At 38.6% G+C, this 57,671-nt stretch carries 53 protein-coding genes and 1 pseudogene (1 of these 54 running past the window's edge); 29 read left to right on the top strand and 25 right to left on the bottom strand.

Going from position 1 to position 57,671, the window contains the following annotated elements; genetic code table 11:
- From GA0116959_RS05745 to rimI, 3 genes are all read left to right on the top strand, one after another.
- On the top strand, positions 1 to 101 hold a 101-nt coding region (locus tag GA0116959_RS05745; protein WP_349032725.1), incomplete at its 5' end, for an EF-Tu C-terminal domain-related protein.
- A gap of 538 nt (positions 102 to 639) precedes the next feature.
- Positions 640 to 1,515, top strand: a complete 876-nt coding sequence (locus GA0116959_RS05750) for a metal-dependent hydrolase (RefSeq protein WP_092719316.1) — start codon at positions 640 to 642, stop codon at positions 1,513 to 1,515.
- A gap of 104 nt (positions 1,516 to 1,619) precedes the next feature.
- A complete protein-coding gene (rimI, locus tag GA0116959_RS05755; RefSeq protein WP_092719319.1) occupies positions 1,620 to 2,078 on the top strand; it encodes a ribosomal protein S18-alanine N-acetyltransferase in 459 nt (152 codons plus the stop codon).
- A gap of 9 nt (positions 2,079 to 2,087) precedes the next feature.
- Here the strand turns inward: rimI and GA0116959_RS05760 are convergent, their stop codons facing one another.
- The 3 genes from GA0116959_RS05760 to trxB form a co-directional block, all read right to left on the bottom strand.
- A complete protein-coding gene (locus GA0116959_RS05760; RefSeq protein ID WP_053579710.1) occupies positions 2,088 to 2,906 on the bottom strand; it encodes an arginyltransferase in 819 nt (272 codons plus the stop codon).
- A 21-nt stretch (positions 2,907 to 2,927) separates the two neighbouring features.
- On the bottom strand, positions 2,928 to 3,659 hold the full coding sequence (gene aat, locus GA0116959_RS05765) for a leucyl/phenylalanyl-tRNA--protein transferase (RefSeq protein WP_092719322.1): 732 nt from the start codon (positions 3,657 to 3,659) through the stop codon (positions 2,928 to 2,930).
- A 102-nt stretch (positions 3,660 to 3,761) separates the two neighbouring features.
- Complete coding sequence (gene trxB, locus GA0116959_RS05770) at positions 3,762 to 4,718, bottom strand: thioredoxin-disulfide reductase (protein WP_053579712.1); 957 nt, start codon at positions 4,716 to 4,718, stop codon at positions 3,762 to 3,764.
- A 287-nt stretch (positions 4,719 to 5,005) separates the two neighbouring features.
- On the opposite strand from trxB, the gene GA0116959_RS05775 reads away from it, so the two are divergent.
- Entirely contained in the window at positions 5,006 to 8,068 is a 3,063-nt protein-coding gene (locus tag GA0116959_RS05775; RefSeq protein WP_092719324.1) for a DNA translocase FtsK, read from the top strand.
- A gap of 148 nt (positions 8,069 to 8,216) precedes the next feature.
- On the top strand, positions 8,217 to 9,119 hold the full coding sequence (locus GA0116959_RS05780; protein ID WP_092719327.1) for an AEC family transporter: 903 nt from the start codon (positions 8,217 to 8,219) through the stop codon (positions 9,117 to 9,119).
- A gap of 72 nt (positions 9,120 to 9,191) precedes the next feature.
- Here GA0116959_RS05780 and GA0116959_RS05785 read toward each other — a convergent pair whose 3' ends face one another.
- From GA0116959_RS05785 to GA0116959_RS05810, 6 genes are all read right to left on the bottom strand, one after another.
- Positions 9,192 to 9,479, bottom strand: a complete 288-nt coding sequence (locus GA0116959_RS05785) for a PA4642 family protein (RefSeq protein WP_092719329.1) — start codon at positions 9,477 to 9,479, stop codon at positions 9,192 to 9,194.
- Positions 9,480 to 9,668: 189 nt separating this feature from the next.
- Entirely contained in the window at positions 9,669 to 9,941 is a 273-nt protein-coding gene (gene minE / locus GA0116959_RS05790) for a cell division topological specificity factor MinE (RefSeq protein ID WP_053579716.1), read from the bottom strand.
- A 3-nt stretch (positions 9,942 to 9,944) separates the two neighbouring features.
- Complete coding sequence (gene minD / locus GA0116959_RS05795) at positions 9,945 to 10,757, bottom strand: septum site-determining protein MinD (RefSeq protein ID WP_053579717.1); 813 nt, start codon at positions 10,755 to 10,757, stop codon at positions 9,945 to 9,947.
- Between the two features lie 66 nt (positions 10,758 to 10,823).
- On the bottom strand, positions 10,824 to 11,558 hold the full coding sequence (gene minC, locus GA0116959_RS05800) for a septum site-determining protein MinC (protein WP_092719332.1): 735 nt from the start codon (positions 11,556 to 11,558) through the stop codon (positions 10,824 to 10,826).
- 128 nt (positions 11,559 to 11,686) lie between these two features.
- Positions 11,687 to 12,757: a preprotein translocase subunit SecA gene (locus GA0116959_RS05805; protein WP_425304201.1), complete on the bottom strand. Its 1,071-nt coding sequence runs from the start codon at positions 12,755 to 12,757 to the stop codon at positions 11,687 to 11,689.
- Between the two features lie 19 nt (positions 12,758 to 12,776).
- Positions 12,777 to 13,703, bottom strand: a complete 927-nt coding sequence (locus GA0116959_RS05810) for an acyltransferase (protein WP_092719334.1) — start codon at positions 13,701 to 13,703, stop codon at positions 12,777 to 12,779.
- A 244-nt stretch (positions 13,704 to 13,947) separates the two neighbouring features.
- On the opposite strand from GA0116959_RS05810, the gene GA0116959_RS05815 reads away from it, so the two are divergent.
- The 9 genes from GA0116959_RS05815 (at position 13,948) to GA0116959_RS05855 (ending at position 23,451) form a co-directional block, all read left to right on the top strand.
- Positions 13,948 to 14,580, top strand: coding sequence for a YiaD family glycine zipper/OmpA-like lipoprotein (locus tag GA0116959_RS05815; RefSeq protein WP_092719337.1), 633 nt, complete (start codon positions 13,948 to 13,950; stop codon positions 14,578 to 14,580).
- A 127-nt stretch (positions 14,581 to 14,707) separates the two neighbouring features.
- Positions 14,708 to 16,747, top strand: coding sequence for a UvrD-helicase domain-containing protein (locus GA0116959_RS05820; RefSeq protein WP_092719340.1), 2,040 nt, complete (start codon positions 14,708 to 14,710; stop codon positions 16,745 to 16,747).
- Between the two features lie 35 nt (positions 16,748 to 16,782).
- Positions 16,783 to 17,235 (top strand): dUTP diphosphatase, encoded by a 453-nt coding sequence (gene dut, locus GA0116959_RS05825; protein ID WP_053579723.1) that lies wholly within the window; start codon positions 16,783 to 16,785, stop codon positions 17,233 to 17,235.
- Positions 17,236 to 17,653: 418 nt separating this feature from the next.
- Entirely contained in the window at positions 17,654 to 19,078 is a 1,425-nt protein-coding gene (locus GA0116959_RS05830; protein WP_092719343.1) for a phosphomannomutase/phosphoglucomutase, read from the top strand.
- A gap of 10 nt (positions 19,079 to 19,088) precedes the next feature.
- Complete coding sequence (gene argB / locus GA0116959_RS05835) at positions 19,089 to 19,985, top strand: acetylglutamate kinase (RefSeq protein ID WP_092719345.1); 897 nt, start codon at positions 19,089 to 19,091, stop codon at positions 19,983 to 19,985.
- A 283-nt stretch (positions 19,986 to 20,268) separates the two neighbouring features.
- Positions 20,269 to 21,117 carry a class II glutamine amidotransferase gene (locus GA0116959_RS05840; RefSeq protein ID WP_092719348.1) on the top strand — a complete coding sequence of 283 codons (849 nt, stop codon included), beginning with the start codon at positions 20,269 to 20,271 and terminating at the stop codon, positions 21,115 to 21,117.
- 338 nt (positions 21,118 to 21,455) lie between these two features.
- A complete protein-coding gene (locus GA0116959_RS05845) occupies positions 21,456 to 21,905 on the top strand; it encodes a bacteriohemerythrin (protein WP_092719351.1) in 450 nt (149 codons plus the stop codon).
- Positions 21,906 to 22,045: 140 nt separating this feature from the next.
- Positions 22,046 to 23,128: a hypothetical protein gene (locus GA0116959_RS05850; protein ID WP_092719354.1), complete on the top strand. Its 1,083-nt coding sequence runs from the start codon at positions 22,046 to 22,048 to the stop codon at positions 23,126 to 23,128.
- Positions 23,128 to 23,451, top strand: coding sequence for an RnfH family protein (locus tag GA0116959_RS05855; protein WP_092719358.1), 324 nt, complete (start codon positions 23,128 to 23,130; stop codon positions 23,449 to 23,451). Before GA0116959_RS05850 ends, GA0116959_RS05855 begins: the two co-directional genes overlap by 1 nt.
- A 44-nt stretch (positions 23,452 to 23,495) precedes the next feature.
- Here GA0116959_RS05855 and GA0116959_RS05860 read toward each other — a convergent pair whose 3' ends face one another.
- Positions 23,496 to 23,894 carry an outer membrane protein assembly factor BamE gene (locus GA0116959_RS05860; RefSeq protein WP_053579730.1) on the bottom strand — a complete coding sequence of 133 codons (399 nt, stop codon included), beginning with the start codon at positions 23,892 to 23,894 and terminating at the stop codon, positions 23,496 to 23,498.
- A gap of 112 nt (positions 23,895 to 24,006) precedes the next feature.
- Here GA0116959_RS05860 and fur point away from each other — a divergent pair, with 112 nt between their 5' ends.
- A complete protein-coding gene (fur, locus tag GA0116959_RS05865) occupies positions 24,007 to 24,444 on the top strand; it encodes a ferric iron uptake transcriptional regulator (protein ID WP_053579731.1) in 438 nt (145 codons plus the stop codon).
- 54 nt (positions 24,445 to 24,498) lie between these two features.
- Here the strand turns inward: fur and GA0116959_RS05870 are convergent, their stop codons facing one another.
- Positions 24,499 to 25,620 carry a PilT/PilU family type 4a pilus ATPase gene (locus tag GA0116959_RS05870; protein ID WP_053579732.1) on the bottom strand — a complete coding sequence of 374 codons (1,122 nt, stop codon included), beginning with the start codon at positions 25,618 to 25,620 and terminating at the stop codon, positions 24,499 to 24,501.
- A 25-nt stretch (positions 25,621 to 25,645) separates the two neighbouring features.
- Positions 25,646 to 26,683 (bottom strand): type IV pilus twitching motility protein PilT, encoded by a 1,038-nt coding sequence (locus GA0116959_RS05875; protein ID WP_053579733.1) that lies wholly within the window; start codon positions 26,681 to 26,683, stop codon positions 25,646 to 25,648.
- Positions 26,684 to 26,807: 124 nt separating this feature from the next.
- On the opposite strand from GA0116959_RS05875, the gene GA0116959_RS05880 reads away from it, so the two are divergent.
- Complete coding sequence (locus tag GA0116959_RS05880; protein WP_092719361.1) at positions 26,808 to 27,494, top strand: YggS family pyridoxal phosphate-dependent enzyme; 687 nt, start codon at positions 26,808 to 26,810, stop codon at positions 27,492 to 27,494.
- Positions 27,495 to 27,843: 349 nt separating this feature from the next.
- On the opposite strand, the gene GA0116959_RS05885 is transcribed toward GA0116959_RS05880, so the two are convergent.
- On the bottom strand, positions 27,844 to 31,452 hold the full coding sequence (locus tag GA0116959_RS05885; RefSeq protein ID WP_092719364.1) for an AAA family ATPase: 3,609 nt from the start codon (positions 31,450 to 31,452) through the stop codon (positions 27,844 to 27,846).
- 9 nt (positions 31,453 to 31,461) lie between these two features.
- Positions 31,462 to 32,718, bottom strand: coding sequence for an exonuclease SbcCD subunit D C-terminal domain-containing protein (locus tag GA0116959_RS05890; RefSeq protein ID WP_092719367.1), 1,257 nt, complete (start codon positions 32,716 to 32,718; stop codon positions 31,462 to 31,464).
- A 325-nt stretch (positions 32,719 to 33,043) separates the two neighbouring features.
- Between GA0116959_RS05890 and GA0116959_RS05895 the strand changes: the two genes are divergently transcribed.
- The gene (locus tag GA0116959_RS05895; RefSeq protein ID WP_092719371.1) at positions 33,044 to 34,021 is read left to right on the top strand and encodes a GGDEF domain-containing protein; all 978 of its coding nucleotides are present in this window, start codon (positions 33,044 to 33,046) and stop codon (positions 34,019 to 34,021) included.
- A 186-nt stretch (positions 34,022 to 34,207) separates the two neighbouring features.
- Here GA0116959_RS05895 and GA0116959_RS05900 read toward each other — a convergent pair whose 3' ends face one another.
- From GA0116959_RS05900 to metG, 3 genes are all read right to left on the bottom strand, one after another.
- Positions 34,208 to 35,173 carry an MBL fold metallo-hydrolase gene (locus GA0116959_RS05900; protein WP_092719374.1) on the bottom strand — a complete coding sequence of 322 codons (966 nt, stop codon included), beginning with the start codon at positions 35,171 to 35,173 and terminating at the stop codon, positions 34,208 to 34,210.
- A 26-nt stretch (positions 35,174 to 35,199) separates the two neighbouring features.
- Positions 35,200 to 36,189: a GTP pyrophosphokinase gene (locus GA0116959_RS05905; protein ID WP_092719377.1), complete on the bottom strand. Its 990-nt coding sequence runs from the start codon at positions 36,187 to 36,189 to the stop codon at positions 35,200 to 35,202.
- 272 nt (positions 36,190 to 36,461) lie between these two features.
- On the bottom strand, positions 36,462 to 38,522 hold the full coding sequence (metG, locus tag GA0116959_RS05910) for a methionine--tRNA ligase (RefSeq protein WP_092719380.1): 2,061 nt from the start codon (positions 38,520 to 38,522) through the stop codon (positions 36,462 to 36,464).
- Positions 38,523 to 39,317: 795 nt separating this feature from the next.
- On the opposite strand from metG, the gene GA0116959_RS05920 reads away from it, so the two are divergent.
- Positions 39,318 to 40,127, top strand: coding sequence for a hypothetical protein (locus tag GA0116959_RS05920; RefSeq protein ID WP_092719686.1), 810 nt, complete (start codon positions 39,318 to 39,320; stop codon positions 40,125 to 40,127).
- A 115-nt stretch (positions 40,128 to 40,242) separates the two neighbouring features.
- On the opposite strand, the gene GA0116959_RS05925 is transcribed toward GA0116959_RS05920, so the two are convergent.
- The gene (locus tag GA0116959_RS05925; protein ID WP_053579742.1) at positions 40,243 to 40,437 is read right to left on the bottom strand and encodes a hypothetical protein; all 195 of its coding nucleotides are present in this window, start codon (positions 40,435 to 40,437) and stop codon (positions 40,243 to 40,245) included.
- Positions 40,438 to 41,087: 650 nt separating this feature from the next.
- On the opposite strand from GA0116959_RS05925, the gene sbmA reads away from it, so the two are divergent.
- Complete coding sequence (gene sbmA, locus GA0116959_RS05930; protein ID WP_053579743.1) at positions 41,088 to 42,284, top strand: peptide antibiotic transporter SbmA; 1,197 nt, start codon at positions 41,088 to 41,090, stop codon at positions 42,282 to 42,284.
- 68 nt (positions 42,285 to 42,352) lie between these two features.
- Here the strand turns inward: sbmA and GA0116959_RS05935 are convergent, their stop codons facing one another.
- Positions 42,353 to 42,868: a chromate transporter gene (locus GA0116959_RS05935; RefSeq protein WP_053580306.1), complete on the bottom strand. Its 516-nt coding sequence runs from the start codon at positions 42,866 to 42,868 to the stop codon at positions 42,353 to 42,355.
- Complete coding sequence (locus GA0116959_RS05940) at positions 42,868 to 43,431, bottom strand: chromate transporter (protein ID WP_092719386.1); 564 nt, start codon at positions 43,429 to 43,431, stop codon at positions 42,868 to 42,870. Before GA0116959_RS05940 ends, GA0116959_RS05935 begins: the two co-directional genes overlap by 1 nt.
- 98 nt (positions 43,432 to 43,529) lie before the next feature.
- On the opposite strand from GA0116959_RS05940, the gene GA0116959_RS05945 reads away from it, so the two are divergent.
- From GA0116959_RS05945 to GA0116959_RS05960, 4 genes are all read left to right on the top strand, one after another.
- A complete protein-coding gene (locus GA0116959_RS05945; protein ID WP_092719389.1) occupies positions 43,530 to 44,441 on the top strand; it encodes a LysR family transcriptional regulator in 912 nt (303 codons plus the stop codon).
- A 29-nt stretch (positions 44,442 to 44,470) separates the two neighbouring features.
- Entirely contained in the window at positions 44,471 to 45,535 is a 1,065-nt protein-coding gene (locus GA0116959_RS05950) for a DUF1176 domain-containing protein (RefSeq protein ID WP_425304203.1), read from the top strand.
- A gap of 285 nt (positions 45,536 to 45,820) precedes the next feature.
- A complete protein-coding gene (locus tag GA0116959_RS05955; RefSeq protein WP_244878572.1) occupies positions 45,821 to 46,831 on the top strand; it encodes a hypothetical protein in 1,011 nt (336 codons plus the stop codon).
- 88 nt (positions 46,832 to 46,919) lie between these two features.
- On the top strand, positions 46,920 to 47,441 hold the full coding sequence (locus GA0116959_RS05960) for a hypothetical protein (RefSeq protein WP_092719392.1): 522 nt from the start codon (positions 46,920 to 46,922) through the stop codon (positions 47,439 to 47,441).
- Between the two features lie 328 nt (positions 47,442 to 47,769).
- Here the strand turns inward: GA0116959_RS05960 and GA0116959_RS05965 are convergent, their stop codons facing one another.
- From GA0116959_RS05965 to gatC, 4 genes are all read right to left on the bottom strand, one after another.
- Complete coding sequence (locus tag GA0116959_RS05965; protein WP_092719395.1) at positions 47,770 to 48,420, bottom strand: hypothetical protein; 651 nt, start codon at positions 48,418 to 48,420, stop codon at positions 47,770 to 47,772.
- An 85-nt stretch (positions 48,421 to 48,505) separates the two neighbouring features.
- On the bottom strand, positions 48,506 to 49,984 hold the full coding sequence (gene gatB / locus GA0116959_RS05970) for an Asp-tRNA(Asn)/Glu-tRNA(Gln) amidotransferase subunit GatB (RefSeq protein ID WP_092719398.1): 1,479 nt from the start codon (positions 49,982 to 49,984) through the stop codon (positions 48,506 to 48,508).
- Complete coding sequence (gatA, locus tag GA0116959_RS05975) at positions 49,985 to 51,463, bottom strand: Asp-tRNA(Asn)/Glu-tRNA(Gln) amidotransferase subunit GatA (RefSeq protein ID WP_092719401.1); 1,479 nt, start codon at positions 51,461 to 51,463, stop codon at positions 49,985 to 49,987. It abuts the gene before it with no gap.
- Between the two features lie 52 nt (positions 51,464 to 51,515).
- Positions 51,516 to 51,830, bottom strand: a complete 315-nt coding sequence (gatC, locus tag GA0116959_RS05980; RefSeq protein ID WP_053579752.1) for an Asp-tRNA(Asn)/Glu-tRNA(Gln) amidotransferase subunit GatC — start codon at positions 51,828 to 51,830, stop codon at positions 51,516 to 51,518.
- A 133-nt stretch (positions 51,831 to 51,963) separates the two neighbouring features.
- On the opposite strand from gatC, the gene GA0116959_RS05985 reads away from it, so the two are divergent.
- The 6 genes and pseudogenes from GA0116959_RS05985 (at position 51,964) to GA0116959_RS14245 (ending at position 56,710) form a co-directional block, all read left to right on the top strand.
- The gene (locus tag GA0116959_RS05985) at positions 51,964 to 53,010 is read left to right on the top strand and encodes a rod shape-determining protein (protein ID WP_053579753.1); all 1,047 of its coding nucleotides are present in this window, start codon (positions 51,964 to 51,966) and stop codon (positions 53,008 to 53,010) included.
- A gap of 16 nt (positions 53,011 to 53,026) precedes the next feature.
- Positions 53,027 to 53,884 carry a rod shape-determining protein MreC gene (gene mreC, locus GA0116959_RS05990; RefSeq protein ID WP_053579754.1) on the top strand — a complete coding sequence of 286 codons (858 nt, stop codon included), beginning with the start codon at positions 53,027 to 53,029 and terminating at the stop codon, positions 53,882 to 53,884.
- Complete coding sequence (gene mreD, locus GA0116959_RS05995) at positions 53,871 to 54,362, top strand: rod shape-determining protein MreD (protein ID WP_092719403.1); 492 nt, start codon at positions 53,871 to 53,873, stop codon at positions 54,360 to 54,362. The genes mreC and mreD overlap by 14 nt, the downstream gene beginning before the upstream one ends.
- A pseudogene (locus GA0116959_RS06000) lies at positions 54,350 to 54,914 on the top strand (Maf family nucleotide pyrophosphatase). Before mreD ends, GA0116959_RS06000 begins: the two are co-directional and overlap by 13 nt.
- 38 nt (positions 54,915 to 54,952) lie before the next feature.
- Positions 54,953 to 56,407: a ribonuclease G gene (gene rng, locus GA0116959_RS06005; protein ID WP_092719406.1), complete on the top strand. Its 1,455-nt coding sequence runs from the start codon at positions 54,953 to 54,955 to the stop codon at positions 56,405 to 56,407.
- A gap of 132 nt (positions 56,408 to 56,539) precedes the next feature.
- Positions 56,540 to 56,710 (top strand): PA1571 family protein, encoded by a 171-nt coding sequence (locus GA0116959_RS14245; protein WP_092719409.1) that lies wholly within the window; start codon positions 56,540 to 56,542, stop codon positions 56,708 to 56,710.
- Positions 56,711 to 56,764: 54 nt separating this feature from the next.
- Here the strand turns inward: GA0116959_RS14245 and GA0116959_RS06015 are convergent, their stop codons facing one another.
- On the bottom strand, positions 56,765 to 57,671 hold the 3' portion of the coding sequence (locus tag GA0116959_RS06015) for a WS/DGAT/MGAT family O-acyltransferase (RefSeq protein WP_053579758.1). 473 nt of this gene lie beyond the right edge of the window; the window shows 907 of its 1,380 coding nt (coding positions 474–1,380); its start codon lies beyond the right edge, outside the window — the gene reads right to left on this strand; the stop codon is at positions 56,765 to 56,767.

A 57,671-nucleotide genomic window follows, 5' to 3' on the forward strand; every position in this document is an offset into this window, starting at 1 on the left:
AATTAATCCACCCAATCGCAATGGACCCAGGTCTACGTTTTGCGATCCGTGAAGGTGGTCGTACAGTGGGTGCTGGTGTTGTTGCGAAAGTAACTCTATAATCAGTATTGATTGTGTGAAAAAAGCGTCTCTTTGAGGCGCTTTTTTTATTGTCTTAAGAGTAGAGCTTAATCATTAAGTAAGTTATACAATTAAAAAATTTTAAGAGTGGAGGGGCTAAAATATTCAGTTTTCATTCAAATGATTTAATTTTGATACTTTTCATGAGTTCTTTTTAATTTTAAATAGTCGAAATAAAATACCCAAAAACACATGTTTAATCCAGAATAAAAAAACTTTATTTCTCCTTCATCACATTTCCAGTTGGTTTTATTTCTTATTTTCAAACCTAATAAAATGCCGAGGATGGATTTAGTATTGGCATCATCCTCCTAAATAAAAAGTTTAATTTTTAAATGATATTGTTAATCATTACTCATATAGATTAAAACAGGACTGTGAAAATCTTATTGTCTAACAATTTATTTAAAAGCTGTCCTTATCTGATACTTCTCTGACCTGATCTGCAATTATTCTCTTCATTTAAACTCGTATGATGAATCATACGTTGTTATAACAAGAAGATAAGGAGTAAAACGCATGAATGCAAAAGTGAATATTTCGAATCGGGCAGGTGCAAGTTTCCCTGTGCGTCGCATGGATTTTGAGTTTGGTGATGTTCCGCGTTATTGGGCCGCAAATGATGCTGGGCTAACGCATTTCATGACTACTCTTTCGGCATTGTTTCCTGAAGGAGAACAGTTTTTTGTCGACAGCACGCGAGCAGTTCGCAAACATCCAAAACTCAGCGATCCAGATTTGCAACGTGAAATCAGTGCTTTTATTGGACAAGAAGCCATGCATTCTAAAGAACATTTGGCATTTAATTCTTCTGCTCAATCCTATGGTTATGATATTAGAACCATGGAGCAACAAACGGGTAAAGTCATTAGAACTGGAACTAAAGTTCTTACAACACTGCTCAAGCCTTTTGGTGTGACTAAGGAAATGATTGATTTGACAGGAACCTGTGCTTTGGAGCATTTTACAGCAGTGATTGCCGCTGAATTACTACAGAATAAAGATGTACAGGCAATGTTTAATGACAGCACTATGCATCAGTTATGGATGTGGCATGCAGTTGAAGAAAATGAACATAAGGCAGTTGTTTTTGATGTGTATACCGCAATATATGGACATGGACTAAAAGCCTATACGATGCGTGCGATCGCGATGATTATTGCTATGGGGTTGATTTTTATGACTCAATCTTATTTTACTGCTCAATTAATGAAAATTGATGGCAAGCTTACATGGAAAGACAGTAAATATATGTTGAAATTCATGTATGCACGTAAAGGATTTATGACCCGTCAAATTCCTGAGCTGTTAGATTTTTTCAGACCAAATTTTCATCCAAATGATAGTGATACTGATCAATTACTGGCAGATTGGAAATTAAAATTAGGTTTGTAATATCAGTTTTTATTTGAAAGGGCAGATAAAATTGCCCTTTTGTCAGTCTATGATGTCTCTATGCTCTATAATAATAACGACTCAATTAAAAAATGTTTCCTTACATGATCCGTTCAATGCATAGCTCTGATCTTGCGGCAGTGACCGCAATTGAACAACTCGTTCAAAGCCATCCTTGGAATGAGCAACAATTTAAAGAGTCTATAGGGGCTTATCACAGTACTGTGATTGAACAGGAAGGGGATGTAGTGGGTTTTTGTATATTACAACCCGTTTTAGATGAGGCAAACTTATTGCTTATGGCTGTCCATCCGAATCAGCAAGGTAAGGGTTTGGGATTTAAATTGCTCGAAGCGTCACTCAACCAATTAAAAAATAATCCTCTCCAAGTCTTTTTAGAAGTTCGAGAAGGTAATCAGCCTGCGATTGCTTTATATGAAAAATCGGGTTTCCATCAAATTGATTTAAGGAAAAATTATTATCCAAAAGCCGATGGCTCTCGTGAGCATGCCATTATTATGGTGAAATCTTGCAGTGATGACTTTGCTGCATTATTTAAATAAAGAGTTGTGTTATTTAATAATTGGATTATTCCATCCAGAGGGTAAAGTACTCATTAAGGAATTTCCTAATTGTTGAATTTCTTCGCGATTTAATACGCGATTTAAACGTCGCCATTGCCCATCTATCAATAACTCCAAAGGTACATATTGGGATTTGTAGTTCATTTTGTGTGAATGTGGTACCCAATAGCCTAAATAGACATAAGGTAAACCTAATGCTCGCGCATGCTCAATTTGTTTGAGCACTGCAAATACGCCCAGAGAACGACGGCTTTGATCTGGGTCAAAGAAAGTATAAACCGCAGAAATACCATCATCGAGCGGGTCGCAACTGGAAACACAAATGAGTTTATCTTCTTGCCAAAATTCAAGAAAAAAACTGTCTGTACAGCTTTGCATTAAAAACTTTTCAAACTGATCGAGATTCGCTGGAAACATATCACCATCTGCATGGCGTTCATTAATATAGCGCTCATACAATGCATAATGTATTTCTTCAGAGGCATCTTGAGCACGGGTTATTTTTAGTGTGAGGTCTTGATTGCGTTTCCAGGCTTTTCTTTGTGTACTATTCATTTCAAAGTCATTCACTGGAATGCGGCAAGATAAACATTGACGGCATAGATGACATTCTGGACGATAGACAAAATCACCGCTACGTCTAAATCCGACACGAGATAGTTCAGATAAACTCACGACATCAATACGATGGGCAGGATCTAAAAAAACCATACGTGCTGATTTTTTTTCTAGATAGCTGCAACTATGAGGCGGTGTAATATAATACTGTAAATCATTTAACAGGGACTTTGGGTGATACGAGTTCATAACAAGTTCCCTCTATTATTGTCATTCAAGGAGTCGTGCTTTTTGCACTATTGTTTTACTTGAAAATACACCCTCTTGATATTTTTTCCAATCTATTGCAGGCTGTTTAACAACATCTTGTAACGAATTAAGATACGCTTGACGAGAAAGTGTACAAGCGCCTAAGCTTAAAAGGTGATCGTTGACCAATTGGCAGTCAATCCAAGGCAAATGATTTTCTTGACCAATGCGCATTAAAGTATAAAAAGCCATTTTCGAGACATCGGTTTGCGTACTAAACATAGATTCACCAAAACAACCTTGTCCAATCGTCACGCCATATAAACCGCCGACTATTTTGCCCTCATCCCAAACTTCAATACTATAGGCATAACCTGCATCAAATAATTGACAATAACCTTCAATAATTTCTTCAGAAATCCAAGTGTCTTCGGCATAGCTTCGCGGAAGTGAGCATGAGCGAATGACACGCTCAAAAGCATGGTTGACTGTAATTTTATAATCGAACTTTTTCATATTACGAATTAATGACTTGCTCGGATGATAAGCAGCAGGATCAATGATGCAACGTGGTTCAGGACTCCACCAGCAAATCGGCTCATCTTCAGAAAACCAAGGAAATAAGCCATGCGTATAGGCTTCAAAAAGTGTAGCAGGGGACAGGTCGGCACCAATACAAATGAGACCTTGTTCATCAGGATCTGCTTCAATGGGGTTGGGGAAAATAAATTCAGAGGGAGCTAAGGTATGCATTGAATTCAGCCTGAACGAAAAGATTGATATACATTAAATAGGATATGTAACTTCAGCATATAAAAAACCGCCCAAAGTGGACGGTTTTTTAGCAAATACACATTATTTCACTAATGCATCCAAATATTTTTCAGCATCAAGTGCGGCCATACAGCCTGAACCTGCTGAAGTAATCGCTTGGCGATAAACACTATCAGCAATATCGCCTGCGGCAAATACGCCTGCAACAGAAGCTGCGGTTGCATTACCTGAGGTACCACTTTGTACTTGAATATACCCATCACGCAAATTCAATTGCCCTTCAAACATACTGCTATTGGGTTTATGACCAATCGCAACAAATAAGCCTGTCACTTCTACATCTTGTTGAACGTTATCTTGAGTCGACTGCAAACGTACCGCAGTTACACCAGACTTGCTATCACCGAGCACTTCTTCAACTTGGTGGTTCCAAATAATGCTGATTTTGCCTTCTTTTTCTTTCTCGAACAGATGATCTTGAAGAATTTTTTCAGAGCGCAATGAATCACGGCGGTGAACTAAAGTGACATGAGAAGCAATATTCGATAAATAAAGCGCCTCTTCAACTGCAGTGTTCCCACCACCGACTACCATGACTTTTTGATTTTTATAGAAAAAACCATCACAGGTAGCACATGCACTTACACCTTGTCCCATATATTTAGTTTCAGACTCAAGACCTAAATACTGTGCCGTTGCACCTGTAGCAATAATCAGAGCATCACAGGTAAATTCATCCATGTCACCTTTTAGAACGAAAGGGCGTACGTTTAAATCAACTTCATTAATATGATCGTAAATAATTTCAGTGCCAAAACGTTCAGCATGCGCTTGCATACGTTCCATAAGTGCAGGCCCTGTTAAACCTTCTGGATCACCTGGCCAGTTGTCAACATCAGTGGTGGTGGTCAATTGTCCACCGAGCTGCAAGCCCGCAATCAGTGTTGGCTTCAAGTTGGCACGCGCAGCGTATACTGCTGCGCTATAACCGGCAGGCCCTGAACCAAGAATAATTAAACGTGAGTGACGAGCGCTCATTCGCGGCATCCTTTTTTTATTTAGAAATTTGTGGAATTATACGTGAAACTCTATACAAGTTGTGTGAGTTCAGCGTCGATAATATTGATCAATGAAATCGATTTAAGCTATATAGGATAAGAAGATTGCGCTAGATTATTGGTTTTAAAAATAAGTAAGCAGTGAGCTCTACATAATATTGCATCTTTTTCCTTGGAACAGGTGCATAATATCGAGTCTAATTGTGGAACTATTTTGCTTTAGTTTCTTGCAAAAACATAAATGAAAAATTGGTTACAGGACAGTATATGACTGCGGTGTCGAGTGTTTATGCACAGCGCTTAATAATGACATTATTTTTAGTCTCATTTGGAATTTATTTATTCCTTGCAACAGTGACATACACGCCTTTTGATCCAGGCTGGATGCATATTTCCAGTGATACTCAACAGGTGTCAAATGCCAGTGGTGTAGCAGGCGCATGGATAGCAGATTTACTTTTCGGCTTTTTAGGCTGGGCAAGTTTACTTATTCCGGTTTTTTTATTTGTTGAAGCCATTCAAGTTTGGTGGCCTTATAGTTTTTTAAATAAACCCTTTCGTTATTCTGCACAGTTCTTTATTTTATTGGCCAGTGCGAGTTTATTATATTTATATTGGCAAGTGCCTGCCGATACTTTAGACAATTCATCGGGGGGGATTATTGGTTATGAATTGGGAGAAAGCCTGTCTCAAATTTTAACCATTTATGGCGCTACCATTTTTCTGGTGATCTTTTGGTTTGTGTTATTTACACTCGCCTTTGGGGTGAAGTGGAATAGAACATGGGCCACGCTTAAAGCGACACCAGCATATCTACAAGATCTATTTTATAAAAATGTTCCTGAAACGGAATCTGCTTTTGATCGTACTACGCCTGAAATTAAAAAGCCTTTAAATACTACTGAACAAAAAACGATAGTAAAAAATTTAAAGGCTGTGCCAGAATCTGTCAATGCGCAACCATCTTTAGTGAGCGCACACGACCATGTTGCAGAGCGTTTGTTTAATGATATGGTTGAAAAAGAACATGATGCACAGCAACAGTTGATTGATGAAGAAGATGAAGCTGAGTTTGAACAGGTTTTAGAAAAAGCCCATCGTTTAGAAGTAAATACCCAACGTGTTGTGGCGACAGGTGAAGTTTGGCGTGCATTAAATTCAGATACGAACCAAACCCACAGACAAGATATAGACGCTTTATTAAAAGCAGCAGAAGAATCGGATACGCATACACCGAATCAACATTTTAATACGGTTATTCAGGATCAAACACAAACAAACGCCGCTCCTAGCTCTAAACAAAATTTAGATTGGGATGATGATGAGATTTTTGATGAATTATTGGCGGCTGTACCGAATGGCAAAACAGCAACAGATGTTCATACACCATTTAATCCGATAGACCGAGAATCTAGATCCACTCTAGCCGAAGAAAAAATTGCGGCAAGCTCTATTGTTGCTGCTGCACCTTTATTAAAAACGACACCGAAGAATCTAGCACAGGATACTCAGTTTGATGAATTGGATGATTTGCTGATAGAAGACTTGTTGGTCGATGAGGCTAAACCCTCAGCACAGCCTGCGCGTAATGTCAGTAGTTATGCCCAATCTTCTGCATTCGTCCGAGCAGAGATCAATACTCAACCGCAGCAATCGATAATTTCTGAAGATGAAAAAGCCTTAATTTCATCAAATAAAGATGTGTTTCGTGAAGTATGGCAGGAAACAGCTGGTAAACCTTCAGTGGATGAACTGGCTGAAGATGATTTTGATTTAGATGCACCATTGACAGATGCAATGGGCCGTCCGATGTCGCTTTCGATGCAAGTGGCACAAAAACGCCGTGATTTACCAACTCTGCCTGGTTTAGAGTTGTTGGATAAAGTTGATCCTAATAAGAAAGTGAATTTTACTGCGGAACAGTTAGCGCGTTTGTCAGAGCTTTTAGAAATTAAATTACAAGAATTTAATGTCAAAGCCAAAGTTGTAGAAGCACAACCTGGTCCAGTCGTGACACGTTTTGAACTTGATTTGGCACCAGGTGTGAAAGCTTCAAAAGTCACCAATATTTCGCGTGATTTAGCACGCTCAATGTCAATGGCATCTGTACGCGTAGTGGAGGTCATTCCAGGAAAACCATATATCGGAATTGAAGTACCGAACAGTGCGCGTGAAATGGTACGTCTGATTGAGTTATTAACTATTCCTGCATTTACTGACCCCAATAGCATTCTTTCAATGGCGATGGGTAAAGATATTTCGGGTAATCCTGTGATTGCTGACCTAGGTAAAGCACCGCATATGCTGGTTGCAGGTACAACAGGTTCAGGTAAATCGGTGGCAGTGAACTCGATGATTTTATCGATGCTATTGAAATATACGCCAGATCAATTGCGTTTAATTTTAATCGACCCGAAACAGTTGGAACTTGCCAACTATAATGATATTCCTCATTTATTGACGCCTGTGGTCACAGACATGAAAGATGCGGTTAATGCTCTGAATTGGTGTGTGAATGAAATGGAGCGTCGTTATAAGCTGATGTCTTATTTGAAGATTCGTAAACTCAGTGACTATAACCGCAAGGTCGAGGAAGCGATTGCCAATGGCGAGGATTTAATCGATCCAACATGGAAAGCCAGTGATTCTGTTGTAGGTGAGCGTGCACCACGTCTCACGCCATTACCATCCATCGTGATTGTGGCTGATGAATTTGCTGACATGATTATGCAGGTGGGTAAAAAAGCAGAAGAAATGATTACTCGTTTGGCGCAAAAATCTCGTGCTGCGGGAATTCACTTATTACTTGCGACTCAGCGTCCATCCGTCGATGTGATTACTGGTTTGATTAAAGCCAATATTCCAACGCGTGTCGCTTTACGGGTAAACAGTAAAATTGATTCACGTACCATTTTGGATGCAGGTGGAGCAGAAGACTTACTCGGACATGGTGATATGCTGTTCCTAGGACCAGGTAAAATTGAACCAGAACGTGTCCACGGTGCTTTTATTTCCGATGATGAAGTGAATAATATATGTGATGCATGGCGTGAACGTGCGGCTCCAAATTATGTCGATGAAATTTTGACGCCTTATGATGAGGAGCCAAGTTCGCGTGGGTTTGAAGATGGCGATGGTGGTTCAGATCGTGATGCTTTATATGACCAATGTGTCTCCTTTGTTTTAGAAACACGTAAAGCATCCACGTCTTCGTTACAACGTAAATTCAGTCTAGGTTATAACCGTGCTGCACGGATTATCGATCAGATGGAAGAAAGTGGTATCGTAAGTGCAATGGGCGCGAATGGTAAACGAGAAATTTTAGTTTAAAGTTTATGGTGATATTTAAGACCTGCATCTGCAGGTCTTTTTTTGAATCAGCAAAATATACTATAAAAATTAAATGAATAGTGATGGAGATACATGTTACATCATTGAGTATATAATTCAGATTAAAAAATGGAGAGACGCAGAAATCATGAATGTTGTTGTGGCGTTATTTCCATTGATTATTTTAATTATGATGGGTTATGGATTTAAACGAATTGAATTTTTAACAGACGAATTTTGGCGTGGAGCTGAAAAACTCAATTATATGATTCTATTTCCCATTTTACTGTTTAACAGTTTGGCGTATATCAAATTTGAAGTGGCAGCACTGACGAAGGTGTTATTGGCACTTTTGATTATTATTGTGCTGAGCAGCTTAATGTTATGGGTAATGAAGGTCATTTTTAATATTCCTGTTGCACGTTTTGGGGTGTATGTGCAAAGTCAAATTCGTTTCAACACTTATATTGGCTTATCCATTACTTCTTTACTGTTTGGCACACAAGGCATGCAAATCTTTGCCATGATAATTGCCTTCGCAATTCCGTTGGTTAATGTCATATCTATTTTATCTTTTACCCAAGCTCAGCAGTTAAAACCGCAACAGATCTTTATCTCTATCATCAAAAATCCTTTAATTGGGGGCTGTATCGTCGGCATTATTTTTAATCTAATGCAAGGATCATTATTTTCAGGTGTAGAGCAAGTATTGAAATTTTTGGCCAGTATGAGTTTGCCATTAGGTCTTATTTCTGTGGGTGCGGCTTTGCAGTTTGCTCAACTGAAACAGGATTATGCACGTCTACTCATGAATACTTTAGGCCGCTTAATCGTCATGCCGAGTGTGGCTTATTTGATTTGTTCTTTGTTGGGGCTCAGTCACTTTGAAACAATGATTTTGGTGGTATTCTTTTCATTACCGACTGCATCGGCAGCGTATATTTTAACTCGATACTTAAAAGGTGACAGTCAATTGATGGCAAGCGTAATTAGCTTACAAACCTTAGGTTTTGCATTTACCTTTCCAATCCTAATATTCTTAATATCTTGATGTAAAAATTTTAAAGTATGCATAAAAAACCGATTTATTTTTAAAATAGATCGGTTTTTTAACAATTATATATTAGGCAAATTTTGCAAGAACGTCTAAAAATTCGTCTTTTTGGCGAGGATAAGTCGCAATAACATCGTGAATACGCTGACCTTCAAGGTTGGTAGCATTAATATTACGCCCATCCGCTGCGAATTGAGTCAATAAGCGTTCGTAATCATTTGGACGCATGTGTTTAAATGCATGATAAAGCACATGAAAATCGGCATTCACACCTTCAGGAGGAAGCTGAGTTAAATAGGCAAATACACGCTCATCTGACCATTCTTCATTGAATGTGGCTGGCTGAGATAATGCCATGACAATCTCCTCAATTTGTTGAATAAAATAAATAAAAGGCAAAATATGAGACTAGATCAGCAAAGCATTGCTTTGCCTAGTCGTAAGGCTTGAAGCAATACTTTAATTGGACTGAATAAGATGAAACACCTCTTCAGCTATCCGCATATTTTGCCTTGATTCAATTTGCTTGACTAATCAATAATCAGATTATCGCTCTTCAGGCAAATTGATATTCATTTCCAACATTTCGATATTCGCTTCAGAACGAACAGACATTTGAATATGTTGTTCATCTACACCGCGGACATAACGGTTGACCACTTGCATGATTTCTTTTTTCATCTGGTCAATTTTGTCTTGGCTTAAACGCTTACCTAAACCTTGCTCAGAGGCAACAATCACTTTTAAACGGTCTTTAGCAGTTTGTGCGCTTGAAGGTTTATCCTCGTTGTTGAATAATTTACTCCAGAATCCTGCCATGTCTTACGCTCCAAATAGTCGTGCTAACCAACCCTTAGGTTTTACAGTAATATGACGGTAAGGACGTTCATCACCTAGAAAACGCGCCACTAAATCATCATAAGCCTGACCGGCTTCTGTTTCTTGAAAAAGAATAACAGGTTTGCCTTCGTTAGATGCTTGTAGCACAATCTCACATTCAGGAATAACGCCAAGCGTTGGTACGCGTAAAATATCTTTAGAAATATCGTCAATGGTTAACATTTCTTGTTTATCAGCACGTTCAGGGTTGAAACGTGTAATACAGAGATGTTTACGGATACGACCTTCGTTTTGTTCAACTTTTTTAGTCTTGCTGTCCAACATACCAATAATACGGTCAGAGTCACGGACTGAAGAAATTTCAGGGTTGGTCACAATGATCGCTTCATCGGCATGATACATGGCAAGAATAGCGCCGCGTTCAATTCCCGCAGGAGAGTCGCAAATAATATAATCAAACTCTTGAGAAAGTTCATCCATCACACGTGCAACACCTTCATCGGTTAGGGCGTCTTTATCACGGGTTTGTGATGCAGGTAAAATGTATAAATTTTCGATATCTTTATCGCGAATCAGTGCTTGTTGAAGTCGAGCTTCATTATTTAACACATTTACAAAATCATAAACTACTCGACGTTCACAACCCATAATCAAATCAAGGTTACGTAAACCTACGTCAAAATCAATCACAACAGTTTTGTGACCGCGAAGGGCTAAACCTGTTGCAAAAGATGCACTTGTTGTAGTTTTACCCACGCCACCTTTGCCTGATGTTACGACAACAATTTTCGCCACCGAATCCACTCCTGTTATGGTTCAAATCCCCTTTATACTATGGGGCTTTAGCTGTTTATTTATACATTAAAATTCGAGAACTTCAAATACAAGCTCTTGCTGGTCATTGAGGTAAATATGCACAGATTTTTTTAAGACATGTTGAGGAATGTCATCTGCGACACAATAAGTACCTGCAATAGAGACCAATTCTGCTTCAAGGGAATGGCAAAATATACGTGCCACACCGTTCCCGCCTGCGCCGGCAATGACTCTACCACGGGCGCTACCATAAATATGTATATTTCCTGAAGCAATCACTTCAGCACCGCTGTTAAAGCCTGCGTTCAGAATAATATCGCCATGATCCTGAACCAAGCATTGGCCTGTACGTAAGATTTCATTGTGATAAGAAGTCACATGATTGACGATTTGTTCCGATGAACTACTGTCATTTTCTTCTAATGTCGGTAACTTCGATTTAAGTGATTCAGGTTTAACTGCAACCACTTGTTCGGTCGTGGCTTTAATGCGCTGTAAAGATTGATTGGCTGCGGGTAAAACAGGGAATTGAATGGCAATTGCCTGATCGCTCAGTAAGCCATCAATGACGCCCATGGGTTGCAAATCTAAACTAATCAATAATTGGATCAGTGCAATCAATTCCTGTTCGACAGTACTGTCAATCACCACTAAAGTGCCATGAGAAGCTGTATCTTGAAGCATTTGAGTCAATTGCTGGCGGATTGCGTGATGATCATTGGTGTCAAAAGTTAATCTCGTAAAATTAACCATTCTGCCTGTAATCCGTATATCAGCCATAATTATTCCTTAAGTCTTTTGACTCATTCATTTTATGTTCAAGTAGTGGGTAGTGGGGTAATTAGAGCAAATCCTAGAGCAAATTCAATATTTTCTCTAGCAACGTTTGAAATATTTTTATTTTATGCTCATTCTTTCACTTGATTCTGTTGTTGCATCTGAATCAGCCATTGTTTGACCTGTACTTGCTTACGAATCGCAGCCAAACTTTCAAACACTGCAGACTCGACCAGTTTTTCCAAGTGAGGATTATCTTCAAGTTCCAGTGTGCTGATTTTATGGGCAATATGTTGATAAATATTTTGTCCACCATTCAGATTGTTTTTGTTTTGAGGGGTATTGGGTGTAAAAGGATCAATTAAACCTTGTGTAATATTTTCCCCAAGGCGCTGTCCAATACTTTGGATTTGTTGTTCTATACGACTACCAACCAAAGGAATAAGCCTCAGTAACTGGGTAAGCTCTGGTGTGTCCTCAATCGCTTGATTCACAATACTACCGACATTTTGGGCAATCAAATGACGTTGTGCTTGTAATTCTGTACTTAAGGTATCTTGTAGAATATCGGCAAGAGCAGTTGCAAATAAGGTGCGATGATGTTCGACTAAATCATGAATAATAATTTTATGACTTGAGCTGGTTTCTAGTTCATTTTTTATGCCGTCTAATACATTAATGACAATTCGGTCGGATAACTCTTCCATGACCACACTGTAATAAAATTGTCCTTTCCTTTGTAAGGAGGTGGGTACAACTTTATAGCCCATTTCATGTAAACGGTAGGCAATGATACCCGCACGAAATAAACGTAAAAAACGTAAATGTGGGATAATGGCCAGAACTTCATACCAGTGAATAAAGGGGAAAAAAAACCAGCGCTGATGATGGCGTTGTACAATCGCAATGCCCCAGCGAATGATTAATTCTGCAATCAGAAAAATAATAAACCAAGCTTCTGTAGTCACTACCCAAGGATGCAAATGAGTACGGTAAAAATTCAGTACATCCAGCAACTGAATGCTCTGAAAAAACCAAGCACCTATATTGCTCATCAGGAACAAATTTGCACCCAAGCAAAATAAGTTGAAAGTAATAATAAACACCATAAAGATGTCATAAATCAGGAAGAGTTTGAAAGACAAACTCTGTGGATCTAGATGGTGATATTTAGATTTTGTTTTCATCGTGTTCTGCATCATGGGTTAAAGCGTCACCAATTTAGACTTGAGTGGCTCGATATTGCTGTTTCATATGTTCAATTAATTGGTCTTTTTCGACCCACAATTCATGTACCCAATGCTGAAAGCGTTCCCGATATTCAGCATCCTCTTCATAATTGCTGCCCAATACCCAACTTGGAATTTCAATTTTACGCAGATTAACCGCGATACGATTGACATCTCCTAACCAAAAATCACCATAACCTGGCGCACCGTCAGGATAAACAATGGTCATATCCACCAAAGCATCAATTTTGTCACCTAAAATATTCAAAGCCAAAGCTAAACCGCCTGCTTTGGGTTTAAGTAAATGTTGATAAGGTGAGTGTTGCTCCGCATGTTTTTCTGGAGTAAAACGCGTTCCTTCTAAATAGTTAAGCAAAGTAAAAGGTTGGCTGAGTAACTGTTCACAAGCTTTACGTGATTCTTCCATATCACGAGTTTTTAATTCTGGATTTTTATCAATCTGTTCCTTGCTATGGCGCTTCATCATAGGGAAACCCAAAATTTTAAAAGCTTGTCCCACAAATGGAATAAAAATAAGTTCCCACTTGGTAAAGAAACGGGTCAGTGGCATTCGAGTTAAGCCAAAATATTGATTGACGGTGGTGTCGACCCAACTTTGGTGATTACAGGTCATCAAATAACGGCCTTGCATACTTAAGTCTAAATCATCATCAATGCTGATTTGCCATTCCAAATGCGGTAATACATGGTCAATCAGCCAGTTATTTACTCCTAACCAACTATTGGTAATATGAATATTGGTTTCATCGACTTTAGTTGATTGTTTAAAAAGCTTCGTCAATCCTAGGGCAAGCACAGGCGGGCCATGGAAAAAAGTACTTCCCGTAATGACAGAGCCTACAGTCAGACCACGTGTTATTTTTTTTAATATGGGTTGCTTCTTGGTTTGCGATGACATATAAAAACTGTCCTAAGATGAAGTCGTGTAAATTTTTCAGTAGTTAATATAATTGTAGAACTCAAAATAAAAAAGCCTATTCATTCAACTGTGAAGTAATTGTGACGAAGTGAGTGCACAACACATCAAAAAATATGTCTAAATGTAACAAGACGTTTTTTTATTTACAAAAAATCAATGGTATGCCAGTTTTTTTTAATCCATCATCTCGCTATACAACAAAACACAAAGAAGGAGGCATGCGATGCGTGCATTAGTAATTTCAACTGTAGTTGGGGCTTTGGCACTTTCAGGCTGTCAAAATATGGAATATGACAAAGCAGCAATCGGTACTGGCTTGGGTGCCTTACTGGGTGCAGGTCTTGCATACTCTAATGCAGACAAAGATAAAATGGGTCAAGCTGCCGCAATTGGTGCAGTTGTAGGCGGTGGTGCAGGTTTGCTTCTTGATAAGAAAGAAAAACGTCTTCGTCAAGAATTGGCAGGTACAGGCGTAGATGTTGGTCGTAACCAAGATGGTTCGATTAATCTAGTGATGCCAAGTGTTACATTTGCAACCAATTCATCAACGATTCAATCTCAGTTCCAATCTGCATTGAATGATGTTGCTAAAGTACTTCGTGAAGATGGTACTTCAAGCAAATTGGCTTTAGTAATTCATGGTCACACTGACAATACTGGTAGTGATTCAATCAACAATCCATTGTCTCAAAACCGTGCTAACTCTGTGAAAAACTATTTAGCTTCACAAGGTATTTCAAGTTCACGTATGACAGCGAAAGGTTATGGTTCGTCTTCTCCAATTGCTGACAATTCAACAGCTGCGGGTCGTGAACAAAACCGTCGTGTAGAAATTTCAGTTTACGAAACTAAATAAACTGAGTTGAGTAATCAAAGAGGCCACCTTCGGGTGGTTTTTTTATGAATGTCAAATTCGTATTTTAGGTTATGCAAGATTGGCTCAGATGACTATAATCGAGCTCGAATCTAAACAAGGAAATACTATGTCGTCGGCAAGTCAACTCAATGACAAGCAACTTGAAGCCATGAAATACACTCAAGGACCCTTGTTAGTACTTGCAGGGGCAGGTTCAGGTAAAACTTCGGTGATTACCCGTAAAGTAGCGCACTTGGTTCAGAATTGCGGGATTCCTGCACATCGTATCACTGCTATGACGTTTACCAATAAAGCGGCACGTGAAATGAAAGAGCGTGTCGGAAAATTGTTGTCTCGTGAAGAAGCTAAAGGTCTTTCAGTTTCAACTTTTCATACTTTTGGTTTAAATCTACTTCGATTAGAACTTAAACATACGCCTTTAAAAAATAACTTTTCAATCTTAGATGCCGATGACTGTAAGCGTATTCTTATGGATTTGATGCACCGAGATAATTTATCAGGTGCAGAAAGTAAAGAATTGATTGCGAAAGCCATGAGAATGATTTCGGATTGGAAAAATGATTTGATTCCGCCCGAACAAGCGCATACCACCTGTGAAACAGCGGAAGATGTTCAATTTGCGCATTTGTATCAATTGTATGAGCGTAATTTACGTGCCTACAATGCGGTGGATTTTGACGACTTGATTGTGATGCCAACGCGCCTCTTACAAGAAAATGCTGAAGTACGCGATAAATGGCAAAATCGAGTTCGTTATTTATTGGTGGATGAATATCAAGACACGAATACTGCACAATATATTTTAGTCAAGCTCTTGGTTGGGGTGATGGGACAATTCACTGCCGTTGGTGATGATGACCAATCTATTTATGCATGGCGTGGTGCAAAGCCTGAAAACATGGCTTTGCTGAAAGAAGATTTTCCTAATTTAAAGGTCATTAAGCTTGAGCAAAATTATCGTTCAACCAGCCGTATCTTAAAAGCAGCAAATACAGTCATCGGTAACAATCCGCACATTTTTGAGAAAAAACTGTGGTCAGATAAAGGCCATGGCGACATTATTCGAATTATTACTTGTCGCAATGATGATGATGAAGCTGAACGCGTGGTTAAAGATGTCATCACACATAAATTGATGAATGGTAAAAGCTGGAAAGACTATGCAATTTTGTATCGGGGAAATTTCCAAGCCCGTGTTTTAGAAACGCAACTGCGTCAAATGCAAATCCCATATAAATTATCGGGTGGGCAGTCATTTTTTGGTCGTGCTGAAATTAAAGATGTGATGAGCTATTTACGTATCATCATTAATCCAGAAGATGACAGCGCTTTTTTACGTATTATTAATACCCCGAAACGAGCGATTGGCCCAGTTACATTAGAAAAATTGGGTTTATTTGCTCAAGAAAACCATTTGTCTTTGCTGACAGCGGCGAATGATCAGCGGTTGACTATGGTGATTCCTAGAAAAGCCACCACGCAATTGGCAGAATTTGCCGATTTTATCGGGAACTTTACCCGTAACTTACTAGAAGATGATGAGCCAGTACCCATTATTCGCCAAATGATGCTTGAAGCAGGCTACATCGATTATGTGAAAGAACAGGCAGCCACGCCAGCGCAAGAAAAAACCAAACTAGATAATATTGAAGTGCTTTATAGCAGTATTCAAAGTTTGATTAATCGTGCAGAAGATGTAGATGAAAAAAATATTGAAAGTGTGATTCGTAAAATGGTCTTGCTGGATATGTTAGAGCAGCAGCAGGAAGAGGAAGATACGGATAAGGTTAATCTTTTAACGCTTCATGCTGCAAAAGGGCTTGAATTTCCTTATGTATATATGATTGGTCTAGAAGAAGAATTATTGCCACATAAAAACTCGATTGCGGCAGAAACCATTGAGGAAGAACGCCGTTTAATGTACGTAGGCATTACCCGTGCGCGACAAGGTTTAACACTGACTTTGGCTGAACAACGTAAAAATGGTGGTCAAATGAAACAAATGACGCCAAGCCGTTTTTTAGATGAATTACCTCAAGATGATTTGGACTGGTTGGGCCGTAAGAAAAAGTTAGCGGGCAATATTGATCCAAAATTACAAGCTCAGCATTATCTTGAAAATTTACGTGCGCTGATTAAGCGATAATTTACTCTTTAAACCATGCTATTAGGAAAGAACAGATGAAAGTTCAAGTAAAAGTACTCGATAAACGTTTAGGCAATGAATGGCCAATGCCGAGCTATGCGACTTCGGGGTCAGCAGGTTTAGATTTGCGAGCTTGTGTGGATGAAACAACGTTGATTGAACCGGGTCAAACGATCTTGGTGAAAACGGGATTGGCAATTTATATTGAAGACACTCAGTTTGCAGGATTAATTTTGCCACGTTCTGGTTTAGGGCATAAACACGGGATTGTTTTAGGCAATTTGGTGGGGTTGATTGATTCAGATTACCAAGGTGAATTAATGGTATCGGTTTGGAACCGTAGTCAAACTGCATTTACTTTAGAGCCTGGGGAACGTTTAGCACAATATGTTCTTGTTCCTGTGGTACATGCTGAGTTTGAACAAGTGGAAGAGTTTGTTGCAACTGAACGTGGTGCAGGCGGATTCGGGCATACAGGTCAAGGTTAAAATAAAAAATTAAGCAAATTTAACCTGATTCATTCATTTTGATTAATCAGGTTAAATTTTAATTCGATGTCTAATGTGATTGAAAAAATAAATTTTTAAATAAAAATTTGATTCTTAATTCCTTTTAATGATTATCTTGTTATTTATATTGATTTTGTGTTTTTATGTAAATAATTGTTTTTGAAATAAAAATTTACGATAAAAATATTTTTTTAAATTTGATAAAATAATTAGATTTCAATTGAATAGCTATTCTTCAATATTGATTTTGTAAAACTTTATTCACATTGATTAAAAACAGCGAATCCTTTTAAAATATCAGCCTTGTCACAAAAGATGATTTATATAATGTGAATTATAAAAGACTCAGCATTTTATAAATATTTTGATGGGCTATTGTTTACTAGAAGAAGCTAGCATGAATTTTCAGAATAAGAACTTCCCATTACAAATTTTTCGGGCTTATGATATTCGTGGAAAAATATCTTTTTTAACCCCTGAGCTTGTAAAAGCCATTGCCTATGGATTGGTTACCCAATATCAGAAGGCAGGACAAGTGCAAATTGCAATTGGCTATGATGCACGATTAACCAGTCCACAATATGCAGAAATTATCAAAAAAGTCTGCGATGATCATGGAATAAAAGCCACTTTAATTGGCTGCTGTTCAACCCCTTTACTGTATTTTATTGCGCGTCAGTTTGGCGGAAATGGGATTATGCTGACTGCCAGTCATAATCCAAAAACAGATAATGGAATCAAATGGATTCTTCAAAGCGAACCACCTTCTCCTGAGATGATTCAAGAAGTGGCTGCCACTGCCAATACTGTATTTGAACCTACAGAGAAAATTATTGTTTTGCCCATTGAACATCAAGTTGTGGTCAAATACTGTCTTGAGTATCAACAAGCACTGTTACAAGATATCCAGCTCAAACGTTCTTTTAATGTGGTTCTTGATGGTTTAAATGGTTCAGCCGGACGTTGTGCTGCCTTGGTTTTTGATAAATTGGACTGTGAGTTAACCACTTTGCGTTGTGAAGCAAATGGTGAATTTCCAGATCATGCACCGGATCCATCACAAGAAAAACATCTCCTTCTTTTAAAGAAAACAGTTTTGGAGCAGCAAGCTGACATTGGCATTGCGCTTGATGGTGATGGTGATCGAGTTGTTCTGATTGATGAAAAGGGCACTATTATTTCGGCAGATCGTTTACTCTCGTTATTTTCTGAAATGTGTTTAAAAACACATCCGGCGCATGAAGTGGTCTTTGATGTAAAATGTTCGACCATGGTTGGCAACACCGTACGTCATTTAGGTGGGCAGCCGAAAATGATTCGTACTGGAAGCTCTTTTTTACGTCGTTATATGTCGCACTCTAAAGGAAAAGCTGTTTTTGGTGGAGAGTACGCAGGTCATTACGTTTTTAATGATGGCCGTGGTTTTGGTTATGACGATGGTTTATACGCGGCTTTACGAGTACTTGAGTATTTAAGTGAGCATCCTAATTTAACGCTATCAGAAGCACTTCTCGCTTATCCAGAGCGTTGTTGTACCGAAGATACTTATATCAGTACTTATAGTGAAGAACCAGATGCCGTGCTACATGATGTAGAAATTAAAAGTCATGATTTTGGTGCTAAATTAAGTAAAATTGATGGTATACGACTTGATTTTAAAGATGGATTTGGCATTATTCGAGCATCAAATACGGGTGAGTATTTTACGGTACGCTTTGATGCGGACAATCCTGTAAGATTAAACGATATTCGAGATACATTTTTTTCCATGTTAAATGAGCGATATCCTAAAATTGCTCAAGATATTTTAAATGCTCAATAAGGAGAGGTGAATGCCACAGCAACATACTGGCATCGACAAAGCACAAATTTTGACAGAAGCTTTGCCGTATATTCAACGTTTTGCGGGTAAGACGCTAGTAGTGAAATATGGTGGCAACGCAATGACCGATCCAGAGCTTGAAAGCTCTTTTGCACGTGACATTGTTTTACTAAAAACCGTTGGTCTCAATCCAATTGTAGTCCACGGTGGCGGCCCTCAAGTAGACTCTTTTTTAAAACAACTTGGCCGTGAATCTGAGCGTATAGATGGGATGCGGGTGACTGATCCAGCGACCATGGAAGTGGTTGAAATGGTGCTGGGCGGAAGTGTAAATAAGTCTATTGTCAATCTTATCAACAAGCATGGTGGACGTGCGATTGGTTTGACAGGTAAAGACGGAAATTTAATTCGTGCTCAGAAATTGATGATGGAAAAAACAGCTGAAGATGGCACAGTTCAAAAAATTGATTTGGGTTTGGTCGGCGAAGTTGTAGGCGTCAAAATTGATGTTTTAGAAATGTTTACTGGAAGTGATTTTATTCCTGTCATTGCTCCACTTGGCGTGGATGAGGACGGCAATACCTATAATATTAACGCTGACCTTGTAGCTGGTAAAGTTGCAGAAGCCTTGGGTGCAGAAAAACTAATTCTGTTGACCAATATTTCAGGGGTATTAGATGAAAATAAAAACTTACTTACAGGTTTAAGCACCAAGGATGTCGATCGTCTGATTGAAACGGGCATCATTTACGGTGGCATGATTCCTAAAGTGGGTTGTGCATTAGATGCTGTAAAAGGGGGGGTTGTGAGTGCACATATTGTCGATGGGCGCGTTCCGCATGCGACATTATTGGAAATTTTTACCGATCATGGCGTGGGTACTTTAATTACCAACTACACAGCATAATAAACAATACCTCAGAATTTTGATTAAAAGTCCGTCATTTACTGAAACGACGGACTTTTTTATTTCAACTTAAGCCTAAGTTGGGTAAAGAAAAATTTTAGATTATGTTGAGATACAACAGCCGATGAGTTTTTGATATTCACGACATGATGAAATATAGATATCATGAGAAGTCTTTGGCTCAGCATTAAAACGGGAATATTTAGTGTGAATTGAGGTTTGCATCACTTTATAGTCTGTTGCAAAATAGAAAAATCCTATACTTGCTGTTTTGATTGAAATTATGTGTCAGTTACTCGGAATGAATTGTGCTACACCAACGGATGTGACTTTCTCATTTCGGGGTTTTTCTCAACGCGCTGGAATTACCTCAGACCATTGTGATGGTTTTGGTATCGCTTTTTTTGAAGATAAAGCGTGTCGGCTGTTCGTGGATAACCAATCCGCAGTGGATTCTCCTATTGCTGAACTCGTTCGGAATTACCCGATCAAATCACGTAATGTCATCGCTCATATTCGTAAAGCCACTCAAGGTAAAATTACTTTAGAAAACTCACACCCTTTTAGTCGTGAACTGTGGGGGCGGCAATGGATTTTCGCGCATAATGGCGATTTACATGATTTTGATCCTCATTTATCGGGACGTTTTATTCCGATTGGCAATACCGACAGTGAGCGAGCTTTTTGCTTTTTACTGGATCAGATGGTGATTAAATTTGGTTATCATGAACCCAAACTTGATCAAATTTTTGATTTGCTTGCTGATGTATCTCCGAAAATAGCAGAACATGGAACCTTTAATTTTTGTCTATCCAATGGTCAGGCTTTATTTAGTTATGCCATTACCAAATTACATTGGTTGGTACGTGAATATCCCTTTCAACCTGCGCAATTGATTGATTTAGATGTAGAAGTTGATTTTAGCCAAGTCACTACCCCAGATGACCGAGTCGCAGTGATTACCACTGAGCCTCTCACCCAAAATGAATCATGGACAGCATTTAAAGCGGGAGAAATGATTTTATTTCAACATGGATGTCCTATCCGGAAACAACTCACTCATGTTGAGCGCTTAGAACGTGAAAAATTAAATCCTGAGCTTCGAAGAGTTACGCGTGCTGATCAATATTAATGATTATAATATTTTATTAAAGAAAGACTTTTTGATTCGAATAATCATTTTGAATGAATAATAATGGTTTTTTTAATCAAATGAATCTATAGAGTTATTTATTTGGTTAAAGATAAAAATAAGATGATTTAAGTTTGATTTTTTAATTATATTGGTTAAAAAATACTTTATTCTTTTGGTTGGTGTTTTCATTAAAATTAATAAATATCATTCGCTTAGATTTTTTATGTCAAATAATAAGTAAACCCGACTATTTTGGTTTATTTTTATTTTATAAAAATCAATATATTATAATTTTAAATAATGATTGGCATATATTTCAAAGGGGCGGAAATAAAATGAAGTGGGTTCCAGAATATAATACAGGGATTGATGTCATTGATGATCAACACAAAAGAATTCTTGATTACATTAATGAGATTAATAGCATGGTCGGAAATACAGATCATGAAAAAATAAAAAATATTTTAAATCATATTATTGATTATACGCAGTCACATTTTACATTTGAAGAATCATTACAAGAAGAGGCAGATTATAAATATCGTGTGCCACATAAACGTGTTCATGATTTATTTATTAAAAGAATTGAGTCCTATCGAGATCGTTTTGAAATGGGGCAAGCAATTGAAAGTGAGTTACATGAAGTTCTGTCTAAATGGTTGATTAATCACATACAGCACGATGATGCTGATTATGTCGGTGCAGTCAAAGAAAATATGATTGGAATTATTAAACAAAAAGAACAAAAAAAGGGTAAAAACTGGTTTGCACGGTTTTTTTCATAAAAAAAATAAAATTATAAAAATAAAGAAAGAATAATAATTTTGCGCTGCAAATCATTTGAAAAGATGGTTTGCATTTTTTATTTTTGATTTTCGCTGACGACAAGGGCAAAATAGCAGAAGACTTTTTTTAGGACCGCATCATGCAGGATCAGGCTCTGTCACGATGGCTATCGCCGCTGATGGCATTTTGTTTATCTTTTATTATTATTGCAAGTTTAGCACCTGTTGTTGGCATTCATGCTGATCGTCAAATTGATTTTTGGTTGCTTTGGCTAAGCACAATGCTGATTTTGGCTTTACCAATTACTTATTTAGAAATTGCGTTGGCAAAACGCTCAAAAATGACGGCATTAAATGCCTTGTCAAGTTTGACCCGTGATGCAGATGCTTCACAAAAATGGCGTTTAGTCGGTTGGTTGGCCGTGGGATTTATTCCGTTTTTAGCGGGAAGCATCTTGTCAAATGCCAGTCAGCTACTTAGACAATTTGCATTCCAGAACGTAAATGTAAATCTTGTTTTTATCGGTTTAGCAATTGCAGCGATTGTGATTTCATTTATATCAAGAAAAATCATTGTTTTATGTACTGTAATTGGTGTGTTGGCAGCAATTGTAGTTGCACAATTACAGGGAACGGCTCTAGTGGCTTGGCATGTAACCCCAGTTCAATTAAGTGAATGGGGCAGTGCGACGGTTTTAGCTTTAGTCGCAAGTGGTTTGGGAATGGGTTTATATTGGCAAACCAGCTTAGCCACAATTAAACAGCAAGATGTCGCCACTAAAACGGTACTGCCGATTTGGATTGCACAATTACTGGCTGTCATTGCTTTTGGCTTTTTTGCAGTCAATTCCTTAGTGTCAGGCTTTGCATTTGTGATTGCTGTACTTGGTGGAGCTGCTTTACTGCTCAATTTGGTGCGTGAACAACTCTTAGAGCGACAGTTTAATTTGGTACTGCAATGGTTACTTATCGTGGTGGCGTTGTGTGTCTGGATTGTTCCTGCCATGCATCCTGTATTGAATACCTTATTAATGCTTTGGGGGTTAATCATTTGCTTAATTTACGCCATTTTTGCAGGATGGATTATGAAAATTAGTCATCTGCGTAAATCAATGAATTTTAGCAATGAGCTATTTTATAATTTATGGCGTATTGCAGTTCGTGTAATTTTACCGCTTTCAATTATTGTGGCTATATTTATCATCATTGGACAAGGGTTCTAATGAGTAAGCTAGCACAGGTTTGGGTGGCATATGCGGCTCAAACTCAACAATTTCATATCAGTCTTGCTTTTCAAGAGGGTATGACGGCTTTGGATGCTGTTGAACAGAGTGGAATCTGTAGCCAAACAGATTTGCCTGAACCTTTATTATTGGGAATTTTTGGTACGCGTCTACAAAATCTTCAGCAGAAACTACAAATCGGTGATCGTGTAGAAATTTATCGAACACTCACGATTAATCCAAAAGATATCCGTCGAAAACGTGCTGCGGAAAACCCTGTGGGGCTTTATTGTCGTGGAAATCGCTTTAAACAATTGAAGTAATAAGAAAACCCCTCATTGAGGGGTTTATTTTTATTTTAAAGCAGCTATAGTGGGGGCGCAGTTAGAATCGCTTCTTTCGATCCTGGTAAGCCCGGTTGAGATTCTGGAATGGTTTCCAGTCCTTCAATTTTTTGTACAATACCATTTTGATCGAAGTAAATTTTTAAATGCTGACCATGTGCTGCAGGGATTTTAGCTTTTTTAGCGTAGGTTCCTGGAATATAGTTGTAGATGTAGTCCCAACGTAACGGGTTCATTGGATCTGAAACTGTCGGACTACCAAGCAAAAAACGTACTTGTTGGTGGCTCATACCGACTTGAATTTTTGAAGCTTGTGCTTGAGTTAATGGTGTCCCTTGAGGGATATCAACTTTGTATACGCCCAAGGTCGAACAGCCTGCGAGCAGTGAAGTGACGAACAACGTCAACATGATTTTTTGCATTTTGCTACACTATCCCAAATTAATTATGATGCATTTGATCCAAGGATAGATCATACTGCATCTAAACTTTGTTGCATATTCCAACTTTAAATTTGTTGAGAGACCTTTTTACATGCCTATTTCAAATCAAGATTTACGCAAAGCTGGACTTAAAGTTACGCTTCCACGAATTAAAATATTAGAATTATTAGAAAATTCAAAACAACATCATTTAAGTGCGGAAGACATTTATAAAACTTTACTTGAACAAGGTGAAGATGTCGGTTTAGCAACTGTGTATCGAGTGTTAACACAGTTTGAAGCTGCGGGAATTATTCAACGTCATCATTTTGAAAACAATCATTCAGTTTTTGAAATTATGCAAGAAGATCACCATGATCATATTGTTTGTCAAAATTGCAATAAAGTCGTTGAATTTACAAATGATGTCATTGAAACTCAACAGCATGAAGTGGCTGAAAAATTTGGCTTTACTTTAACAGGCCATTCGCTCAACCTTTATGGTTACTGCGACTCGAAAGAGTGCCAAGATGCATTGCGTAAAAAATAATTTTGCTTAATGGCAATTAAAAACAGGCTTCGAAGGAAGCCTGTTTTTTTATTTTTAAGATTGACCATCAAAGGTAATATTGGTGCCAGCATGCATTAAACGATCAGCCCCTTCTTCTGAGAGTTTGATTTGTAAACGCAAATCGTTTGGTGAGTCCGCATGTTTCAGTGCATCTTTGTAGGTAATTTGCTTGGCCTTATATAAATCAAATAAAGCTTGGTCAAAAGTTTGCATACCCAGTTCGCGTGAGCGCTTCATCAAATCCTTAATTTCATGCACATCTCCTTTGCGGATCAGGTCTGAAATTAATGGAGAGTTAATCAGAATTTCGATGGCCGCTCGACGTGAATTGCCATCTATGGTCGGAATCAACTGCTGAGCCACCATGGCTCTTAAATTAAGCGACAAGTCCATAAAGAGTTGGTTATGACGGTCAGCCTCAAAGAAATGAATAATACGATCAATAGCTTGGTTGGCGTTGTTGGCATGCAGTGTTGCAAATACTAAGTGACCCGTTTCAGCAAAGGCAATCGCATAGTCCATGGTTTCACGTGAACGAATTTCCCCAATCAAAATTACATCGGGTGCTTGACGTAAGGTATTCTTTAACGCAATTTCAAAAGAATCTGTATCAATACCGACTTCACGCTGGGTAATAATACAGCCCGCATGTTCATGAATAAATTCAATCGGATCTTCAATGGTAATGATATGACCTTTGGAATTATGGTTACGATAACCAATAATAGAAGCCAAAGACGTTGATTTACCTGTTCCCGTTGCTCCTACAAAGATGATAATACCGCGTTTCGTCATCGCCAGTTCTTTTAAAATAGGCGGTAACTTGAGCTCATCCATAGTTGGAATAACCGTTTCGATACGACGTAATACCATGCCAGGATGATCACGTTGTTGAAAAGCACTGACACGAAAACGCGCAGTTTTATCACGATTATTAATGGCAAAGTTACATTCACGGGTTTCAGCAAATTCTTTACGTTGCTTGTCACTCATGATTGAATTTAAAAGCTGACCCACTATTTCTCCTGTCAGCTTTGTTTTTGCAATCGGAAGAATCTGACCATTAATTTTCATAGAAGGTTCAACATCAGCAGTGAGAAATAAGTCTGATGCTTGTTTTTGAATCATCAAATTGAGTAAGTCGTTAAAATCCATAATAAGTTCCTAAATCCATTTAAACTTACAAGAAGGCTTCTGGTTGTTTTGCCATTGTCCGTGCTGTTTGGGGACTAATCATGCCTTTAGCCACTAACGTTTTTAAACTTTGATCCAGCGTGGTCATGCCGTAGTTGGCACCTGTTTGAATAGCAGAATACATTTGAGCCACTTTATTTTCACGAATTAAGTTACGAATCGCTGGAATCCCAATCATGATTTCATGTGCAGCCACACGTCCACCACCATTTTTCTTCAGTAAAGTTTGAGAAATCACGGCTTGTAAGGATTCAGATAACATGGCACGAACCATATCTTTTTCTTCAGCAGGGAAGACGTCAATCACACGGTCAATGGTTTTTGCCGCAGAAGTAGTATGTAGCGTACCAAAGACCAAGTGGCCTGTTTCAGCAGCCGTTAAAGCCAAACGGATGGTTTCAAGGTCACGCATCTCACCGACCAAAATAATGTCAGGATCTTCACGCAAAGCTGAGCGTAATGCTTCGTTAAAACCATGTGTGTCACGATGAACTTCACGCTGATTGACCAGACATTTTTTTGATTCGTGTACAAATTCAATCGGATCTTCTACAGTTAAAATATGGTCATAACGATGATCATTAATATAATCGACCATTGCTGCGAGTGTGGTCGATTTCCCCGAACCTGTTGGGCCTGTAACCAAAACAATGCCACGAGGAAAGTTACAAATATCTTTAAAAATTTGCCCCATGCCCAAGTCTTCGATGGTTAATACTTTGGATGGAATGGTACGGAATACTGCACCTGCACCACGGTTTTGGTTAAAAGCATTGACACGAAAACGTGCTACACCGGGAACTTCAAAAGAAAAGTCAGTTTCTAATTTTTCTTCAAAATCACGGCGTTGTTTATCATTCATAATGTCATACACCAATTTGTGTACTTCTTTATGTTCCAAAGCTGGTAAATTAATACGGCGAACTTCACCGTCGACTCGAATGAGGGGGGGCATGCCCGCGGATAAATGTAAGTCAGATGCTCCATTTTTAGCCGAGAAGGCCAGTAACTCTGTAATGTCCATAATTTTCCCCAAGACCATTTAAATGTTATTTATTTTGTTAGAATAATAAGGCTTTCCCTGAGCTTAACCAACAGTTAGTTTATCGGCAAAGAAAAAAAAGATGAATGAAGTGAGAATCTCGTCAATGAATAATTTTCTAGCGTCACGAAGTCAAGTTTTACAGAAGATTGAAGTAGCATGTAAATATAGCCAACGTGATCCCAAAACTGTAGCGTTATTGGCAGTTTCCAAGACGCATCCCAGTGAAACTTTACGTGAAATGTATCACGCGGGTCAGCACAAATTTGGAGAAAATTATTTACAAGAAGCGTTAGATAAAATTCAGAGTCTGAACGATTTGGAGATTGAATGGCATTTTATTGGTCATGTACAACGCAATAAAACGAAGCATTTGGCTGCAAACTTTGCTTGGATACATGGAGTAGATCGTTTCATTATTGCTGAGCGCTTGTCGAATCAGCGCGAAGATACGCAGATTGCACTCAATATATGTTTGCAAGTCAACATTGATGGGCAAAATACCAAAGATGGTTGTCATCCCAATGATGTTGCAGATTTGGTGAAACAGATCAGTCAGCTTTCACATTTAAAACTGCGTGGTTTAATGGTTATTCCAGCACCAGATAATTGTGGTGCTTTACTTCAAGCTAAACAACTTTTTGATGAAGTTAAACAGCATCATGCTTATCCTGAAGATTGGGATACCTTAAGTATGGGCATGTCTGGTGATATGGTTGAAGCGATTGCGGCAGGTTCTAGCATGGTTCGAATCGGTACGGCATTGTTTGGGACGCGTGACTATTCTGTTTAAACAGCCAGTTCAAGTCTAATTTTCTACAAGCACAGGTTATGTTGTTGTACGTTTTAGCTTACATCAGATGGTGTCTTTTGCCGCTAGTATCAAGAGCATGAATTTCTTATTATAGTTTTATCAGGAGACAGGATGTTTCCCTTATAAGAATAATAAAAGATAACAACATGGATGTGCTAGGTAGGACAGGAGTTATACCTAATACCGAATCTAGAAAGCCTCGACAGGATGTCGAGGCTTTTTTAGTTTTGAAACTTTTATTTGAGTTGTTTGAAGGCGCATGTGAATAAAGCTGAAATTAAAAAGGCTCGTTCTTTTTCCTCATTTGAGGAACCATAACCAACTGGGATTAGCCTGTGATATGAATACGACTTGCGCCTGCACCAATTGAGTTGACTTGAATTTGTACAGGAATACGTTCGTGCATATCTTGAATATGAGAAATTAAAACCACTTTACGTCCTTGGCTTTGCAGCTGATCTAAAGCATTCATCACCAGATGCAACGATGCAGGATCCAGTGTGCCAAAACCCTCATCGATAAATAAGGATTCTAGTTTCATTGAGCCTGATGCCATATTTGCAATTGCCAATGCCAAGGCTAAAGACACCAAAAAAGTTTCACCGCCTGACAACGACAGGACAGGACGTATTTCACCATTCATATCATGATCAATGATGGCCAGTCCAAGGCTATCAGGAATACGTTGCAATTGATAACGTGCAGCTAAGGGCTGCAATTGCTGATTGGCGTATTCAACTAAAATATCTAAATGATATTCTTGTGCCATTTTTTGAAATTTTGTGCCTTCTTTACTTCCGATCAGTTCAGAAATTCGTCCCCAACGATATTCTTCAGCAACGATTTTTTCAATATGTTGTTGATATTTGGCGGACTGTGCCAGAGCTTGATGCTGCAAACGCTGTTTGGCATCCAGTTCATTAAATTGTTCTTGTAGATGTAGAAGTTCGGCCTCGAATGTATGCAGTTGCTGCTGTACATCTTCAAAGCTCAATTCAGGTTGCTGAGCTTGATGTTTTTCAAATTGATGCTCTAAGGTATCCAATACACTTTTAGCACTTAAAACCGCTTGCTGCTGTCTTTCCACATACAAACGAATATTTTGTGCTTCTTGAGAAGAGAGACTTAAGCAATGTTGAATGTCGTCAAGACTAAAGTGGGCATGTTGCTTTTGCCATGACGCAATGTGGGCTTCAAGCTGCTCTAAGCGCTGTTCAAATTGGTTGGCGGTGGTTTGATACTCTTGTTGCTTCAGTTGTGCTTGCTGGAAGTGCTGGTCACTTTGGCTGAAGTGCTGACGTTGTTGTTCAATGTTTTGTTCAAGTTCAATTTTTTCGTTGTCTAAGGCCAATAACCATTTTTTCCCAACATCAAAGCCTTGATCATTAAATGGCGCAATCAGATTTTTAATACGCTGACGCAAAACAGTCCCTTCAGCACTAGTGGCATGATTTTGTTGTTCGAATTGCTGTATTTGTAATTGATAGAACTGTAATTCTTTTTGGGTATACGCAAGTTGTTGTTGCAGGTTTTGTTGTTGCAATCCCATTTTCTCAAGTTGCTGTATGGTGTGGCTACGCGTTTGAATATCTTGAATCAGTTGTTGGCTTAAATGAGCATTTTTTTGCCACTGGATGAGTAATGGTTGATCAAATTGTTTGAGTAAAGGTTCAACACATTGTTCAAGTTGATTAAATTGTTGTTCGACCATCTCTAGGGTCTGAATATCTTGATTGAGTGTACGGCTTTGTTGAATGTACTGCTGCAATTGTTGCTGTTGTTCCGCGTACTTTATCTGCTGTTGCTTAATCTCATGCTTCAATTGGTTGAGCTGTGATTGTAATGCATCGGGTTTAAGATCAGTATTTACCTCCAAATGCTGTTGTTGAATAATGTGTTGGATCTGGCTGAATTGAAGTTGCTGGTTTTGAACTAACTCTTCTAAGCGTAAGGTTTTTTGCTCTATGAGTGTATGTAATCGTGACTGAGCAAGAATCAGTTTTTGCAAAGCCTCATGAGCTTGTGTTTCTTCATTTTGCCCCTGCTGTAACTGAATATCTTGCACATGTTGTAATGCAGAATGCAAAAGTTCTTGATGACTAACAAAAGGATGTTCATTACTGCCACACACCATACAAGCTGTATCAGGCTGTAGCTGAGCACGTAAATTTTGCACACTTTGTGTTTGCAGTAAACGTTGTTGTGCAAAGAGTTCTTGCACCTGTTCGCGGGCCTTTTGAGCGCTTAAATACTGTTGCTGCGCCTGTTCGATATCATGTTGTAGTGTCTTACTTTGCACCAAAAATTGCGCATGGTGTATTTGAATCTGTTGTTGCTCTTGCTGATCCTTGAAAATTTGTTGCAGTAAGAAAAGAGTTTGCTCCACATGGTGCAAGCAATCTTGGGCTGAAGATTGCTGCTGCCGCAACGTACTCTGTTGCTGCTCCATGTGGTTTAAATCACCGTACTGTTGTATTAAAACGCGTTGTTGAAGGTATCGTTCAGCCAGTTGCTGTCTTAGTTCAGCGCTTGAAGATTGCGTATAAGCTTCATTTTTTTGCTGAATTTGCTGCTGTAATTTTTCAAATTGTTGTAAGCGCTCAATGGTGGCTTGAGGTTCACGATCAAAAACAGCTAAATTTTGGCTAGTCAAGAGTTGTTGTTCAAGTTTTTGATGATCTTGCTGAATGAGCTGTAATTGCTGCTGGAGTATCGATTGTTGTTGAGTAAAGGGTTGAATTTGATTCGTCAGAATCTGCTCTATTTGGGTTTGAGTATTTTTATATTGTTTGATTAAAACGTCAATTTGATTGTCTAAATCTAAAGTTTGCTCAAGCGTTGGTTTGAATTCTACATGTTGTTGTTGCTGAGTTCTAAGTGCAACGATAAGCGCCTTCAGTTGGGTCTGATGTTGAAAATATTGCTGTTCTAAGCTGTGAAATTGAGTTAAAAAAATAGTTTGTTGTTGTTTAAGTTCAACCCTCTGTTGCTGAATGTTTTTCTGTTGCACAAAGGCATCACGAATGCTTTGAAATTGATCAAGTTTTTCTAATAGAGCTTTCTGTGCTGCCATTTTTTCATTGGCGTCAACTTGTACCCAATAAAATTCCTTTTTGGCTTGAATCTCTGTGTGTAATACGTGTTGTTGCTGATGCCAGCGTAGGTCATTTTGTAATAATTTTTCTGCCTGTTGCTGACTTCTTAATTGGAGTCGACTTTGCTCATGCTGTTGTTTAAGCTCTACCACTTGTTCTTCGCTGAGGAGTTCTATATGTCCAATCAAACTTTGTAATTGTTCTTTTTGCTGACGAATCTCTTTGGTTTTTTCAAAAGCTTTTTGACTGACGACACTAAAGATATGCGAGTTGGTTAAATATTCTAGTAAATCTGCGCGGTCTTGGTCTTTGGCTTTTAAAAATGCGCCGACTTCTGACTGTGCTAATAGCACCGCACGGGTAAATTGTTCAAAGCTTAGTCCAATTAATTTTTCAATGGTAGGCGTACATTCAGAAATTTTTTGCGTCAAAATACGTTGATCTTCGACACAACGAATAGCACGATCTACTTTTAAATTCCCATCCATTTTATTACGCGCACGTCGAATATCCCAACGTGCAATATAGCGTTTTTGATCCAAAGCGATAAATTCAAGTTCAGCAAAGCCTGTGGTCGTACCACGGCGTAAAATATTTTTTGAATCTTTAATTGAGATCCCTTGTCCACTTGGGTCTTTTAAACTACCTACTGCACCATTTAAGCGTGGAATTTGATCATAAAGTGCCAAACACATGGCATCTAATAATGTGGATTTACCTGCACCAGTTTTACCTGTGATGGCAATTAAACCTGCATTCGATAGAGGTTCAGACTCAAAATCAATACTGTGTTCACCCGCAATAGAGGCCAAATTACATAAATTTAAACGTAAAATTTTCATCGATTGTGCCTATTGATCGGGTGTAGCATGTTCAAGCGTCTGTTGAGCATCATGTAAAAGTTGAAGGAAATCGCGTTGTACTTCGTCATCTACTTGATAGCCCATTTTTTCCCAAAGTGTTTCAAATAATTGTTCTGGGGTAGGCGGTTCTAAATTCATTTTGCTTTGTGCATCAAGGCCATGATCTTGCTGAATCGGTTTACGATAGATACGCACCAAACGGTATCGATTGGGTGGCAAAGCCTGTTCTATTTGTTGGCGTAAATCGAGCGGCGGCGGGACAAGTGAATAGTATTCCACATCTACATATTCACGTTGCTCGATCGCAGAAATTTCTCCAGTGGCTAAAGCGCGTAACTTCTGCATTACTTCATCAAGTTCGCCTGAAATTTTATGCAAATGAATACTGCGTGGCACTTCAAGTACATTCAACCTAAGCCGTGTATCATCTTGCTGATGAGGTTGAATTTTAACTTCAACCACCTGATGCTTGTAGTTGATTTCACTAAAAGATAAAGGAATCGGGGAGCCACTATAACGAATATGAGCGTGCTGAACTTTTTGAGGTTTGTGTAAATGTCCAAGTGCGACGTAATCAATGACTTCATCAAATAATGTGGTAGAAAGGGCTTCTTCATTACCGATTATTATTGGGCGCTCAGAGTCTGAGGTTTCACCCCCTTGCATATGTGCATGTGACATTAAAATCAGGGCTTGATCTGCTGTTTTACGTTCTTTGGCTTCACGGATCAATTGCTGATGTAAATAGGCAATTGCATTTTGACTATTACTGGTATGTTCATTAAATCCAGTGATTTCTGCAGGACGTAAAAAGGGCAGGGTCAAACACCATGCCACGATATTCTTGTTTTCATCATAAATGGGTAACATTAAACGATCTAAATCGAGTTGACCCGCTGCATTCTTATGAATCACACCGACAGTTTTGGCATTATATTTTTCTAGTAAAGGCTCGACCTGTTCAATTCGATAACCTGAGTCATGATTGCCTGCAATCATCAGCGTTTGCATATGGGGTGCACAAGCATGAGCATCGGCTAAAAATTGATAAAGTTGTTTTTGAGCCAAAGATGCAGGATTAATCACATCGAAAATATCCCCTGCAATGAGTAAGGCATTGGGTTGTTTTTGCTTGATTTGTTCGAGTAACCATTTTAGAAACTGTTCATGTTCATACTGACGTGAGTGATTATAAAAAAACTGACCCAAGTGCCAGTCTGATGTATGAAAAAAATGAACAGCCATATGCTATGAAACTCATGAAAAGTGCCCCGATATACTATAGGCAAATTTCTGACATTAAAGCTAGTTCTATTGTCATTTAGAGGGGATATTATATTTCTATTTTTTTAGTTTTAAGATAAAAGTCCAGTATCTCTTTTTATTTTTTTGATTAAAAAATATACTCATTATTTAAGCTGAGATAAATTCTATTTTAATTAAACAATATACAATACAGAATACCTTGCACTTGTTATGCAAGATCAACAGTTCAATAAAATCGGCATTGCATCTTAAGCCTATTCGGTAATGATTCAGATATGCTGATTAACATAAGATGAGTCAGCCAATGCAAAATAGCCCATTCAAAAATAATCATGTATACAACGAAGTGGTATATAAAACTTTAATTGAATCGACTCTGGCCATCCCATGGAGTATCGATTGGGACACGAAGCAATTTACCTATATTGGCCCACAAATTGAAAAATTGCTGGGTTGGCAACAGCAGTCATGGAAGTCGGTACAAGACTGGGTTGATCGTATGCACGAGTTAGATCGTGATAAGACCTTCAGCATGTGTGTCGCACAATCAATTGCAGGAATTGATCATGAAGCAGATTACCGTGCTTTAAAAGCGGATGGATCGTATCTTTGGATTCGAGATGTGGTTCATGTCATCCGTAAAGAAAATGGTGATGTAGATTCACTGGTTGGGTTTATGTTTGATATCTCTGAACGTAAAAAACAAGAGCAGCAATTAGAAATACTCCAACGTCAGCTAGAAGAATTTTCCTATAAAGATGGTTTAACTGGAATTGCCAATCGCCGTTTATTTGATGAGTTTTTTGCACGTGAATGGCAAAGTGCAATCCGTTTACAACAACCGCTGTCTATTTTACTGATTGATCTGGATTATTTTAAACAATATAACGATCAACATGGTCATCTTCAGGGCGACCAATGTTTACGTGAGATAGCACAATTATGGACAACATGTTGTAGTCGCCCACGAGATTTGGTTTCACGTTTTGGTGGAGAAGAATTTGCGATTGTTTTACCTGAAACAGACGAAACTGCTGCAATTCAAATTGCTGAAAGTTTGCTACAGGCATTAAACAATGCCAAATTACCGCATTGTGCTTCGACTATTTCTGATTATGTGAGTTGTAGTATCGGGGTGAAAACCATCATCCCTACAGAACAACAAGACAGAGTCGGGTTTTTAAGTGAGGTCGACCAGAATTTGTATCATGCGAAACAAAATGGACGGAATGGTTATCAAGCAGGAGAGGTACATACTTTGCAAGATTTAACAGGTTCATGATTCTGACGTTATCAAGTCACAAAAACACATTTATCCTAAATTAAAATCAGATGAATAAAGCAAATATGTGTGGCTTTAAATTTCCGATAAAATTTTATAATCATCAAAAAATGGACTTTTTATAGTGAAGATGCCCGTCAGTTTGTCAACTGACGGGCATTATTTTTGATAAAGCACTTTTATGCATCAGTCTTTAAAATGGATTGGAATCCACTGGTAGCGTTGATCATCTGCTGAATAAATATGCCCAATGCCGGGAAAAGGCAAATGTGGTGCAGCAATGGTTTGTCCATTTTTAGCATAATCTTTAAATTGTTTTAAACGGGTTTGTACTGCTTTTTTCGGGTCGATATCATAATCGATTGCCGTTTCTGGTTTATCGAATTGCACGGTATGTGAGTGCACAATGTCACCAATAAATACCACGGTTTCATCTTTGGTTTTTAGCGCATAGCTAAAATGTCCCGGCGTATGCCCCGCGGTATTCATCACTTTAAAGCCCTGAACTTGATCGCCCAATTGATACGTTTTAAATCGTTGTTTGGCTTGATAAGGTGCAATCGCCTGTTTAATTTTTTCAACAGTCCCTAAGTAACCTGCTTGTTTGTCTTTCGGGAGTTTGCTGGCTTGTTTCGGATTTAGCCAATAGTTCGCTTCATCGTTCGAGACATAAACCATTGCATTGGGAAAGTTAGCGATTCCATTTTGGCTAATACCGCAAACATGGTCTGGGTGTAAATGTGTCAATAAAATCGTATCAACTTGTTCTGGTTTGTGGCCTGATGCTTTTAAGTTGCTTAACACTGAACCCAAATGTGTACCAAAACAAGTGGCAGCACCGCTATCCACCAAAACCAGTGAATGACTTGTATTTACTAAAAAGGCATTTACAGAGGTTTGTACACCTTTAGCTTGGTCAGCAGCATATTTCTTTAAAATGTCATGTATTTCTTTTTCTGGAAGGTTTTGAAATAGTTTAGGCGACATGAAATTGGTGCCATCGAGCAGGGCAGTGATTTGTACATCACCCGCTTGGTATTGGTAATAGCCTGAAACTTGTTTTTGTTGGGGGATGGTGGATTCGGCAGCTTGGGTGGTGATGGCTGTTGTGTTTAGGGCTAGAGTAAGAAAAAGCGGGTTTAGATTTTTCATAATTAATTTCATCAGTGATTTGTTTTTTAAATATTTTTACTGCGATATTTTTTTACGATATGTGCAAGGGGATATGTTTTTCTATCATTAAAGAAATCATCACTGATAAGTTCCATTAATTTTCTTACAGCACCGGCCTGATGCCATAGTAGATCTTCATCATGATTATCTATCTCTTTGATAGTTTCATTTTCTATTTGTTTTAGAATGTCTTTATATTGGAAATAATTGAGGATCAAATTCTTAAATGAAATATTGTACTTAAGCATTTCCTTTAAAACGCTTCTTGTTTCTTTAATATCAGATTTTCTATCCTCAAATGCATAATCTAAAAATGCTTGAAGATTATCTAGATTTAATTCTAAGTTTTCATCAAATTGTTGCTTTCTTTTCGCTTCCTTGATGAGTTGACTTTTGTTTTTAGCAATTGCATTCTTAATTTCTTCAAATTTAATATCTGCATCCTCTAGGACAGCACTTATAAAAGAGAATTTTCTACGTAGTTCTTTGGGAATATCCACTTCTGATTTATAAGCTAATTTGTGTTCAATTTCAGCCCATGAATGCATTAAAATGGTTCGAACTTGAATTTCAAATTTTAAATCATTGAGTCCTCTGTAGTTAGGGGTGCTTGTCCAAGAATCTTTAATTGTTGCAATGAAATGAGTAGAACGATATCCAAATTCGGTAGCATTTAATAGTTCTTGTTTAGACTGATTTTCAGTTACATCAAACTCTTTTAAAATTATATCTTTAATTTTTTCAATATCATTTTGGAAATAACAAATAATACGAATTCCGCAAATATCCTCAATCTCATTTATTGGTTTTTCATATCCTTTCCTTTCAATTTTTTCTAAGTAAGATTGTAATTCTTTGACTCGATTTTTTATAGAAAGATAAGGTATATCTTGTTCATTAAGAAAAATTTCTAATGACTGTTGGACATTTGAACCTAATTTTTCGTAGTTTGGTTTAAGTTTTTTAAACTCATCTGAGAATTTAGTATTTGACATACATGTATTGTCTTTTGATATTTAGCACTATTAAATTTTAGATCTCAGTTAAAATCAATACTTTCCATACTATTTTATAAGAAGAGAATATTTGATTGTTTTACTTTTATCGTACCAAAAGTAATAAACCCTTTTTTTTTGTTAAAGTGTACGTCCCTGTATTTTTAACGAATGATTGACGTCGATGCCACAGGTCAATTGATAAGAGGTGAGGTTAGTAATAAAAAAGCCCCTACAATGTAGAGGCTTTTTCTTATCTCAGTGTCTAAATCTTAAGACACTTTATCACCCGCTTTAGCGCCAGATTCAGGTGAAATCACCCAAACACCTTCGCCATTGCCCGCAGCGAGCACCATACCGTTTGAAATACCAAAACGCATTTTACGTGGAGCAAGGTTAGCGACCATGACCACCAATTTGCCTTTAAGGTCTTCAGGTACGTAGAACTCACGAATACCACTGAATACATTGCGTGGTTCAGCTTCACCGACATTTAAAGTCAATTGAAGCAATTTGTCAGAGCCTTCAACGTGAGCCGCATCTAAAACCTCAGCAACACGCAGGTCAACTTTCATAAAATCTTCAATGCCAATAATCTCTGCTTCGCCAACTTTAAGTTCAACTTTGGCAGGTGCAGCCTTCTTCTCTTTTTTCTTTTCAACTTTGACAGGTTCAGCCGCAGCTGCTAAAGAGTCTTTAGAAGCATCCACCATTGCCGCAACCGCTTTCGGGTCGACACGTTGCATGAGCGGTTGGAACAAAGCAATTTCATGATCAACCAAGGCAGTTTGAGCAGAAGCAAAGTCAAAGCGGTCTAATTTTAAGAAGTCTTGAACTTGCCCCGCCAAAGTCGGCAACACAGGAGCAAGATAAACCGCCAATTGACGGAAGAGGTTAATCCCCACAGAACATACATCATGTACTTGCTGTTCTTCACCTTCAATTTTCGCAAGCGCCCAAGGCTTTTTCTCATCAATGTATTGGTTTGCTTTATCTGCCAATGACATGATTTCACGAATCGCGGCAGAGAACTCACGCGCTTCATACTGAGATGCAATTGAAGCACTCGCATCAATAAAGCTTTGAACAAGTTCTGGCTCTGCACAAGTTGCACTTAGCTTATTATCAAACTTAGTATTGATAAATTTGGCACAACGGCTGGCAATATTCACCACTTTACCGACCAAGTCTGAATTCACTTTCTGAACAAAATCATCCAAATTCAAATCAGAATCTTCAACTTTATCCGACAGTTTAGAGGCAAAGTAATAACGTAAATATTCAGGGTTTAAATGTTCAAGGTAGGTTTCAGCTTTAATGAATGTACCACGTGATTTCGACATTTTTTGACCGTTTACAGTCAAGAAACCATTCACGAATAAACCTGATGGCGTACGGTAATTTGCACCTTCAAGCATTGCAGGCCAGAACAATGCGTGGAAGTAAACGATGTCTTTACCAATGAAGTGATAGACCTCATTTTCAGAATCTTTTTTCCAATAATCATCAAAGCTTAAGTCTGGACGTTTGGTTTTAATATAGTTTTCAAAACTCGACATATAACCAATTGGCGCATCGACCCAAACGTAGAAATATTTATTTGGCGCATCTGGAATTTCAAAACCGAAATATGGCGCATCTCGTGAAATATCCCAATCGTTTAAGCCATTTTCAAACCATTCATCCAGCTTGTTGGCAATAGAAACAGGTAGACGACCTTCATCACGTGTCCATTTCTGTAGATATTCAGCAAAATTTGGAAGTTTAAAGAAGTAATGATCAGACGATTTTTCAATTGGGGTTGCACCACTTAAAGTCGATTTAGGTTCGATCAACTCAATTGCATTATACGTCGTGCCGCAGACTTCGCAGGCATCGCCGTATTGGTCTTCCGCTTTACATTTCGGGCAGGTGCCTTTAATAAAACGATCCGATAAAAACATACTTTTTTCAGGATCAAACAATTGCGTCACAGGACGAATGGCAATATTGCCTGCTTCACGGTTTTTGATGTAAATCTCAGACGAGCGATTTTTATTTTCTTCACTATTGGTCGAATCGTAATGATCAAAATGTACACCAAAACCGTCAAAATCACGGATATGTTCTTTTTGCACATTGGCAATTTGTTGTTCTGGTGAAATGCCATTGGCTTCTGCACGAAGCATAATGGCTGTACCGTGAGCATCATCCGCACAGACATAAGTCACGTCATGTCCCATTGCACGCATGGCACGAACCCAAATATCAGCTTGGATATAACCGAGCAAGTGACCCATATGAATGGGGCCATTGGCGTATGGTAGGGCGTTGGTGACTAAGATATTACGCACGGATATAACTCTCTCATTCGTATTTTATGCAAGGTGGATGATTTTACCTGAGTTAATAGCAAGATGCACAAAGGAATAGCGGAAATGTGTTCAAAAGATACTTAAAGTCAGTGTGCGTTAATCGGCGTGATTGAGTATTTATAGCCAATTTGAGTAAGATACTGAAAAAGAAAATCAAGAAAAAATATTTTGCCTAAAAATGCCTAAAGCTATGTGCTGACTTTTATGATCAAACTCTAAAGTAGATTTTAAAACGGACGAATGAGATGTTTAGCCTGTTACTGGCTATGACCATTATTTTATTTGTTGTATTGTCGATTTGGCTCGGAAATATGAGAGATGAAAATAATTCAAAACAATTGAGACAGAGTCAAAATAATGACCATCAAAATTTCCCGTATCTGGCTAAATACGTGTTCTTTTATCAGCGCATGCATTTGAGTGATAGTGGCAATTGGGTAGGGGATTCCTTGAGCTGAACACACCAAAGCAGTTTCTATTCACGTTGCAACAGCAAGCATATCTAGAACAAAGTGATCAAATTGAATCTATCAAACCAACCATTAAAAATTGCTGGCAAAGATGTGCGACCTCATAATGATTGGGCAATTTCTGAAAACGAAAAAATGTTATTGAGTGTGTATAAAATTGATTCGTGGAAGCAGCTAAGCTTGAATAAATGGTAAAAGCTTCAAATCTTGAACAGTAAACTTCGTTATAGCAATTTTCTTCTATATTCGCTCGCCAATAATAGGGATAATGGTCTTAAAGAGATAATGTATGAGTTATAAGCACATGATCGATGCTGATTTTGAAGATGGTTTTGATGATTTTGAACAAGAAGTCACCCGAATTCCTCAACACGAAAAAGGTAAACAGCTCGGGCAAAGCATTTTGCAAAATGCGGGTCAATATCTACAATCGATGTCGGCTGCTGAACACAAACATCTCATTCAGATGTTAAAAGGACTTGCAACTCAGGAGCCATATTTTGAAGTGTTGGCAAATCAGTTAGATCAGCCTGTGGAGAATAAAGTTGCCAATGATGCCTTAAACTTAGTCCATATTTGGACGTTAATGAATCAGCATGAAAGCGATGTCGACTCTAATCTTCTGGACGTTATTCAAACAGACTATTTTCAAGTTGAATTACTTGAAGCTTTTGATGCACTTGAAACGGGTGAAAATAAAATCCAACGCCGTTTGGTGATTGAGGAAGCATTTAAGCTTTATGATATGCAGTGTTTTGCGGGTTGTGTTCCACTTTTATACGCTCAACTGGAAGGATTGCTCACGGATGTGCTGCTTGCAAGGGGTTATTTAACGCAGCATCAAACCAAATTTATTGATGTATATAAAATTGTACCGGGACTTAAAGGCAATGAAATAAAAAGTTTGTGGCACAAAGCAAAAATTGCCTGTGAATTGAATACTTATTTTTCAGAATTGGCCGCATATAAAATGGATAACAGCTCGACTGTAACCATGACACGGCATAATATTCTACATGGTACAGACGTCACGCAGTTTAACCAAGAACGTAGTTTTATCTTGTTTATTTGGTTGTTTTCAGCAATCAGTTTTATGAGTACAGTTAAAAACTAATCCAACGAAGACTGAAGTGAAAGCGAGCAGTTCTTGAATTGAACTAGAGGTATTTCACTTAAGTTGATTTTTATTTTATATCATTACTCGTTTAGTGGGTCAAAATGAACGACATTTAGAGTTCACGCCACACTTCATTTTGATCTTTAAGTGATACGGTAAAATTAAAGTCTGAATCATCACATACCAATAAACCAGTCGGCGTTTGCATCAGTACTTTCAAAATTGTACCTTGTTCAAACACTAAAGAAGGACAATTTTCTTTTTCAAGAGTAATCGGTTTGAGTAACTCAATAACTGTTTTACGCATATTGCTTCCCGTTAGCAGTAGTTCTGATGTCGTGAAATTATAGCATAAGTTGCTATATATTTAATCTATTTCAGTTGTTTGCCCAATAAAGGTGCATTATTGGGATAAATGGAAATGCTTCATATACATCAAATAATTTAATCATCATTCTCTTATTTAAAGTTTCTTTGGCTTAAATGACAAGTATATGGATGTCTTAAATGAGTTTTAAGATTGGTTTAATCAACAGGGATGAATATAGAAAACTACAGAGTTTGAAAACGCCATCATTGATTTCTTTATAAAGACTAAAGCTTTTATATGGTTGTAGTGTTTTACTCAATATTGGTTTTTTATTTGTAGCCCATTTTTTGTATGTCAGACCAGATCTGTATTTTATGCTCATCAAAATAAAGCTGATGCTAAATAGAAAGAAACATAAAGACGATAAGCATGAGGTCAATACATCCCCTTAAACTTTTTGTCTATTTTAATTTATAAATTTTTGAACAAAGCATTCTAAAAAAACATTTCACAAACAGTCAATATATTGCTACAAAGATGAAAACACGAGAATAATGGCCAATCCGTTTTAAAGGTTCAAATTTTACTTTTGATCTTTTGAAGCAGGATTCCGTTGCACACTAAAAATAAAGGATCACCCGCCAGTAATGTTTAAATCTTTTTTCCCAAACCCCAAATGGTTCTTTTTATCACTGATACTCTGGTTCGCCTTTAATTTAACGCTTTGGTATACAGGTGGGAATGGATGGGGCACATTTTTAGGTTTTGCTGAAAATTATCATAAAGCAGAATTACCTATTGGTGTTAGTCGCTTTTGGACACCTGCATTTTTATGGTTTTATTTATGGTTCTTGGTTTCTACCGTCATTTTTGCATTATTTTGGCGTTTTAAATCGGATCATCCTTGGCAGAAATGGTCCGTATGGGGTTCGGCTTTTATTTTATTTAATATTTGGTTTTCTGTTCAGGTGAATGTGGTTGTAAATGCATGGTATAACCCATTTTATGACCTCATTCAAAAAATGTTAAGCAGTGGTGGGGGAGATGTTAACGATTTATATCAAGGCGTTATGACCTTTTTATATGTTGCAATGGTCTATGTCACGATTGCGGTCTTTAATTTATTCTTTGTGAGTCATTATGTGTTCCGTTGGCGTACTGCCATGAATGATTACTATACAGCTCATTGGGAGCAGTTGCGTCATATTGAGGGTGCTTCACAGCGTATTCAAGAAGACACCATGCGCTTTGCCAAAACCATGGAAAGTTTAGGGGTGAGTTTGGTGGAAGCACTGATGACCTTGTTGGCATTTTTACCTGTTTTGTTTGCGCTTTCTGTGCATGTAAAAGAAATTCCTGTTTTTGGTGAAATTCCTTATGCTCTGGTTTGGGCCGCAGTCGGTTGGGCACTTCTGGGTACATTCATTTTAATGTTGGTCGGCTATAAACTGCCCGGTTTAGAGTTTAATAACCAAAAAGTTGAAGCCGCTTATCGTAAAGAATTGGTCTATGGTGAGGATTATGCAGATCGAGCAGATCCCTTAACCCTGAATGAGTTGTTTAGCAAAGTTCGATTTAATTATTTTCGCTTATATTTCCATTATGCCTATTTTAATTTAGTGCGTATTTGGTATATGCAATTGGATAATTTATACGGTCTGTTTGTGCTTTTTCCAAGTATTGCTGCGGGCGCAATTACGTTGGGTTTAATGATGCAGATTAGTAATGTTTTTGGCAAAGTACGTGAATCTTTTCAGTATTTAATTGCTTCATGGCCGACGATTATTGAACTACTTTCTATTTATAAGCGTTTGCGTGCATTCGAATCGACTTTAGATCCCTAAGATCACATTTTTATTTAAAACCGCATTTTCAAATAGTGAATGAAAATGCGGTTTTTTACATTAAAATTTTATAAAAATGCGACACCTAAGCCTGCGCCAATCAGCATTAACCAAATCGGATGAATATTCTTAAAAAAGCCTAATCCTGCCGTAATGACCACAATAATGACCAATAAAAGATTATAAGCAGAGCTTTCAGCAATAATCCATGCACTGACCAAAACTAGTCCAACCGTAATCGGTTTTAAGGCTTTTTCAAAGCGTGATCGAAAAGGGTGATCTTTAAAATTATTCCAAAACTTTAAGGCAAAGATGGTCAGGACTGAAGAGGGGCCAAATTTAGCAATTGAGGTGACCAGTAAACCCATCGGCCCTGCAACATGCCAACCGATGAGCGGCACAATCATCATATTGGGGCCAGGTGCGGCTTGTGCCATAGCAAACATTGAACTAAATTCTGATGCAGTCATCCATTGATGAATATTGACCACTTGATTTTGCATTTCGGGCAAAATGGCATTGCCACCGCCAAATGCCAACAGCGATAATTGCGTAAATACCAAGGTCAGAGTGAATAAAATAATCATGCTTTTCGAACTCCTAAAATAAACAGATTAACTGCCACTAAAATGAGTAAGGTCAGTGCCAATGGCAACTTTAAGAAAAGCATAAAAATAATGGTCAAAGTCAGCGTAAAAAGGGTTAAATAACTTTTCAAAATAGGTTTTAGCATTTTTAAACCGGTTGCAAATAACAGTCCTGCGGCAGCGGCAGCCAAGCCTTGAATCATGTGTTGCACAGTTGGAATACTTTGAAAATGTGAATAAAGCTGATAAATCAAGATCACAATTAGGGTGGGCGCAAAGATTAAACCCAGCACAGAACTCAACGCACCTTTAATCCCTTGAAACTCCATGCCAATCGCGACAGCCATATTAATGATATTGCCACCTGGCAAGATTTGACAGACTCCCAATAAATTGGTGAATTGCTCTGAACTGAGCCATTTTTGTTCTTTCACAATCATGTGATGTGCAAGAGGCAGTACGCCACCAAATCCCATCAGACCAAGTTTCATAAAGCCTGTAAATAATTCCATAGTGGTTGGGTGTTGTACCTGTTCTACAGAAATAACCTCAGTATTCATGTCTTGATCTCCTCTTTGATGGGAGCATTATGCGCTTGTTAAAATATGATGAAAAATGCTATTTTTAGCACCAAGCATACTTAAAAAGTATATCTAAAATGGATTTTCATAAACTTAAAGCTTTTGTTGCTGTCGTCGAGGAAAGTAATATCTCCCGAGCCGCCATTCGTATGAATATGCAACAACCGCCTTTAACCCGAATTATTCAACAGTTAGAACAAGAACTGGGTGCGACATTACTGAAACGCTTACCCCGTGGTGTGGAGGTGACGGAAGCAGGAAAGGCGTTATATCAAGAAGCCTTGACGATATTGGCACATGCTCAAGCCATTCCGAAACGAGTACAAAATATTGCTCAAGGTCTAGAGGGGCAGATCAATATTGGATTTACCAATTCAGTGGGTTTGCATTCATTTTTACCTGCATTGCTGCGTCAGTTTCGTGAAGCCTTTGCAGCCGTTTCGATTCATCTTGAAGAAGATGGCAGTAATTCATTAATAGACTCGATTATTAACGAAAAAAATGACATCGTCTTTTTGCGTAAACCGGCACCGATAGGTTTAGGACTCAATAGCTTACATATTTTGGATGAACCTTTAATTGTGGCTATGCCGAATAATCATCCTTTAGCAGGAGTAAATACCCCCATTCAGTTGTTGGGTTTAGAGCCTTATGATTTTGTGTTATACCGCCGCTTAGCTGGGCAGGATTTATTTGATAATATTTTAGCCAGTTGTTACCAAGCCGGTTTTAGTCCGAATATTGTACAAGAAGCCCCTCGTTTAACCTCAAGCCTCAACTTGATTGCAGCAGGGATTGGACTTTCAATTGTGCCTGAGGCGATTCAAGATTTTTGGAATAAACAAATTGTGTATAAAACCTTACAAGCTGATACGCCCTGTATTGCACCCATTTATGCGGTCTATCGAAAGGATTTAAACAATGTTCGCATCCAGCATCTGTTGAAATTATTCCATAATATTGAAATGATAGATGCTTCGATAAAATAGAAAAATAGGACCACAATAAGATGAAAATTATTCATGGCTTGATGAGTTTCGGGGCACTTTTTTTGACCCTGCCAACTACCTTTGCACAACCTATTCAAGGTACTTCTTTTTCTCATTTAAATTGGGAAGTTTATTGTAGTAATACAGGAACCTGTCGTGCTGCGGGTTATCAAGATGATAATCATCAAGATTATCCTGCATCGATTTTACTCACACGTAAAGCTGGTGCTCAACAAGCGCTACAAGTAGACTTTGCTTTGTCGAATAATGATCAAGCCTTTGATCAAAATAAACTTAAAAATATCCATTTTTATATAAATGACAAAGACTACGGCGTAGTGTCGATAGATGGTTCTGAAGCCCCATTAATTGGCACTCTGAATATAAAACAGCGCAATGGATTACAACAACAGGCCAAACAAAATGCAAAAATCGTGTTTAAAAATGCCCATTACACATGGCAGATTTCCGACGCTGGCATGACTGCTGCGTTGTTAAAAATGGACGATTTTCAGAAACGTATCGGAACTGTAGGGGCTTTACTCAAACGCGGTAAAGCCAGTGAGTCAAAGGTTTTGACTGCACAACCTAAATTAATGATCAGAAAAGTAAAAACAGCAGAGAAACCATATTTAACACTTCAGCCTCAAAGTAAACCGTATGCAAATTTGCATAAAATTTTAATGGCAGCGAAACCAAGCATGAAAGACAGTGGTGATTTTTGCGAAGGAATTTATACAGAAAAAGGCGCGCAATCCCAAGCCATTGAATTATATTCACTAAGTAATCATAAAGTGTTGGCCACTACAACATGTTGGCGAGGTGCTTACAATGAAGGTTATGGAGCATGGGTCATTGATCGATCTTTAAAAGGCAAAGCCACGTTTGTGACAGAGTCTGCATCTGATTTTGGAAACGGCGAAATCGGTAGCGCACAAAAAGGGCGGGGTATTGGAGACTGTTGGGCCATGAGTGCATGGATTTGGAATGGTCAAGTCTTTGTACAATCTCTCGATCGTTGGTCAGGAATGTGTAAGGGAATTGCTGCTGGCGGTGTGTGGAATTTAGATCGAATTGAATCAGTGGTGAGATAATATCACCTCGTATCAGATCCATTAAGGCTTGGAAGTACAGCAGATATATTTTTAATATTCTAAGATCTGCAATTCTTTCGAAAAATATTTCCGATACATTTTTTGAAGTGTTATCTGGTTCATATTTAAGACTGAAATACTTAAAAAATTGGCAGTTTATCGGTGTTTTAGTCTTAAAAAATGAAATTTAATACAGTAAAATCAATAACAAAGTTGAATTTACATATTTGAATGTTGCTCATTTTCCTATATTTTCTGAATGAAAGTAGAATTGAGCATCGATACGTGAATTTTAAAACACTGATCTGGATGATTGGAGTGGGGATCGCTTTACATGGCTGTACGAGCTTGAAAAAATTCAGCTCAGAAGACCCGATTACACAATTTGCGACTCCACAAGAATTCATTCTTCAAAAAAATATTAACCATGCCAATGGAAGTACGAAAGAGTATGTCTATGTATGGGGAGCAAAACATAAGGAAATTGAACCACAATCTCTATATCCAAGAAAATATTTAAATCAGTATTGTTCTGCCAAAGAGGGTAAATTTAAACTTTTATATAAAAGTTCGATGACTCTGGTGCCGAATAGTTCAGATAAAAAACGCTTATTGGCTGCGGGTGAGGTAAAGCAAGGCATAGGGGCTTACCAATGTGAGCAAGCCGACGGAAAAAACTGGATTGTTTCGATTGAACCCGTTGCTGAACATAAATTAAAAGAAGGCAGTGAGACACGTGTAGTGGTGTTGCAAACGAAAATCTTGAGCATTGATGAAGCCCAAAGTTTGTATAAAAATAAGGCAGAAAATATCAATATAGGGGATAAAAAACCCCATTTAAATGAGCAAAAAAATAAAAAGTTAAGCAATAAGATGACTGTTAAAAAAGATCTTGAAGCTAAAAAAGATCTTGAAATCAAACAAGATATAGGTCTGCAAAAAGAACAGAAAATCAATTCAGAAACTCTAGTCAAGCCAGCATCTCAAGGATCTGAGACGCCTCAGCAACAGCAACTCAAAGCCTATGTAGCAGCACGTCGTGATTTGAGTAAAGGTCAAAATCTGGTCAATGCCTGTAATAACGCACAGTATGCTTATAACTATGGGAAATTAAAGGCAACCAGCGCCAGTGTATATAAAGATTCAGGGATGTTGGTGGCGCGTTGTTTAACCAGTGTGCCTGCTTATAGCAGTCGTTTTTCTAATCCCAAAGGACAAGCTGTAAAAATTTTACAGAACTTAGCTACTCAGCATAATCATGTAGGTGCAAAGCAGAAGTTGACTCAATTGAAGTAAAGGATTCCAGTTAGGTTACAGAGTCATAACAGGTGCGCATATACGCTCTATGATACAAATAAGTGAATTGATTTCTGGAACTTAGTTTATGTCACATCCTGTTTATGCTTTCAGCCATCGTCGCTTTTCTCATTTAAGTCGTTCATTTTTTATGGCGGCAGTTGTATTGGGCGCGACACAATTTACACTTGCTGGACCTACGGTAGATCAACTCAGTGATTGTTTGGTGAAATCGACCACTCCAACAGATAAAACTGCGGTGTTGCAGTGGACCTTTGCTGCGCTGTCTGTCCATCCTGACCTAAAGGCTTATAGCAATGTCACTGATGAGCAGAGAACACAGTTGGATCAGAAATTGGCTCAAACTTTACAGCGTATATTGGTCGAACAGTGTTCTGTACAAGCCAAAGCCGTGATACAGGCGGAAGGCTTACAAGCCGTGGGAGATAGTTTTCAAGAATTAGGCAGTATTACTGGCGAAGAAATTTTAAAGAATCCAGAAGTGAAACAGCAGTTAAAAGGCGTGGTGCGTTATTTGGATTTAAATAAATTGATGATGACTTTTTTAACCCCTGATTTGTTTAATAAGTTAGGTGTAATTCGTAAATGATTTAAAACCCCCCTCTAAGTTTGAGGGGGTTTTTCAACGAAATTTAAACTTTTAGTTTAATGAATATGCCTTGTCGTTATATTCATAACGGTTGACATCGTATTTTTGACCATTCCACTGATAAACAGTAAGGCATAGATCTGCGCCACCATTTTCTATATTTGGTCAGTCGTCTTTTCCTTTTGTTTTTAGATAAGAATGGATTTATTTTAATTTTTTTTGTGTAATTACTATATCAAATAAGTATTAAAAAACCCGATTCATAGTAGGTTTCCGTTTTTAGAAATAGATCAGCTTAGCCAAGAATTTTTTTGCACGCATATTGGTATCACGATGCCATATCAACTTGATCATTATGTTGTACTAAAGAATTTGTAGTGGCTTGTGTTATCTCAGCGTTAGTGATTGTCGCTAAAAATTTTAAAGCCTCTTTCATATCATCTCCCTTTCTCAAGGCCGAAATAGAAAAGATAATGAATGAAAAGCCAATTAAGCCATCAAGCCATTGAATATTCCAAAAATGAAATTTACCAGTAAAAATAACAATGGCGAATATTAAAAATATGGCATAAAGAAAATAATATATTCTAGAAATGAGCTTTGAAACTCTCCTTTTTTTTGAATAAATGATTTTATTGTCTTGTTTTCTAATGTCAATGAATCTACTTCCCCAATAATATTGTTCCGTAGTCCTATCAAAGTTTGCTAAATCGTTTTCATGCAAATCTATTAGGTGATGAAGTAAGTCTGAACTCATATCTATTGAGCGACTAATATTTTGAGCAGCCTTGTCTCTTAATAATCTTGGATATTTATCCGTATCGACTCGATAAAATTTTTCAAAATATTCAGTAAAGTTTTCTAGCTCATCTTTAAATTTTTTGCGCTTATGCTCACCAATTGCATGTAGAGTTTTAGGTATAGAGAATATAGCAACAATGAGTGCGATAATTGCGGCTATGGGATTTATAAATTCCATTCTAATTATTCAAAGTTATGATTTTAATCATTATATAAAAAAGCCCCGATAAATCGAGGCTTTTTTATCAAATTAAAATATTAGCTTAACCAATCAATTTCTTCATCAATTCATTCACTTGAGCAGGGTTAGCTTTACCCTTAGACTCTTTCATCACTTGACCGACAAGACCGTTAAATGCCTTCTCTTTACCCGCTTTGAATTCTTCAACCATCTTCTCATTGGCAGCAAGCACATCTTTAATAATCGCTTCAATCGCACCTGTATCAGTTTCCTGCTTCAAGCCTTTTTCCGCAATAATCTCATCCGCAGTTTTGCCTTCTTCCCACATAAAGCCGAATACTTGCTTCGCAATTTTACCGCTAATGGTGTTATCCACGATACGTGCAACCATGCCGCCTAGCTTTTCAGCCGAAACAGGAGAGTCTGCTAGTTCTAAGCTTGCTTTGTTTAAAGCACCAGAGAACTCGCCCATCACCCAGTTTGCAGCCACTTTACCTTGAGCCGCACCGCCAGCAGAAGTCACGACAACTTCATAGAAATCCGCCAGTTCACGAGAAAGCGTAAGTACGTGTGCATCATATTCAGTCACGCCAAAGTCCGCGATGAAACGTGCACGACGTGCTTTAGGTAACTCAGGTAACTGAGTACGCGCCACTTCAATTTGATCGTCAGAGATAATCACAGGCAATAAGTCAGGGTCTGGGAAGTAGCGATAGTCATTCGCTTCTTCTTTCGAACGCATTGAACGCGTTTCCATCTTCACCGGATCAAACAAACGCGTTTCTTGGTCGATCTTACCGCCATCTTCCAAAATCTCCATTTGTCGTTCAATTTCAACATTGATCGCTTGTTCGATGAAACGGAATGAGTTGAGGTTTTTAAGCTCACAACGAGTACCGAATTCATTGCCCGGACGACGTAAAGACACGTTACAGTCACAGCGGAACGAACCTTCTGCCATGTTGCCGTCAGAAATACCCAGCCAACGCACCAAAGTGTGAATCGATTTAATGTAGGCTACCGCTTCTTCAACTGAACGCATATCTGGTTCAGACACGATTTCAAGTAAAGGTGTACCCGCACGGTTTAAGTCAATGCCTGACATACCTTCAAACTGGTCATGGATTGATTTACCCGCATCTTCCTCTAAATGTGCACGAGTTACGCCAATGCGTTTCACTGTACCATCTTCAAGTTGAATGTCGATGTGACCTAAGCCAACAATCGGGTTGTCCATTTGGCTGATTTGATAGCCCTTAGGCGAATCTGGGTAGAAATAGTTTTTACGTGCAAATACCGATGCTTGGTCGATATACGCATCAATGCCCAAACCAAAGCGAATCGCAAGATCAACCACTGCTTTATTTAATACAGGTAATACGCCCGGCATCGCCAAATCCACAAGGCTGGCTTGTGTATTAGGATCTTGGCCAAATGTCGTTGAAGAACCAGAGAAGATTTTAGAATTGGTCGCAAGCTGAGTGTGAATCTCGATCCCAATTACGACTTCCCAACCATCAATCAAAAGCGATTTTTGAGCTGTTTTTTGAGTGTTCGACATTTATGCATTCTCCTCAGCAATTGCAGCGCGTTTGCTATGCCAATCGGTTGCTTGTTGATACTGATGCACCACAGACAATAATTGGGATTCCGACCAATAGTTACCAATCAACTGTAAGCCTACAGGCAGATTCTCTTTATCAAAACCAACAGGCGCATTAATTGCAGGCAGACCTGCCAAGTTCACAGCAAGGGTGTAGATATCACCTAAATACATTTCAGTCGGGCTGAGATTTGCCCCAATTTTATACGCTGTGGTTGGTGCCGAAGGGGCCGCAATGACATCTACCGATTCAAACGCTTTTAAGAAATCTTGTTGAATCAGACGACGTACTTTTTGTGCTTTCACGTAGTAAGCATCATAGTATCCAGCAGATAGCGCATAAGTACCAATCAGGATACGACGCTGAACTTCTTTACCAAAACCTTCTGAACGTGAACGTTTGTATAAGTCCATCAAGTCCACAGGATTTTCACAGCGGTAACCGTAACGAACACCGTCAAAGCGTTGTAAGTTTGAAGATGCTTCAGCAGGTGCAATCAAATAGTAGGTCGGAACATAGGCATCTGTCATGTTGAGATCAATCTCAACCAAGACTGCGCCCATTTCTTCTAATTTTTTCAGTGATTCTTCAACACGTGCTTTAACTTCAGCATCTAAACCTTGAACATTGAAATATTGTTTTGGAATACCAATGCATAACCCTTTTACAGATGTGCCGTTTAGGTTTGCAACATAATCATCAACGTCTTTTTCCATAGAAGTTGAATCTTTTGCGTCATGACCTGCCATCACGTTCATGAGATAAGCACAGTCTTCAGCCGAACGAGCCATCGGCCCGCCCTGATCCAAGGATGATGCATACGCGATCATACCGAAACGTGATACACGACCATACGTTGGTTTCAGCCCTGTAAGACCACAGAATGATGCAGGCTGACGAATTGAACCACCTGTATCTGTACCTGTGGCAAACGGTGCCAGATCAGCTGCAACAGCCGCCGCAGAACCACCCGACGAGCCACCCGGAACATGATCGAGTGCCCATGGATTTTTGGTTGCGCCAAAGTAAGAACTTTCTGAGGTCGAACCCATCGCAAATTCGTCCATGTTCACTTTACCTAAAGTGACCAAACCTGCATCTTTGCCCTTTGTTACAACGGTTGCATCGTAAGGTGAGATAAAGTTATCCAGGATTTTAGAGCCTGCGGTGGTTTTAATGCCTTGGGTACAGAAAATATCTTTATGTGCAATGGGAATGCCTGTCAGGAATGTCGCATTACCCGCTTTACGTAGCGCATCCGCAGCATCTGCTTGAACAAAAGCCTGTTCAGCAGTCACGGTGACATAACTTTGGACATGTGCATCAATTTTTGCAATGCGTTTTAAATAATGTTCAGTGAGTTCACGAGAGGAGAATTTACCTTGAGCTAAACCCTCAGCGATTTCGCGAACCGATAAGCGATGTAAATCTGTCATAAGAAATATTTCTTTACGTTTAATTTAATAAAATAGTTCAACTGAATGTAAATTATTCAATCACACGTGGTACTAAATACAAGCCATCTTGCACAGCAGGTGCAACAGCTTGATATTGTTCACGATGATTTGTTTCAGAAACCACGTCTTCACGCAAGGGTTGTGCATGGTCAAATGGACTTTTAAGCGGCTCGACACCTTCGGTATCAATGCCTTTTAAGGTTTCCATCATGCCTAAAATTTTATTTAAACTTTGAGCATATTCAGCAGATTGCGCGTCATCAAGCGATAAACGAGCAAGATGGGCGATTGCTGAAACTGTTTGTGCATTTAAATCTGCAGAATGCTGTGCATCCGGTGTAGACATAACATCACCTGATCAGTATTAAAAAAAAATCAAAATATCGTGCGTTATAATAAGCGATTGACTTGTTCAAAGCATCACATTTAGTTAAAGTTGCCACCTTGCGCCCACATAAAGTTTAATCGAGAACGTCTCCGTGATTCTAAAAAGACTAATTGGCTTGTTTTCGCCCGATCTAGCCATTGATTTAGGTACAGCAAATACACTTATTTATGCACCAGGCCGAGGCATTATATTAAATGAACCGACGGTTGTGGCCATTCGTCACAGTGGTTCACAAAAAATCGTTGCCGCGGTTGGACTTGATGCTAAACAAATGTTGGGTCGTACGCCTGCAAATATTACTGCCATTCGTCCGATGAAGGATGGGGTAATTGCAGATTTTGAAGTGACCGAAACCATGCTGAACCAATTTATTAGCAAGGTACATGAAAAACGTTTGTTTCCACCTGCGCCGCGTGTTGTGGTGTGTGTGCCATGTAAATCGACATTGGTTGAACGTCGTGCCATTCGTGAAGCTGTATTTAATGCAGGCGCACGTGATGTCCGCTTAATTGAAGAACCAATGGCTGCTGCAATCGGTGCTGGTATGCCAGTTGAACAAGCCTGTGGTTCAATGGTAGTAGATGTTGGTGGCGGTACCACTGAAATCGCGATCATCTCGCTACAAGGCTGTGTCTATGCAGATTCACTGCGTATTGGCGGTGATGTTTTTGATGAACAAATCATTAATTATGTCCGTAAAGCGCATGGTTGTGTGATTGGTGAGACCACAGCTGAAAAAATTAAAAAAGAAGTCGGGATGGCTTTACCTGATTTAGATAGTAAACCACTAGAAATTGAAGTACATGGTCGTAATTTAGCGGAAGGTGTCCCGCGTGCGATTACAGTGACTTCTGTAGAAATTACTCAAGCGATTTCGGATCCATTACAAAATATTGTATCTGCAGTGAAATCGGCACTTGAACAAACGCCACCTGAATTGTCATCTGACATTGCAGAACGTGGCATTGTGTTGACGGGTGGTGGTGCATTACTGCGTAATCTTGATAAATTACTGGCTCAGGAAACAGGTTTACCTGTGGTTGTTGCAGAAGATCCTTTGACTTGTGTAACACGTGGTGGTGGTAAAGTTTTAGAATTCTTTGATAACCCAAATCATGACATGCTCTTTGTCGGTTAAGTAAGGGATTAGGCGGGTGCAAACAAATCTGTTTTCTAGACAACCGCCATCTTTTCGCTCATTTATCATTGCGGTCATTACATGTTGGGTGGTGCTATTTTTTAATTGGCGCATGCCACATGTAATTAAACCCGCGCGTGATGTCTTGTATGCGGCATATAATCCCATATATGCCCTAGCAAGTTATCCAGTGTTATCGCGAGAATGGCTGAATCAACAAACCAAGTCTGAGGTCCAGTTGCGACGTGAAAATACCGCAATGCAAGCCGAGCTATTACAGGCACAAGTCCGCCTACAAAAACTCTCTGAACTTTCTGCTGAAAATACCCGCTTAAGAGGTTTGCTCGATACGCCATTGATTATTGATGGTCGTATGGAAATTGCAGAAGTGATTGGAACGGATGCAGATCCACTTCGACATATTATTGTGATTAACCGTGGTGCCAGTAGCCAACTCAAAGTGGGTCAAACAGTATTGGATGACAAAGGCATTATGGGGCAGATTATTAATGTCTATCCGCATAGTAGTCGAATCATGTTGCTCTCTGATAAAGAACATTCCCTTTCGGTACGTTTAGAGCGTACAGGTATGCGTGCGATTGTATCGGGTACTGGCGATTTAGGTCATTTAAAAATGGAATATGTGCCGACCAGTGCCAATATTAAAGTGGGCGATAAAGTCTATAGTTCTGGGCTTGGAGCACACTTTCCTGCAGGTTATTTGGTAGGAACAATATCGAAAGTCAATCGACATAATTCCGGTGAATTTGCCAAAATTGAGGTGACTCCAGCAGCGCAATTGGCAGGCGGACATCATGTTGTGGTTCTATTTTCTGATTCGTTAGCGATGGAGCAACCGTATGCTAATCGCTAAATTACGTTCGCAAAAAAATCGTGATCCTTTAATTGCAATTATCCTGTCCGTGATTGTGTGTTCTGTATTGATGGTTTATCCATTGTCTTATGCCATTTCAGGCGCACGCCCATTATTTATGTTATTGGTGATGCTGTTCTGGGTCATGTGTCAGCCGACTTGGTGCGGCATTTGGTTTGCATTTGGTACTGGGGTATTTGTTGATCTACTAATTGATGCCCCCTTGGGGATGAATGCTTTAAGTTTTGTCACCGTTGCTTTTGTTGCCAGATTTCTGACCCGTGAACGCCGTATTTTAACTTTTGGTAATTTGTGGGTCATCAGTTTTATGGCTGTATTGGCGCATTTATTCATGACGTGGATAGCTCAAATTATGGGGGGAATGCAGTTTTCAATTGCAAGACACTGGCAACCTCTATTAAGCAGTATTTTCACTTTTCCTGTAATTTACTTTTTACTGAAAAAATGGCGCATTTAATTTTAGCGTCAAGTTCTCCGCGTCGTCGAGAACTGCTGCAACAACTTGGACTCCAATTTGACGTTTTTAGTCCCGAGGTTGATGAGTCGGTTTTAATCGGTGAGGGCATTGCTGGATATGTTCAACGGCTGGCTTGTATCAAAGCAGATGCGATTTCAGCTCAATTTCCAGATGCAGTCGTCATTGCAGCAGATACTAGTGTGGGTGTGGAAGGTAATTTTAGGAAAACCCGAATCGAAACAACATGCTTTTGAAATGTGGCATGCTATATCAGGACGAAAACATGATGTATTTTCAGGCGTATGTGTCGGTACAAGTAAACAAAAATCAAGTATAGTGGTGCAGACCCACGTTGAGTTTCAATCTTTAACTCTCAATGATATGGAAGAATATTGGGCAACAGGCGAACCTGTGGGAAAAGCGGGCGCTTATGCCATTCAGGGTATTGCAGCACGTTATATTCCGTGTATAGACGGAAGTTATAGCAACGTGGTGGGCCTACCTTTATATGAAACAATACAGTTATTAAAAGCCCTTAAGGTTCTAAATTAACGGGTAAAAAGAATTTTTATAATGTTTTGAGTTTTATTATGTCTGACGAATTGTTGATTAACGTCACCCCTATGGAATGTCGGGTGGCCTTAATCCAAAATGGTACGGTCAATGAACTATTTTTAGAACGCACAGTAAAACGTGGTTTAGTAGGTAATATTTACAAAGGCAAAGTTGTGCGTGTGCTTCCTGGTATGCAAGCGGCATTTGTCGATATTGGTTTATCGCGCACTGCGTTTTTGCATATTAACGACATGGTGTGGCCACGAAATCAACCTACACCAAATGTGTTTGAATTGTTACAGCCCGGTCAAATTCTCACGGTTCAAGTGATGAAAGATATGCTTGGCACCAAAGGGGCACGTTTAAGTACAGATTTATCTATTCCCTCACGTTATTTGGTTCTGATGCCTTATGGTCATCATACTGGCGTATCTCAGCGTATAGAAGCTGAAGAAGAGCGTGACCGCTTACGTTCTATCATTGAAAATATTCAAACTGAACATAAATTACCAGGAAGCGTGATTGTACGCACCGCTGCAGAAGGTATTCCAGAAGCAGACATTGCGCAGGACATGGCATATCTGGCTAAGTTGTGGGAGTTTATTCAGCGTAAGCAAAAAGTGATTGCTGTACCTTCATTGATTTTCGAAGAATTACCGTTACCACAACGGGTCATTCGAGATTTAGCCAATGCAGATACCACAAAAATTTCGGTTGATTCACGTGAAATTCATGCCAAATTACAAGAATTTGTCATGGAGTTTGTACCCAGTATGCAGAATAAGGTCATTCACTATCCGGGTGAACGTCCTATTTTTGATTTGTACAATGTAGAAGATGATATTCAGAAAGCACTTCAAACCCGTGTCGCGTTAAAGTCTGGTGGATATCTGATGATTGATCAGACGGAAGCAATGACCACAATTGACGTTAACACGGGTTCTTATGTTGGGGGGCGAACACTCGAAGACACTGTATTTAAAACCAATATGGAAGCGACTCAAGTAATTGCACGACAGCTGCGTCTGCGTAATTTGGGCGGCATCATTATTATTGATTTCATTGATATGCAAGAAGCTCAGCATCGTGAAGATGTAATGAAACAATTTGATCGCATGTTAGAACGTGACCACGCCAAAACTAAGATTACCCAAGTGTCAGAGTTAGGCTTGGTTGAAATGACACGCAAACGAACTCGTGAGTCTTTAGAACATTTAGTCTGTGAATCATGTTCGACTTGTCAGGGGCGTGGATATGTGAAAACTGCTGAGACAGTATGTTACGAAATCTTTCGAGAAATCTTAAGATATGCGCGGGCTTTTGAATCTAAAAGTGGCTTTACTGTCGTAGCTCACCCTGCAGTGATTGACCGATTATTAACAGCAGAAGCGCCTGCAGTGGCGGATTTAGAGCATTTTGTTGGACGGGTAATCAAGTTCCAAGTGGAAAATTTATATACGCAAGAGCAATACGATATCATTCTGAGCTGAAATTGTAACAGAATGTCGTTAAACACTTGTTACATCTGAAATTTTACTTTCGATCTTTAATTTTGAATACTAGTCGTACGTATTAGCCAAAGCCAAATTCTCCCTTTTTGGCTTAGCAAAAAGAGGTATGACATGAATATGAGTCAAGTAATTATTAATCAAAGTTTGAAAGTTTTAGACAATAAACCTGCACACAGTGGTTATATTGTAGATGAGCAAGGTAAAGAAGTTCAGATTACGGCTGCGATGATTCGTTCAGTCTGTCATCAATTATTAAATCAATGTCGTACAATTAAAAACTAAGGGGCAGAAAATGCCCCTTGGTTTATTGCTTGTTTATTTTTTAAGAATTTGCGGCTAACTTACCGCTTCAAGCTTTGGGGATTGTTGTTCCACAATTTTTTCAAAACGTTGAATTTCTTCCTCTAAATGGGTCAGTAAATTTTGCATTTTAGGTAATGCATTCCGACAACCTGTTAAACCCACTTCTAATTTATCTAAATAACTGGTCATGGTAATATTCAATGCCTGTCCATCCAAAACAATAGACGCTGGATAAAGTGCATCAAGCTTAGCGCCATTCCAATACAAAGGTTCACGTGGACCTGGCACATTAGAAATGACAATATTGAAGGCTTGGCGTTTAGGCATTAAACCTGACGCGATATTCAGTCCTGCTGGACCATAAACAAAGGCACTATAATTCAAAATCTGTTGGGAATTCATTCGTTTAAAACGATTTTTTGCATTTTGCATACTGCGCTTAATCACGTCTAAACGCTCTAGCGGATCTTCTTTGTCAGTGCCTAAATTGGCTAAAATCATGGTAATTCGATTTGAAACTTCAGAATCATCATCGCGGATAGACGCAGGCACCATAGCAATCAGTGGTTTTTTAGGGAGCGCAGTCTGACTAATCAGATATTCACGCAATGCACCAGAGCAAATAGCCAGCACTACATCGTTAATAGTCACACCCAATTCTTTAGCAATTTTGCTTAAACGTGCCAATTCAAATGATTGAGCTGCAAAGCGACGAGAAGAACTGACGCGTTGATTTAAAATACTGCTTGGTGCCTGAAAACTTGAAACATAGTCGGGATTACGTCCCATGTCTTTGATAATGGTTTGAGAGAGCTCTCGAAAGACAGTAGGGGTTGCTTCAAGTTGCTGTTTAACCCCATTCATAATTTTTTTAAATCGGCTTGATTTCGGTTCTTTTAAGCGTTTAGCACGAGGTCCTTCTACACACCAAGGCGGTACA

It is taken from the genome of Acinetobacter albensis (assembly GCF_900095025.1).
GTDB classification, from domain to species: domain Bacteria; phylum Pseudomonadota; class Gammaproteobacteria; order Pseudomonadales; family Moraxellaceae; genus Acinetobacter; species Acinetobacter albensis.

Coding starts and splice junctions, on each gene's coding strand:
- GA0116959_RS05750 (WP_092719316.1), top strand. CDS start 640: ATGAATGCAAAAGTGAATATTTCGAATCGGGCAGGTGCAAGTTTCCCT.
- rimI (WP_092719319.1), top strand. CDS start 1,620: ATGATCCGTTCAATGCATAGCTCTGATCTTGCGGCAGTGACCGCAATT.
- GA0116959_RS05760 (WP_053579710.1), bottom strand. CDS start 2,906: ATGAACTCGTATCACCCAAAGTCCCTGTTAAATGATTTACAGTATTAT.
- aat (WP_092719322.1), bottom strand. CDS start 3,659: ATGCATACCTTAGCTCCCTCTGAATTTATTTTCCCCAACCCCATTGAA.
- trxB (WP_053579712.1), bottom strand. CDS start 4,718: ATGAGCGCTCGTCACTCACGTTTAATTATTCTTGGTTCAGGGCCTGCC.
- GA0116959_RS05775 (WP_092719324.1), top strand. CDS start 5,006: ATGACTGCGGTGTCGAGTGTTTATGCACAGCGCTTAATAATGACATTA.
- GA0116959_RS05780 (WP_092719327.1), top strand. CDS start 8,217: ATGAATGTTGTTGTGGCGTTATTTCCATTGATTATTTTAATTATGATG.
- GA0116959_RS05785 (WP_092719329.1), bottom strand. CDS start 9,479: ATGGCATTATCTCAGCCAGCCACATTCAATGAAGAATGGTCAGATGAG.
- minE (WP_053579716.1), bottom strand. CDS start 9,941: ATGGCAGGATTCTGGAGTAAATTATTCAACAACGAGGATAAACCTTCA.
- minC (WP_092719332.1), bottom strand. CDS start 11,558: ATGGCTGATATACGGATTACAGGCAGAATGGTTAATTTTACGAGATTA.
- GA0116959_RS05805 (WP_425304201.1), bottom strand. CDS start 12,757: ATGATGCAGAACACGATGAAAACAAAATCTAAATATCACCATCTAGAT.
- GA0116959_RS05810 (WP_092719334.1), bottom strand. CDS start 13,703: ATGTCATCGCAAACCAAGAAGCAACCCATATTAAAAAAAATAACACGT.
- GA0116959_RS05815 (WP_092719337.1), top strand. CDS start 13,948: ATGCGTGCATTAGTAATTTCAACTGTAGTTGGGGCTTTGGCACTTTCA.
- GA0116959_RS05820 (WP_092719340.1), top strand. CDS start 14,708: ATGTCGTCGGCAAGTCAACTCAATGACAAGCAACTTGAAGCCATGAAA.
- dut (WP_053579723.1), top strand. CDS start 16,783: ATGAAAGTTCAAGTAAAAGTACTCGATAAACGTTTAGGCAATGAATGG.
- GA0116959_RS05830 (WP_092719343.1), top strand. CDS start 17,654: ATGAATTTTCAGAATAAGAACTTCCCATTACAAATTTTTCGGGCTTAT.
- argB (WP_092719345.1), top strand. CDS start 19,089: ATGCCACAGCAACATACTGGCATCGACAAAGCACAAATTTTGACAGAA.
- GA0116959_RS05840 (WP_092719348.1), top strand. CDS start 20,269: ATGTGTCAGTTACTCGGAATGAATTGTGCTACACCAACGGATGTGACT.
- GA0116959_RS05845 (WP_092719351.1), top strand. CDS start 21,456: ATGAAGTGGGTTCCAGAATATAATACAGGGATTGATGTCATTGATGAT.
- GA0116959_RS05850 (WP_092719354.1), top strand. CDS start 22,046: ATGCAGGATCAGGCTCTGTCACGATGGCTATCGCCGCTGATGGCATTT.
- GA0116959_RS05855 (WP_092719358.1), top strand. CDS start 23,128: ATGAGTAAGCTAGCACAGGTTTGGGTGGCATATGCGGCTCAAACTCAA.
- GA0116959_RS05860 (WP_053579730.1), bottom strand. CDS start 23,894: ATGCAAAAAATCATGTTGACGTTGTTCGTCACTTCACTGCTCGCAGGC.
- fur (WP_053579731.1), top strand. CDS start 24,007: ATGCCTATTTCAAATCAAGATTTACGCAAAGCTGGACTTAAAGTTACG.
- GA0116959_RS05870 (WP_053579732.1), bottom strand. CDS start 25,620: ATGGATTTTAACGACTTACTCAATTTGATGATTCAAAAACAAGCATCA.
- GA0116959_RS05875 (WP_053579733.1), bottom strand. CDS start 26,683: ATGGACATTACAGAGTTACTGGCCTTCTCGGCTAAAAATGGAGCATCT.
- GA0116959_RS05880 (WP_092719361.1), top strand. CDS start 26,808: ATGAATAATTTTCTAGCGTCACGAAGTCAAGTTTTACAGAAGATTGAA.
- GA0116959_RS05885 (WP_092719364.1), bottom strand. CDS start 31,452: ATGAAAATTTTACGTTTAAATTTATGTAATTTGGCCTCTATTGCGGGT.
- GA0116959_RS05890 (WP_092719367.1), bottom strand. CDS start 32,718: ATGGCTGTTCATTTTTTTCATACATCAGACTGGCACTTGGGTCAGTTT.
- GA0116959_RS05895 (WP_092719371.1), top strand. CDS start 33,044: ATGCAAAATAGCCCATTCAAAAATAATCATGTATACAACGAAGTGGTA.
- GA0116959_RS05900 (WP_092719374.1), bottom strand. CDS start 35,173: ATGAAAAATCTAAACCCGCTTTTTCTTACTCTAGCCCTAAACACAACA.
- GA0116959_RS05905 (WP_092719377.1), bottom strand. CDS start 36,189: ATGTCAAATACTAAATTCTCAGATGAGTTTAAAAAACTTAAACCAAAC.
- GA0116959_RS05920 (WP_092719686.1), top strand. CDS start 39,318: ATGATCGATGCTGATTTTGAAGATGGTTTTGATGATTTTGAACAAGAA.
- GA0116959_RS05925 (WP_053579742.1), bottom strand. CDS start 40,437: ATGCGTAAAACAGTTATTGAGTTACTCAAACCGATTACTCTTGAAAAA.
- sbmA (WP_053579743.1), top strand. CDS start 41,088: ATGTTTAAATCTTTTTTCCCAAACCCCAAATGGTTCTTTTTATCACTG.
- GA0116959_RS05940 (WP_092719386.1), bottom strand. CDS start 43,431: ATGAATACTGAGGTTATTTCTGTAGAACAGGTACAACACCCAACCACT.
- GA0116959_RS05945 (WP_092719389.1), top strand. CDS start 43,530: ATGGATTTTCATAAACTTAAAGCTTTTGTTGCTGTCGTCGAGGAAAGT.
- GA0116959_RS05960 (WP_092719392.1), top strand. CDS start 46,920: ATGTCACATCCTGTTTATGCTTTCAGCCATCGTCGCTTTTCTCATTTA.
- GA0116959_RS05965 (WP_092719395.1), bottom strand. CDS start 48,420: ATGGAATTTATAAATCCCATAGCCGCAATTATCGCACTCATTGTTGCT.
- gatB (WP_092719398.1), bottom strand. CDS start 49,984: ATGTCGAACACTCAAAAAACAGCTCAAAAATCGCTTTTGATTGATGGT.
- gatA (WP_092719401.1), bottom strand. CDS start 51,463: ATGACAGATTTACATCGCTTATCGGTTCGCGAAATCGCTGAGGGTTTA.
- gatC (WP_053579752.1), bottom strand. CDS start 51,830: ATGTCTACACCGGATGCACAGCATTCTGCAGATTTAAATGCACAAACA.
- mreD (WP_092719403.1), top strand. CDS start 53,871: ATGCTAATCGCTAAATTACGTTCGCAAAAAAATCGTGATCCTTTAATT.
- rng (WP_092719406.1), top strand. CDS start 54,953: ATGTCTGACGAATTGTTGATTAACGTCACCCCTATGGAATGTCGGGTG.
- GA0116959_RS14245 (WP_092719409.1), top strand. CDS start 56,540: ATGAATATGAGTCAAGTAATTATTAATCAAAGTTTGAAAGTTTTAGAC.